At 71.4% G+C, this 57,671-nt stretch carries 44 protein-coding genes and 3 pseudogenes (1 of these 47 running past the window's edge); 16 read left to right on the top strand and 31 right to left on the bottom strand.

All coding sequences use genetic code 11. The features are described 5' to 3' along the window. The first annotated feature begins 30 nt into the window (after positions 1-30). Positions 31-2,124: an MDR family MFS transporter gene (locus ACWGIG_RS06080; protein ID WP_453320323.1), complete on the top strand. Its 2,094-nt coding sequence runs from the start codon at positions 31-33 to the stop codon at positions 2,122-2,124. Between the two features lie 25 nt (positions 2,125-2,149). On the opposite strand, the gene ACWGIG_RS06085 is transcribed toward ACWGIG_RS06080, so the two are convergent. Further along, positions 2,150-2,365, bottom strand: coding sequence for a DUF397 domain-containing protein (locus tag ACWGIG_RS06085; protein ID WP_453320324.1), 216 nt, complete (start codon positions 2,363-2,365; stop codon positions 2,150-2,152). Continuing rightward, positions 2,347-3,188: pseudogene (locus ACWGIG_RS06090) on the bottom strand (helix-turn-helix domain-containing protein). Before ACWGIG_RS06090 ends, ACWGIG_RS06085 begins: the two are co-directional and overlap by 19 nt. 13 nt (positions 3,189-3,201) lie before the next feature. Between ACWGIG_RS06090 and ACWGIG_RS06095 the strand changes: the two are divergent. Continuing rightward, positions 3,202-3,576 carry an ATP-binding protein gene (locus ACWGIG_RS06095; RefSeq protein WP_453320367.1) on the top strand — a complete coding sequence of 125 codons (375 nt, stop codon included), beginning with the start codon at positions 3,202-3,204 and terminating at the stop codon, positions 3,574-3,576. 150 nt (positions 3,577-3,726) lie between these two features. Here the strand turns inward: ACWGIG_RS06095 and ACWGIG_RS06100 are convergent, their stop codons facing one another. After that, a complete protein-coding gene (locus tag ACWGIG_RS06100; RefSeq protein ID WP_453320325.1) occupies positions 3,727-4,368 on the bottom strand; it encodes a histidine phosphatase family protein in 642 nt (213 codons plus the stop codon). 508 nt (positions 4,369-4,876) lie between these two features. Continuing rightward, a complete protein-coding gene (locus tag ACWGIG_RS06105; protein ID WP_453320326.1) occupies positions 4,877-6,169 on the bottom strand; it encodes a cytochrome P450 in 1,293 nt (430 codons plus the stop codon). A 109-nt stretch (positions 6,170-6,278) separates the two neighbouring features. Here ACWGIG_RS06105 and ACWGIG_RS06110 point away from each other — a divergent pair, with 109 nt between their 5' ends. Beyond that, positions 6,279-7,370 carry a TetR/AcrR family transcriptional regulator gene (locus ACWGIG_RS06110; RefSeq protein ID WP_453320327.1) on the top strand — a complete coding sequence of 364 codons (1,092 nt, stop codon included), beginning with the start codon at positions 6,279-6,281 and terminating at the stop codon, positions 7,368-7,370. Here the strand turns inward: ACWGIG_RS06110 and ACWGIG_RS06115 are convergent. From ACWGIG_RS06115 to ACWGIG_RS06130, 4 genes and pseudogenes are all read right to left on the bottom strand, one after another. After that, on the bottom strand, positions 7,367-8,494 hold the full coding sequence (locus tag ACWGIG_RS06115) for an HTTM domain-containing protein (protein WP_453320328.1): 1,128 nt from the start codon (positions 8,492-8,494) through the stop codon (positions 7,367-7,369). The genes ACWGIG_RS06110 and ACWGIG_RS06115 overlap by 4 nt on opposite strands. Further along, on the bottom strand, positions 8,491-9,147 hold the full coding sequence (locus ACWGIG_RS06120; protein WP_453320329.1) for a DUF5819 family protein: 657 nt from the start codon (positions 9,145-9,147) through the stop codon (positions 8,491-8,493). Before ACWGIG_RS06120 ends, ACWGIG_RS06115 begins: the two co-directional genes overlap by 4 nt. 133 nt (positions 9,148-9,280) lie before the next feature. Then, positions 9,281-10,351, bottom strand: coding sequence for a PucR family transcriptional regulator (locus tag ACWGIG_RS06125; protein ID WP_453320330.1), 1,071 nt, complete (start codon positions 10,349-10,351; stop codon positions 9,281-9,283). 154 nt (positions 10,352-10,505) lie between these two features. Next, positions 10,506-10,814 (bottom strand): annotated as a pseudogene (locus tag ACWGIG_RS06130) (glycosyl hydrolase family 95 catalytic domain-containing protein); the annotation flags it as partial. 39 nt (positions 10,815-10,853) lie between these two features. On the opposite strand from ACWGIG_RS06130, the gene ACWGIG_RS06135 reads away from it, so the two are divergent. The 4 genes from ACWGIG_RS06135 (at position 10,854) to ACWGIG_RS06150 (ending at position 15,006) form a co-directional block, all read left to right on the top strand. Continuing rightward, positions 10,854-11,348: a nucleotide triphosphate diphosphatase NUDT15 gene (locus tag ACWGIG_RS06135; protein ID WP_453320331.1), complete on the top strand. Its 495-nt coding sequence runs from the start codon at positions 10,854-10,856 to the stop codon at positions 11,346-11,348. 158 nt (positions 11,349-11,506) lie between these two features. Then, on the top strand, positions 11,507-13,351 hold the full coding sequence (locus ACWGIG_RS06140) for a hydroxysqualene dehydroxylase (RefSeq protein ID WP_453320332.1): 1,845 nt from the start codon (positions 11,507-11,509) through the stop codon (positions 13,349-13,351). 272 nt (positions 13,352-13,623) lie between these two features. Next, positions 13,624-14,130 carry a SigE family RNA polymerase sigma factor gene (locus tag ACWGIG_RS06145; RefSeq protein WP_453320333.1) on the top strand — a complete coding sequence of 169 codons (507 nt, stop codon included), beginning with the start codon at positions 13,624-13,626 and terminating at the stop codon, positions 14,128-14,130. Positions 14,131-14,193: 63 nt separating this feature from the next. Then, on the top strand, positions 14,194-15,006 hold the full coding sequence (locus ACWGIG_RS06150) for a hypothetical protein (protein WP_453320334.1): 813 nt from the start codon (positions 14,194-14,196) through the stop codon (positions 15,004-15,006). Between the two features lie 13 nt (positions 15,007-15,019). Here ACWGIG_RS06150 and ACWGIG_RS06155 read toward each other — a convergent pair whose 3' ends face one another. From ACWGIG_RS06155 to ACWGIG_RS06170, 4 genes are read right to left on the bottom strand one after another with little or no spacing between them, the layout of a single operon-like run. Further along, entirely contained in the window at positions 15,020-18,319 is a 3,300-nt protein-coding gene (locus ACWGIG_RS06155) for an NACHT domain-containing protein (protein WP_453320335.1), read from the bottom strand. A gap of 40 nt (positions 18,320-18,359) precedes the next feature. Beyond that, on the bottom strand, positions 18,360-19,127 hold the full coding sequence (locus ACWGIG_RS06160; protein WP_453320336.1) for an amino acid ABC transporter ATP-binding protein: 768 nt from the start codon (positions 19,125-19,127) through the stop codon (positions 18,360-18,362). Further along, positions 19,124-20,002 (bottom strand): amino acid ABC transporter permease, encoded by an 879-nt coding sequence (locus ACWGIG_RS06165; protein ID WP_453320337.1) that lies wholly within the window; start codon positions 20,000-20,002, stop codon positions 19,124-19,126. Before ACWGIG_RS06165 ends, ACWGIG_RS06160 begins: the two co-directional genes overlap by 4 nt. Beyond that, positions 19,999-20,880: an ABC transporter substrate-binding protein gene (locus ACWGIG_RS06170; protein WP_453320338.1), complete on the bottom strand. Its 882-nt coding sequence runs from the start codon at positions 20,878-20,880 to the stop codon at positions 19,999-20,001. Before ACWGIG_RS06170 ends, ACWGIG_RS06165 begins: the two co-directional genes overlap by 4 nt. Positions 20,881-21,054: 174 nt before the next feature. On the opposite strand from ACWGIG_RS06170, the gene ACWGIG_RS06175 reads away from it, so the two are divergent. Genes ACWGIG_RS06175 through ACWGIG_RS06185 form a run of 3 tightly spaced genes read left to right on the top strand, consistent with a single transcriptional unit; the run spans position 21,055 to position 25,148 of the window. Next, positions 21,055-22,989 carry a M64 family metallopeptidase gene (locus ACWGIG_RS06175; protein WP_453320339.1) on the top strand — a complete coding sequence of 645 codons (1,935 nt, stop codon included), beginning with the start codon at positions 21,055-21,057 and terminating at the stop codon, positions 22,987-22,989. A 51-nt stretch (positions 22,990-23,040) separates the two neighbouring features. Continuing rightward, complete coding sequence (locus ACWGIG_RS06180; RefSeq protein WP_453320340.1) at positions 23,041-24,333, top strand: VWA domain-containing protein; 1,293 nt, start codon at positions 23,041-23,043, stop codon at positions 24,331-24,333. Continuing rightward, on the top strand, positions 24,333-25,148 hold the full coding sequence (locus tag ACWGIG_RS06185; protein WP_453320341.1) for a hypothetical protein: 816 nt from the start codon (positions 24,333-24,335) through the stop codon (positions 25,146-25,148). Before ACWGIG_RS06180 ends, ACWGIG_RS06185 begins: the two co-directional genes overlap by 1 nt. Before the next feature lie 61 nt (positions 25,149-25,209). Here the strand turns inward: ACWGIG_RS06185 and bglX are convergent, their stop codons facing one another. After that, positions 25,210-27,543, bottom strand: a complete 2,334-nt coding sequence (gene bglX / locus ACWGIG_RS06190) for a beta-glucosidase BglX (RefSeq protein ID WP_453320342.1) — start codon at positions 27,541-27,543, stop codon at positions 25,210-25,212. Between the two features lie 240 nt (positions 27,544-27,783). On the opposite strand from bglX, the gene ACWGIG_RS06195 reads away from it, so the two are divergent. Continuing rightward, positions 27,784-28,869: a hypothetical protein gene (locus tag ACWGIG_RS06195; protein ID WP_453320343.1), complete on the top strand. Its 1,086-nt coding sequence runs from the start codon at positions 27,784-27,786 to the stop codon at positions 28,867-28,869. A gap of 39 nt (positions 28,870-28,908) precedes the next feature. Here ACWGIG_RS06195 and ACWGIG_RS06200 read toward each other — a convergent pair whose 3' ends face one another. The 3 genes from ACWGIG_RS06200 to ACWGIG_RS06210 all read right to left on the bottom strand — a co-directional run bounded on the left by ACWGIG_RS06200 (position 28,909) and on the right by ACWGIG_RS06210 (position 30,956). After that, positions 28,909-29,733, bottom strand: a complete 825-nt coding sequence (locus tag ACWGIG_RS06200) for an SAM-dependent methyltransferase (RefSeq protein ID WP_453320344.1) — start codon at positions 29,731-29,733, stop codon at positions 28,909-28,911. Between the two features lie 52 nt (positions 29,734-29,785). Continuing rightward, positions 29,786-30,001, bottom strand: coding sequence for a DUF397 domain-containing protein (locus tag ACWGIG_RS06205; RefSeq protein ID WP_398411868.1), 216 nt, complete (start codon positions 29,999-30,001; stop codon positions 29,786-29,788). Positions 30,002-30,095: 94 nt separating this feature from the next. After that, positions 30,096-30,956 carry a helix-turn-helix domain-containing protein gene (locus tag ACWGIG_RS06210; RefSeq protein ID WP_453320345.1) on the bottom strand — a complete coding sequence of 287 codons (861 nt, stop codon included), beginning with the start codon at positions 30,954-30,956 and terminating at the stop codon, positions 30,096-30,098. Between the two features lie 239 nt (positions 30,957-31,195). Here ACWGIG_RS06210 and ACWGIG_RS06215 point away from each other — a divergent pair. The 3 genes and pseudogenes from ACWGIG_RS06215 to ACWGIG_RS06225 form a co-directional block, all read left to right on the top strand. Beyond that, a pseudogene (locus tag ACWGIG_RS06215) lies at positions 31,196-31,639 on the top strand (ATP-binding protein); the annotation flags it as partial. A 173-nt stretch (positions 31,640-31,812) separates the two neighbouring features. Next, entirely contained in the window at positions 31,813-32,223 is a 411-nt protein-coding gene (locus ACWGIG_RS06220; RefSeq protein WP_453320346.1) for a hypothetical protein, read from the top strand. 39 nt (positions 32,224-32,262) lie between these two features. Further along, the gene (locus tag ACWGIG_RS06225; protein ID WP_453320347.1) at positions 32,263-32,688 is read left to right on the top strand and encodes a hypothetical protein; all 426 of its coding nucleotides are present in this window, start codon (positions 32,263-32,265) and stop codon (positions 32,686-32,688) included. A 19-nt stretch (positions 32,689-32,707) separates the two neighbouring features. On the opposite strand, the gene ACWGIG_RS06230 is transcribed toward ACWGIG_RS06225, so the two are convergent. The 4 genes from ACWGIG_RS06230 to ACWGIG_RS06245 all read right to left on the bottom strand — a co-directional run bounded on the left by ACWGIG_RS06230 (position 32,708) and on the right by ACWGIG_RS06245 (position 36,333). Beyond that, positions 32,708-33,295 carry a thioesterase family protein gene (locus ACWGIG_RS06230; protein WP_453320368.1) on the bottom strand — a complete coding sequence of 196 codons (588 nt, stop codon included), beginning with the start codon at positions 33,293-33,295 and terminating at the stop codon, positions 32,708-32,710. 50 nt (positions 33,296-33,345) lie between these two features. After that, positions 33,346-34,338, bottom strand: coding sequence for a 3-hydroxyacyl-CoA dehydrogenase NAD-binding domain-containing protein (locus ACWGIG_RS06235; RefSeq protein ID WP_453320348.1), 993 nt, complete (start codon positions 34,336-34,338; stop codon positions 33,346-33,348). Between the two features lie 158 nt (positions 34,339-34,496). After that, positions 34,497-35,396, bottom strand: coding sequence for a 3-keto-5-aminohexanoate cleavage protein (locus ACWGIG_RS06240; protein WP_453320349.1), 900 nt, complete (start codon positions 35,394-35,396; stop codon positions 34,497-34,499). Positions 35,397-35,457: 61 nt separating this feature from the next. Then, the gene (locus tag ACWGIG_RS06245) at positions 35,458-36,333 is read right to left on the bottom strand and encodes a TetR family transcriptional regulator C-terminal domain-containing protein (protein WP_453320350.1); all 876 of its coding nucleotides are present in this window, start codon (positions 36,331-36,333) and stop codon (positions 35,458-35,460) included. Between the two features lie 217 nt (positions 36,334-36,550). Here ACWGIG_RS06245 and ACWGIG_RS06250 point away from each other — a divergent pair, with 217 nt between their 5' ends. Then, positions 36,551-37,861, top strand: a complete 1,311-nt coding sequence (locus ACWGIG_RS06250; protein ID WP_453320351.1) for an MFS transporter — start codon at positions 36,551-36,553, stop codon at positions 37,859-37,861. Positions 37,862-37,895: 34 nt separating this feature from the next. Here the strand turns inward: ACWGIG_RS06250 and ACWGIG_RS06255 are convergent, their stop codons facing one another. The 10 genes from ACWGIG_RS06255 to ACWGIG_RS06300 form a co-directional block, all read right to left on the bottom strand. Then, positions 37,896-40,550: an ATP-binding protein gene (locus ACWGIG_RS06255; protein ID WP_453320352.1), complete on the bottom strand. Its 2,655-nt coding sequence runs from the start codon at positions 40,548-40,550 to the stop codon at positions 37,896-37,898. 177 nt (positions 40,551-40,727) lie between these two features. Continuing rightward, on the bottom strand, positions 40,728-41,582 hold the full coding sequence (locus ACWGIG_RS06260) for an SAM-dependent methyltransferase (RefSeq protein ID WP_453320353.1): 855 nt from the start codon (positions 41,580-41,582) through the stop codon (positions 40,728-40,730). Positions 41,583-41,637: 55 nt separating this feature from the next. Continuing rightward, positions 41,638-42,684, bottom strand: a complete 1,047-nt coding sequence (locus tag ACWGIG_RS06265) for a YeiH family protein (RefSeq protein ID WP_453320354.1) — start codon at positions 42,682-42,684, stop codon at positions 41,638-41,640. Beyond that, entirely contained in the window at positions 42,684-43,253 is a 570-nt protein-coding gene (locus tag ACWGIG_RS06270) for a cysteine dioxygenase (protein WP_453320355.1), read from the bottom strand. The genes ACWGIG_RS06265 and ACWGIG_RS06270 overlap by 1 nt, the downstream gene beginning before the upstream one ends. A gap of 122 nt (positions 43,254-43,375) precedes the next feature. Next, positions 43,376-44,281 (bottom strand): LysR substrate-binding domain-containing protein, encoded by a 906-nt coding sequence (locus ACWGIG_RS06275; RefSeq protein ID WP_453320356.1) that lies wholly within the window; start codon positions 44,279-44,281, stop codon positions 43,376-43,378. A gap of 50 nt (positions 44,282-44,331) precedes the next feature. After that, positions 44,332-44,703, bottom strand: coding sequence for a hypothetical protein (locus tag ACWGIG_RS06280; protein ID WP_453320357.1), 372 nt, complete (start codon positions 44,701-44,703; stop codon positions 44,332-44,334). Positions 44,704-44,879: 176 nt separating this feature from the next. Further along, complete coding sequence (locus ACWGIG_RS06285) at positions 44,880-48,125, bottom strand: M36 family metallopeptidase (protein WP_453320358.1); 3,246 nt, start codon at positions 48,123-48,125, stop codon at positions 44,880-44,882. Positions 48,126-48,257: 132 nt separating this feature from the next. Further along, positions 48,258-49,940 (bottom strand): cytochrome bc1 complex cytochrome b subunit, encoded by a 1,683-nt coding sequence (gene qcrB / locus ACWGIG_RS06290; RefSeq protein ID WP_453320359.1) that lies wholly within the window; start codon positions 49,938-49,940, stop codon positions 48,258-48,260. 199 nt (positions 49,941-50,139) lie between these two features. Further along, on the bottom strand, positions 50,140-52,461 hold the full coding sequence (locus ACWGIG_RS06295) for a protein kinase domain-containing protein (protein ID WP_453320360.1): 2,322 nt from the start codon (positions 52,459-52,461) through the stop codon (positions 50,140-50,142). Positions 52,462-52,543: 82 nt separating this feature from the next. Then, on the bottom strand, positions 52,544-54,811 hold the full coding sequence (locus tag ACWGIG_RS06300; protein WP_453320361.1) for a protein kinase domain-containing protein: 2,268 nt from the start codon (positions 54,809-54,811) through the stop codon (positions 52,544-52,546). 158 nt (positions 54,812-54,969) lie between these two features. Here ACWGIG_RS06300 and ACWGIG_RS06305 point away from each other — a divergent pair, with 158 nt between their 5' ends. Beyond that, positions 54,970-56,730 carry a hypothetical protein gene (locus ACWGIG_RS06305; RefSeq protein WP_453320362.1) on the top strand — a complete coding sequence of 587 codons (1,761 nt, stop codon included), beginning with the start codon at positions 54,970-54,972 and terminating at the stop codon, positions 56,728-56,730. Here the strand turns inward: ACWGIG_RS06305 and ACWGIG_RS06310 are convergent. Beyond that, positions 56,717-57,671 carry the final stretch of a tetratricopeptide repeat protein gene (locus ACWGIG_RS06310; protein WP_453320363.1) on the bottom strand. The gene runs 1,202 nt beyond the window's last position, so the window shows 955 of its 2,157 coding nt (coding positions 1,203-2,157); its start codon lies off the right edge, out of view; it ends in the stop codon at positions 56,717-56,719. The two genes, ACWGIG_RS06305 and ACWGIG_RS06310, sit on opposite strands and share 14 nt — an antisense overlap.

Consider the following 57,671-nt stretch of genomic DNA (forward strand, 5'->3'; position numbering starts at 1 on the left):
CAGGGGGCGGCACGGTGTGACGCTGCGAGGGTGACCACGACCACCGACGCAAGCCCGGCGGCCCCGGCCGCGCCCGCGCCGCTCGAAGGCCGCCGCCGCAACATCGTCTTCGGCACGATCATGCTGGGCGTACTGCTCGCGGCCCTCGACCAGACGATCGTCGGCACGGCCCTGCCGACGATCGTCTCGGATCTCGGCGGCGCCGCCCACATGTCGTGGGTGGTCACGGCCTATCTGCTCGCGGAGACGGTCGCGACGGTCCTGGTCGGCAAGTTCGGCGACCTCTTCGGCCGGAAGATCGTCTTCCAGATCTCCGCGATCATCTTCATCACGGGCTCGTTCCTGTGCGGCCTGGCGACCGACATGACGCTGCTGATCGCCTGGCGCGGCGTGCAGGGCATCGGCGCCGGCGGTCTGATGGTCACGGCCATGGCCCTGATCGCGGACGTGATCCCGCTGCGCGAGCGCGGCAAGTACCAGGGTGCGATCGGCGCCGTCTTCGGCGTCTCGACGGTGATCGGTCCACTCCTCGGCGGCCTGTTCACGGACCACATGTCGTGGCGCTGGGCGTTCTACGTCAACGTCCCGATCGCGATCCTGGTGGTGATCGCGGCAGCCCGTACGATCCCCTCCGTCAAATCGGCGAACAAGCCGCGCATCGACTACCTCGGCATCGCCCTGGTGGCGATCGGCTCCAGCGCCCTGGTCCTGGCGACGAGCTGGGGCGGCAACGAGTACGCGTGGGGCTCGATGACCATCATCGGCCTGTTCGTCGGCGGCATCGTCGCCCTCGGACTCTTCTGCGTCGTGGAGACGCGGGCGACGGAGCCCATGCTCCCCATGAAGCTGTTCGCCAATCCCGTCTTCACGGTCTGCTCGATCCTCAGCTTCATCGTGGGCTTCGCGATGCTCGGCGCGATGACGTTCCTGCCGACCTACCTCCAGTACGTGGACGGGGACTCGGCCACGATCTCGGGTGTCCGCACCCTGCCCATGGTCATCGGTCTGCTCATCGCGTCGATCTTCAGCGGCAACGTGGTCAGCAAGACGGGCACGTACCGCATCTTCCCGATCATCGGGTCGGCGGTGATGGGCCTCGGCCTCTACCTCCTCTCCCTGATGGGCCCGGCGAGCAACACCTGGCTCGAATCCCTCTACATGTTCGTGCTGGGCGTCGGCATCGGCCTGTGCATGCAGGTCCTGACGATCGCCGTGCAGAACACGGTTGACTACGCGGATCTGGGCACGGCCACCTCCGGCGTCACCTTCTTCCGTACGCTCGGCAGCGCGTTCGGCGCGGCCGTCTTCGGCACGATCTACGCGAACTCGCTCAAGCCGAACCTGGAGGCGGGGGTGACTGCGGCACTGCGCCTCGCACCTGCCGGGACGGATCCGGCCGCCCTCGCACAGGCCGCGCAGAACCCGCAGTCCCTCCACACGCTGCCACCGGCGCAGGTGGCACCCATCGTGGAGGCGTACGCGGAATCCCTGTCCACCGTGTTCCTGTGGACGGTGCCGGTGGCACTGCTGGGGTTCGTCGTGTCGCTGTTCCTCAAGCAGGTGGAGCTGCGGGACACGGCACGGGTGGGTTCCACGGACCTCGGCGACGGCTTCGCACAGCCCTCACCGAGCGGGGCGGGCGGCTCCTCGCAGGCACTGGAGCTGGCGGTCGCTCGGATCGTCCGGTCCAAGAACGCGCTGACGGCCCGCCAGATCGTGGCGGAGTCCGACACGAGGCTGGACATCGCGGGGGCGTGGGCGGTGATGCAGGTCAACTTCTTCACGCGCATGGTCGGCCACTCGACGCTGGGGCTGATCGCCGGACGGCAGAACGTACCGCCGGAGGTCCTGCTGCCGGTCTTCGACCGGATGGTCGACGAGGGCTATCTGACCCGCCACGGCAACTACCTCTCCCACACGGCGGCGGGCGAACGCGAGGCGGAGGTCATCACGGCAGCGTGGTCGGACTGGCTCGCCGCACAGCTGGAGAAGGACGCGGGCCGGCCCCGGAGCGCGGAGCTGAGGGTGGCGGCGGACCGGATCGCGAAGAGGCTGCTGGCGGAGGATCTGGCGGCGAATCTGCCGGTGCAGGTGAGGAGCGGGGCGGGGGCTTCGGTCGGTTGACGGCCCGCGAGCCAGTCAGGGACCGTCAGCCGGTGACGCGCAGCGAGTCGCCCTTCACACCGGCCACGAACGACGCCCACGGCGCACCCCCGAAGACGAGCGCGGGCCCCTCGGGGACCTTGCTGTCGCGCACGGGCACCAGGCCGGGAATGCACTCCGCGACCTCGACGCACTGGCCACCATCGGTGTTGCTGTACGAACTCTTGCGCCAGACAGCGGTGCTCAGGTCGATGGATCGCACGGTAGGTCCTCCAGCATGTCCGTGATGAACTTCCGCGACTCCGTCGGACTCAGGGCCAGGTCGCGCACCACATCATAGGCACGCTGCATGCGCTCAACCTGCCTGGATTCCGGCACCAGTTCACCGCGGAAGTTGTTCTCGGTGTACGCGAAGGGCTGACCGTCCGCCATCCGTAGAAACATCACGTCCGTGCTCATCAGATGATGCAGCCCGGCGTCGAACGGCAGCACGTGCAGCGCGACGTTGGGACGGTCGGCGGCCACCACCAGGTGCTCAAGCTGCTCCCGCCGCACACGCGGGTCACTCAACGGGATCCGCAGGACCGTCTCCGACAGGATGGTGCGGAACTGCGGTGCGCCGTCGCCTTCCAGCAGCTCGGCCCGCCCCACACGAGCGACGACCTGCTGGTTCAGCTCCTCCCCCCGCAGTCCGCCCGCCGCGAGGGCCTCACGCGCGTACCCCTCGGTCTGGAGCAGTCCGGGCGGTGCACTGACCGCGTAGTGCCAGAGGCTCACCGCCTCGGCCTCCCACGTCATGTACCGCCGGTACTGCTCCCGGAACTGCGTCGGATCCCCCACCGCGAGCTCCCACAGCGTCAGCAGCAGCCCCGGCGTCCCGTAATGCTGATCCAGCGCCTGTACGACCTCGGGCCCGCCCAGCGTCTCCCCACTCTCCATCTTCCCGGACAACGACCAGTCCACCCCAGCACTTCGCCCAACTTGCGCAGGCTGTCCCCGCGCTCGGTCCGCAACCGGTGCAACTCCTCGGCGAACCGCACCCGCGGCTCCTGGCTACGACCGGTGATCACCCGTCTCGTCGGCATCGCATCGACCTCCATGGAGGAACTGCGCAAGACACTGGCGGGATGGGGCCTGGCAGCACTGGAAGACCCGGCAGTCCTCATCCTCTCGGAACTGCTCACCAACGCACAGCGATACGGACGGGTGCCGGGCCGAGACATCGAGACGAGATTCGCCCGCTTGACCGGAAGCACTGAGGGCGGGTTCCGCGTGGAGGTGCACGACGCGTCGCCCCGCCTCCCTCACCCGCGCGAGGCAGCTCTGGACGAGTGCGAAGGCCGCGGCCTGTTCCTGGTAAACGTGCTCGCGGACCCGACCACGAGTGGGGGCGCTGGTACGTGGAGCCTGACCGCCTGCCGGACGCCCCCCTCCGAATTAATGTCTCACTTACACGTGCAAGTGAGACATTAATTCGGCACCCCCGTCGAACTCTCCCGCAAAGCGCCACGGGCCCTGCGCTTCGGACGGCGAAGCCGGTGATCTTCTGCGGCGTCACCTGACGTCGAAGACAGTGAGGCCGACCCGTGGGCCCCGAACGCCACTGACACAGCCTCACCCTTCTCAGCCGGCACCGGCGGAATCGAGATGGCGGGTGCAGCCGAGGCTGACGACTTGGCGATTGTGGAAGAAGTCGTCCTGGTGGAGCGTGGTGATGCTGCCCGAGGGCGCCCGAAAGCTGGCACAACCGGCCGATTCGATCGGCATCTTGATCCAGGCCGCCACGACGAAGGTCAGGGACCCGCCGTGCGTCACCACAATTTGGTGCTCACAAGGGCTTCCCAGGATGTCGTCCATGGCCGCGTAGATGCGCTGCGCCCACGCGGCCTTGGTCTCGGCGCCCTCCACGCCCTCGTCGTGGTCCATCCGTTCCCCGACGGCGGGCGGCGGAAGGAAACGCCGGTCCAGCCACTCCTGCGGCTTCCCGCCCGCCACTCCGTAGGACTTCTCCCGCAGCCTGCGGTCCACGACCGGCTGCACGCCGAACAGTTCGGCCACCTCCTCGGCAGTCCGCAAGGTGCGCCGCAGATCCGACGCGTACAGCTCCACCCCGGCCCCGTCGGGGATCTGGTCCCGCAACGCCCGGGCGATGGAGGCCGCTGCCCGGACACCGGCAGGCGTGAGCCGCGAGTCGTACCAGCCGCCGACGAGCCCCTCCACGTGGTGCGTCGCCTCGGGATGGGTCACGACGTAGAGCGTGCGCACGAACACGTCCTTCCTGTAGTGGACAAGGCCTGCCCGACCGAGAGCGCAGCCGCGGGTACGCCGACGACTTCAAGGAGCGCGGCGCCGTCGACATCCCGCACCACCAGGGCTCCGGAGCCGCAGGCCACGCAGACCGTTTCCCCTCAGTATCGAGGGCGGCGGCTGGGTGCCCCGGCTCCCGCGCGTGCGGGCTCTCCCCGTCGGGGCGGGCCGGTGACGTACGAGATCACCGGCACCGGCACCGCCGACCTCACCTACCTCGCCACCAACGAGCAGGGCACCGCCACCACCGAGAAGGCCTCCCCTGGAAGAAGACCGTCGAGGTGCCGCTCGGAAGTCCCCCGTGGTGAAGGTCCAGCTCCCGCAGCAGGGCGTTACCGCCACCTGTGCCCTTGCCATCCGCGACCAGCACCAGCAGCGGGCCACCGCCTCCGGCGCGTACGGCCGCACCACATGCACGGCGCCGCTCCCCGCCGAGAGTCGTTAGGGCCTGTCCGACGCCCTGTCCTCAGAGCCGTACCGGCAGCCCCTCCAGCCGCCACGTCCCCGGATCCATCGCCCGCCGCGACTCCCCCGCCGGCGCCAGGGCCGGGAAGCGGCGCAGCAGGCCGGCCAGTGCCACCTCCGTCTGGATGCGGGCCACCGATGCGCCCAGGCAGAAGTGCGCGCCGTGCGCGAAGCTCAGGTGGGGGGTGGGGGACGTGGCACGCCCCACGTCCAGCCGCCCCACGTCCAACCGCTCCGGTGACGGGAACGCCCGGGGGTCCCGGTTCGCCGCGGCGATCACCGTCGTCACCGCCTCCCCCTTCGCCACCGGCACCCCGTGCAGCACCACGTCCTGTGCCGCGTACCTCGGGATGGACAGCAGTGTCGGGCCCGCCCAGCGGGTCAGTTCCTCGACCGCGGCGGGCATCAGCGACGGGTTCGCGCGTAGTGCGGCGAGCTGTTCGGGGTGCTTCAGCAGGGCGTCGACCGCGTTGGCGACGAGGTGGGTCGGCGTCTGGCCCGCGAGGACGACGTGCCAGACCAGGGTCACCATCTCCACGTCGCTCAGTCGGTCGCCGTCCTCGTCCTGCGCACGGATCAGGTCGCCGAGCAGGTCGGCGGCCATGCCCGGGGCCATGCCCGGATCCACGCCCGAAGGCTCGCCCTGAGCCGCTTCCCGGCCCGTCTCCAACAGCTCGCGCCGCCTCCGTTCCACCGCCTCCTTCGCCCCCCGTACGATCCCCGGAATCGCCTCCGCGAACGCCGCGCCCGCTCCGGCCGCCACCGTCGCCCCGTACTTCCGCCACTGCGGCCGGTCCTCCTCCGGGATGCCGACCCATTCGCAGATCACTTCCATGGGGAGGTGCTGGGCGAAGTCCGCGAGGAGGTCGACCGTGCCGTCCGTCGGCGAGACGCGGTCGGCCAGTCCGTCCAGGAGGCGGTCGACGATCGCCTCGATGCGCGGGCGGAAGGCGGCGGCCCGGCGCGCACTGAACGCCGGGGCGACCAGCCTGCGCAGCCTCAGGTGTTCGGGGCCGTTCATCTCCGCCATGGTCCGCATGTACGGGACGCAGTCGTCCGGCACTCCGGGGCGCATGAAGCTGTCCGTGCGGATCTCGAAGCGCGGGTCACTCAGCAGGGCGCGGGACTCCGCGTGCCGGGTCACCGCCCACATGCCACCGAAACCGGGAGCCGCCAGCCGGGCCACCGGTCCCTGTTCGCGGGCGCGGCCGTAGACGGTGAAGGGGTCGCGCATCACTTCCGGGTCGGAGAGCTGGATCTCCGGCGGCAGCCCCTCTTCCTTCGTACTGGGCATGGGTGTGCCTTCCCTGTTGTCGAATACTCGAATGCTGTTGCCACATGATGCCATCATCTGGATGTCCTGGGTATCTTGAATTGCGGAATCACCCCACGACAGGAGCGACATGGGCCGGTTGACCAGGGCCGAAGTACAGGAACTCAATCGCAGGAAGGTTCTTGAGGCGGCCCGCGAGGAGTTCGGCGAGCGGGGGTTCCGCGATGCGAAGATCGACCGGATCGCCGAGCGGGCGGGTCTCACCCGTGGGGCCGTCTACTCCAACTTCCCCGGCAAGCGGGCCCTGTACTTCGCGGTGCTGGCCGACCTGGCCGGCCGTACGCCCGCCGCCCCGCCCCCGGCGTCCGTCGACACCGTCCGCGAGGCGCTCGGTGCGCTCGCCCGGGGTCGGGTGGCCCGGTTTCCGCTCTCCGGCGAGGACGACCAGCACGACAATCCGGCGCGGGACCTGCCGTCGGTGGTCCTCGCGGACGCACAGACCCGGCAGCCGTACGCCCAACTGCTGAAGCTGGACGCGATCGTGCTCGGGCTGGCGCTGGAGGGCATGTCGCGCAGGCGCGGCGGGGAGCGGCTGGTGCCGGTCGCGGAGGCCGTACTCACCCTGCTGCACGGGGCGGATCAACTGGCCGCCGCCGCACCGGGGTTCGCCGATCCGTTCCAGGTCGTCGCGGCCTGCGAACAGCTCGCCGCGCTCGCGCCCGGCGGCGACTGGGCGCCGCCGCACCTCCCTTACGTACCGAAGGCACGCCCCGTGGACGAGGCGTGGTCACCGCCGGCCGCAACGGACGCCCTGCGCGGCGGGCCCGTCGGGCTCGCGGACGACGGGGTGGTGGCGGTCCTCGGGCTGCACCGGCTGGAGGCCGTCGAGGAAGCGGTACGGGCGGCTGCGCCCGGCGGCGCCGTCACCGCCGTGCTCGTGACGGGCGAGCCGGGTGAGCTGGGGCCGCTGGCCCGGCTGACGGTGGCGGAGCTGGGGGCCGGGATGCGGCAGGCGTTTCCGGAGCGGGCGTGGCCCCACATTCGGCTCGTACACGACGAGTTGGGCACGCTCGCCGCTGCGGCCGGTGTGTCGGCGGTCAGTGACGCGACCGAGACCGCGGTACGTGTCGAGGGCGGCCGGGTCGTCGCGCGGGCCGAGGGGCGGGGCGCCTGCTACGCGGCGGCGACGGCCGCACCGGGCGCGGGCGGCATGGAGCGCTAAGCGCCCCGTACGTGCTGCGGTGTGTCATCTGCGGGTGCATCGTGGCTGGTCGCACAGTTCCCCGCGCCCCTTCCGTGAGGCGCGGGGTCCGGCACCGGCGTTGCCGGTTGTCGCCACACCCGTACGAACCCCGCCGCCGCCAGCCAGAACGACGTCGGCAGGAACACCAGGTCCCCCACGATCGTGACCGCCGAGAACATCGGCAGCGCCATGAGGACGCCGATCCCCACGTGCGTACTCAGCATCACCACGAGGATCACGTACTTCAGCCGCCGGTTGAACACCAGCGCCGCGAACAGCACCTGCGAGAACACCGTCACGTACGCCATGACCGCCGCGAACGTCCCGTGGCTCGCGATCCACGCCGACAGTTCCGGGAACGTCGAGAAGTCGTCGCTCATCATCGAGTAGTAGAGCGCGGTCCCGTCCCGCCACGACGCCCCGCGGATCTTGTACATCGCCGCGGACGTGTAGACGACCATGACCTGGAGGGCGATGACGCCCATGCCCGCGTTGTGCAGCACGGTCACCGCGCGGCGGCGCAGCTCCTCCGTCTCCTCGCCCCACGGCACGGGCCTCGTGGTGCCGCCCCGCCGCGCCCTGCGCCGTGCGTCCAGCGACCAGTGCCGGCCGGACGCGCAGAAGACCAGGTAGTTGGCGAACAGGAGGCTCAGCAGGGCCCAGCCGCTGTTGGCCATCGATCCGCGGAGGTAGAAGGCGACCACGACGAAGACGAAGAGCGGGGCCATCGCCCGGGTCCGCCAGCCGAGTGCGTACAGAGCGCTGACCAGCAGGGCGATCGCGTACCAGCCGTAGAAGACGACCGGGCTTCCGGTGGACAGCAGCCCGTACCACCAGCCGAACGCACCGTCCCAGCCGCGCGCCCGCATCGTCTCCGCGAACAGCTCGGGCGTGAGGGGGGATCCCGGGCCCCAGAGGCGGTCCGCGTGCGGGAGTTCACGCAGCAGGTGCAGCACGTACAGCCCGGCGAGGCCGATGCGCATGGCGGCGGCGCTGTACGGGGCGAGGGGGCGCAGCGTGAGGTCGCGGAGGGCGTCGGTGACGCGTGACCCCAGCGTGCCGGCGCGCTCGCGGCCGAGCCCGAGTGCCTGACGGGCCGTCATCGGGTCACCTTCCAGAAGCCGACCTCTTCGTAGCGGGCCGGGTGGGTGGCGTCCGGGGTCCGGGGGGACGGTATGCGGGTGGAGCGGGTGCGGAGTTCGATCGCGTCGCCCGCGGGCCTGCCCATGTCGTCGAGGCGGGCGGTGATCACGTTCATGAGGTAGCGGGCGTTGCGGCTGCGTGCTTCGTCGGCGTTCGGGGCCTTGGCGCTGCTCTGGTACGTGGATATCGCGCGGCGCAGTACGAGCTGGTCCTCGATGCTGGGCAGCAGGTCGCCGCGGTAGCGGGAGTTGTCGTACGCCGTGAGGTCGATCCACGGGCCGAGCTGTCCGTCGACCCTGGTGCGGACCTCCAGGTGGAGGTTGTAGCGGGAGGGGTCGGGGGCGAAGATGCTCCAGTCCTGCGGGAACAGCGGGCGCATCCACGCGTCGGTCTGCTTGGCGTACGTCTTGGCGAGCGGGAAGTCGTCCGCGACGTACAGCAGCAGCATCGCCGAGTGGGTGGCGGCGAGGAGCGCGACCAGGGCCACCGCGAGACGGGTCAGCCTGCGCCGGGCGCCGGTGAGCGGGATGCCGCGCGGGGCGAGGGGATCCGGTGGGGCGAGGGGATCCGGTGGGGCGAGAGGGGCCGGTGGGGCTATGGCGGGTTCGGCCACGGCGTTCTCCTCTTGCACCACGGTGCTCACATGATTCACGACGGCCCCAGGGTATCGGTGCGTACGCAGGGGCCGCCGGGCGGTGAAATCGGGTCAAAGGGTGCGCGTTGGTGGTGAGTTGCACCGGCCTCGGCTAGAGCGCCGTGGCCGGCCAGTCCAGCATCCGCGCTCCGATGACCGCCGTCTGGAGCGTGTACCGCCGCAGCGGGTCCGCCGGGTCGGCGCCGGTCAGCCGGTGGATGCGCTCCAGCCGGTACGTCAGCGCCCGCACGCTCAGGTTCAGCCGGCGGGCCGCCTCCGCCGACACGCATCCCGCGTCGAAGTACACCCGCAGCGTCTCCACCAGCGGACCGGCCCCGCCGCGTGCCTGGGCGAGCGGGCCGAGCACGCTGCGCACCAGGTCGACGAGGGCCTGCTGGTCCCGGCCGAGCACCGGGAAGACCAGCAGGTCGGCGGCGTACAGGACGGGCCCTTCGAGGCCCATCCGCTCGGCGAAACCGAGTGCGCCGAGAGCCTCCTCGTAGGAGTGGACGACGCCGCCCGCGCCGGGGTGCGGGCGGCCGACCGCGACCAGCACCTCGTCGGTGGCGGCGTGCGCCTGCTTGGCGAAGTGGTGGAGGACGTCGGAGTGCTCGCCGGGGGCGATGCACACCAGTCGCCCGTCCTTGCTCGCGACCAGGATGCGCCGGTCGGCGAAGCGGGCGGTGAGCGAGTTCTCCACCGCCCGGCTCACCGCGTCGCCGTCCTCGAAGGCGTCCGGGCCCTCCGCCACGGCGACCGCGTGCGCCCGCGAGAAGCGCAGTCCGAAGCGTTCGGCGCGGGCCGCGAGCCGGCCCAGGTCGCTGCGTCCGTGCAGCAGGTCGTCGATGAACTCCCGCCTGGCGCCCTCTTCCTGACGGACCGCCATGCGCTGTGCCCGCTCGTACCCCTCGGCGACCGCGTCGACGGCCTGCTCCACGGCGGCGAGCACTCCGTCGGGTGCGGCCGTGGCCGTGCGTGGCCAGCCCTCCCGGGTGGCCGTCAGGTACGTGCGTACGACGGCCCGCAGTCCGAGGCCCGACTCGGCCGCACGCTCGCCCAGGGCGCGCCGGGCGTCGAGTTCGTCGCGGGTGAGGCGGCGGCCGGTGTCGGCGACCTCGTGCAGGATCCGGGCATAGCCCTCGACGTACTCCTCGTACCCGTCGGGTATGTCCGGCCCTGCCACGTCGGTCACTCCTCGTCCGCCTGCTGCTGCTCCTGATTTGTCCGGTACAAGAATCGCAGACGGCAGCGGCTCCCGGCCTACGGGCGGATGCGGTACGTCTCCCCCGCCCGCGTCCGCACGGCCGGCACGCCGCCCCTGGCCGTGCAGGTGGCCGAGCCGCCGTCACCGCGGGCAGTACGTCGACGGTCCCGTGCCGGCTCTGGAGCAGCACCTCGGCGATGCCCGACGTCGCGCCGAAGTTGCCGTCGATCTGGAACGGCGGGCGGGTGTCCCAGAGGTTGGGCAGCGTGGAGGACTTGAGCTGTTCGCCGAGCATCTTGGCCGCGTGGTCGCCGTCGCCGAGCAGCGCCCAGAAGTTGATTTTCCAGGCCCTGCGGCCGCACCAGCCGGGGCGGTGGTGGGCAGGACCGTTCCCGTGGCGAGAACCGTGGACAGGGCGAGTGCTCGGCGCCTGGACCTTGCCAAAGGTCCGATCTTGATCGGACAGGTACGGTCGATGACCATGAGCACCGCACGACGCACCGGTCCTTCCGGCCTCGACACCCCCGCCCGCACCTCGCCCACCCCGAACTGCCTCGCAGGCGTCGGCATGATCGTCCTCGACGGGGCGGGCCGGGTTCTGCTCGGACTCGGTCACAACGGCAACTGGGAGCTGCCCGGCGGCAAGGTCGACGCGGGCGAGAGCTTCGAGGCGGCCGGAGTGCGTGAACTCGCCGAGGAGACGGGCCTGTTGGCGCCCGCGGAGTCGGTGCGGGTGGTCGGCGTGGTGCTGGACGGCGGGTACGGACTCAACCGGATCTCCGCGGCGGCGGTCACCCGAGCGGCGGCGGGCTCTGCGCGAGTGACCGAACCGGACAAGATCGTACGGTGGGACTGGTTCGCCCCCGAGGAGATCCCGACCGCGCTCTTCGTCCCGTCGGCCGCGGTTCTGCGGTCGTGGCGCCCTGACCTGGCCCTGCCGGAGACCGACTCGCACACCTACCGCACGGGCGCCTGACTCTCCCCCGCACCTCCCCGTCCCACCGATCGATCCTTCTCGGCCACCTCAACCGGCCCTGTCCGTATACGCGTTGACAGAGGTCTTCCGCGTCGGGCGGGGCCGTCCTATGCTCCTGCGACTCAGGTGGCTGTTACCACTGGTAAGGGGCTGGGCAGATGGATCGTACGGTCGGCACTTCCACACCTCACACTTCCACTTCTCACACTTCCGCTTCTCACACTTCTCGGCGCACGTTCGTGGCCGGGGCGGCGGCGGTCGGCGGGGTCGCCGCGCTCGGCGCACTTCCGGCCGGGGCCGCGCAGGCGGCACCGAAGGCGGCACCGGAGAACGCGTCGAAGGCCGCTCAGTCCGTCGCCGTGCTCGGCGGCGGAGTCGCGGGCCTGACGGCGGCGCACGAGCTGGCGGAACGCGGCTTCCGGGTCACCGTGTACGAGAGACGCGCACTCGGCGGCAAGGCCCGCAGCATGGACGTACCGGACAGCGCGCGCGGAGGCCGCCGCCCGCTCCCCGGCGAGCACGGTTTCCGCTTCATCCCGGGGATCTATCACAACCTCCCCGACACCATGCGCCGCATCCCTTTCCCCGGCAACGCGGACGGCGTGTGGGGCAACCTGGTGGCCCCGCCCGAGATGATGTTCGCGCGCTCGGCCGGCCGCGAGGACCTGCGGATGCCGATCCCGTGGCCGGGCCACCAGCCCGCGGGGCTCGACCTCGACGACATCCGGCGCATGCTCACGGGCCTGCTGGAAACGGCCCTCAACCTCCCGCTCCACGAGATCGCGTACTTCGTGAACCGGGCGCTCGTCTTCCTGACCAGCTGCGACGAACGCCGCGACAGCACCTGGGAGAAGACGCCGTGGTGGGAGTTCGTACGGGCGGCCCGCATGTCGAAGGAGTACCAGCGCATCCTCGCCATCGGCATCACCCGCAACATCGTCGCGACGAAGGCCGAGGAGGCCAGCACCCGCACGGTCGGCACGCTGGGCGAGGCGTTCGTCTTCAACGCGCTCGGCCAGGGCGCGGACGGCCCGCCGGACCGCATCCTCAACCTGCCGACGAACGAGGCGTGGATCGACCCGTGGGTCACCCATCTGAAGTCGCTGGGCGTCGACTTCAAGATCGGCTGGACCGTGCGCGAGCTGCGTACGGCGGACGGCCGGATCAGCGAGACGGTCATCGAGGACCCGAAGGGGGCGCGGCAGTCGGTGGTGGCGGACCACTACGTGTCGGCGATGCCCGTGGAGCACGCCCGGCGGACGTGGAACGCCGAAATGCGCGCCCTTGACCCGCAGTTGGCCCGCGCGGACAAGCTGGAGACGGACTGGATGACGGGCATTCAGTTCTATCTGACGGAGCGTCCGAGGATGGTCGAGGGGCATGTGAACCTGATCGACTCGCCGTGGTCGCTGACGGGCATCGCCCAGGCCAGGCACTGGCCGGACCGTGATTTTCCGGCGGTGTACGGGGACGGGGCCGCGGTGGACTGCCTGTCGGTCGACATCTCGGAGTGGGACAAGCCGGGGATCCTCTACGGCAGAACGGCGAAGCAGTGCACGCGCGAGGAGGTGGCGAAGGAGGTGTGGGCGCAGCTGAAGGCGGGGCTGAACGACACGGGGAAGGTCGTACTGAAGGACAGCGCACTGCACTCGTGGTTCCTGGACCCGGGCGTGGACGGACTCGGCACGCCGAACCCCACCAACGAGGACGAGCTGCTGATCCACCCGTGCGGGACGCTCCACAACCGGCCGTCGGCCAAGACCGCCATCCCCAACTTCTATCTGTCCGGGGACTTCGTCGCTGTCGACATCGACCTCGCCACGATGGAGGGCGCGAATGCTTCGGCGCGCGCGGCAGTGAACGCCCTTCTGGACAGGGCGGGGTCGGACGCGGCGCGGTGCACCGTGCGGGGGATGCACAAGATTCCGGCGGTGGAGAACCTCAAGCGGCACGACAGGACGCGCTGGCGGTTGGGGCTGCGCAACGCCCTGGATCTGGGGTAGGGGCGGCAGACCACCCTGCCCGGAGGCCCCCGCTGTCGCTTCGGCGGGGGCCTCTCGTGTGCGGCGACGCGATCGGGATGGGTGGGGGGCGTCAGAACAATGTCTCACTTACACGTGTACGTGAGACATTTCTTCGGCGGGGGTACCGAGCCGCAGAGCGATTCCCCGGCCGAGCGGAAAAAGGTGCACCGTCCGCGCGACATCCCGACGACTCACGTAGTCATCAGGGGTATGCACGGCGATCACGGAACAAGAGAACAGGCGGGGACCGAGTGAAGTCAGCACAGGAGGATGAGTACCTGGAGTTCGTGGCCGCGAGGACGAAGGCGCTGTACCGCTCGGCGTACGTACTCGCGGCCGGTGACACGCATCTTGCCGAGGACCTGGTCCAGGAAACCCTCGGCCGGGTGTACGTGCACTGGAAGAAGGTGGCCCGTGCGGACAGCCCGGCGGCCTACGCCCAGACGGTCCTGGTCCGCACCTTCCTCAGCCTGCGGCGTCGGCAGAGCACCGGAGAGCGCCCCGTCGGGAGCATGCCCGACGGCGCGGCGCCCGGTCCGGACACCGCACTGCGGCTCACCCTGCTGGACGCGCTGGGTCGGCTGCCGCCCCGCGACCGGGCGGTTCTGCTGCTGCGCTACTGGGAGGACCGCAGCATCGAGGAGACCGCCGGGATGCTCAGGCTGAGCAGCAGTGCGGTCCGCTCCCAGGGCACCCGGGCGCTCGGTAGGGTGCGCGCGCTGCTCGGCGAGAGCCTGTCCGACCTGGTGCCGCACTGAGTGCACGTGCGCGCAGGTCATCACCACCACACATCTCTCAGCGACTGAACAGGTGACTCCAGCATGCCCTTCGAAACAGATCTCGCCCAGGCCCTGGACCGCACGACCGACTCCCTGGAACCCGATCTCACCACGCTCATGGCCGGAGCCGTCCAGCGCGGGCGGAGCCGCAAGCGCCGGCGCACCATCGGCGTCGTCGTCGGGGCGGGGGCCGGTGCCTGCGCGGTGATCGCCGTGGCCGGCCTGGTGGTCCCCGGCGCGCTCTCCCGTGCGGGAGGCTCCGACATGGAGACGGTGTCCGCACTGGCGGCGCCCCGTTCCGCGGTCACCGGCGACCAGATGATCGACGCCCTGAAGAAGACGTACCCCGGGCTCCGGTACAGCAAGGAGGAGAAGCAGAGCAACGAACCCTCGAATCCGTCCAGCGGGAGTGTCGCCATGGGCGGACTGACCGTCGACGACGGGCAGGGCGCCGCCAACGTCGGCGTCTCGGCGATGCGGCTCAAGCTGCCGCTCCAGGACGGCGAGGGCCTGAGCTGCGACGAGGAACAGGTGCCCCCGCGCCCCGAGGGCGACACCTGTGAGCTGAAGGAGCTGCCGAGCAGCGCCAGGCTTCCGGGCGGAGCCCTGGTGATGCAGGAGCGGATCGCGGACAGGCACCCGGCGGACAGTGCCGATCCCGCGCACCGCTGGACGACGACGGTGACCATGAAGGCGACCGGCGCGCAGGTTCAGATGGTGCAGTGGAACACCGGCGGCGACTTCGACGTCACCATCCCGAAGCCGACCCGCCCCGCTCCCCCGCTCTCCGCGAAGCAGGCGGAGGCCGCACTCACGGGCACGGTCTGGGCACCGATCCTGGGTGCCGTCGGCTGACCCGCCTGCCGTCTCAGTGACCGTCGTAGCGGCGCCGGATCTCGCGCAGCCGCACGGCGGTCTCCTCGGGGACCCGATCCTCGTACTGGGCCAGCAGATTCCAGGCCGGCCGCGTGTGGGTCGCCACGTCCCAGACGCCGGGGAGCAGCTCCGGCCGGTTCTGCACCAGCACTCCGAGCAGTCGGTGCAGCAGCGAGGTCAGCTCTGCCCAGACCGGCTCGCGCTCCGCGCCGTCCGGCACGTCCGGGTCGAGCGTCTCCAGGCGGCGCAGGGCGATGCGCACCTCAAGTACGACGTCTGTCATGGAACGGCCCATGAACCCGACCGCGGCCAGCACCTCGTGCACCACTTCGCACGGCAGCCGGTGCGCGTCGGCCAACAGCTGACCGAGTACGAGTGAGGCCAACGGATCCTGCAGTTCGGGCGGCGAGTCCACCGCGCGCCGGAGCAGTTGCGCGCAGCGCTCGTACCGCACAGTCAGCTCTTCGAGTCGGTCCAGATGACTTGCCAGCCACAGTTCCAGCAGGTCGTGCGCCCAGGACGAGGTGTGCCTTTCGGATTCCCCGTGGAAGGTGGTGAGGGCGGGCCCGAAGCGTGCGAAGAGTGGGTCCAGGGCATGTCGGAGCACGGAGTCGTGGCCGCCCTCCCCGACGTCCATCTTGTGCCGGATTTCCTGCCAGGAACTCCGTGACCAGGTACTTTCGATCGCTCTGGGGCCCTGGCCCGGCGCATAGCGGTACACCCAGTACGGATCGACGTCCTCCGGTTCCTCCGTCGCCCCGGAGCCCGGAAGAACCGTCAGCTCCCGCCGGTCGCCCGCCCAGCCGCGCCGCACCTCGATCGCCAGGGCGAAGTCCGTCCATTCCTGCTCCGTGAGCGCCGAGCGCCACAACTGGATGCGGTGCGGCCAGATGCCCGCCGGGTCCGCGGCCTCGGGGAAGAGTTCGCTCGCGGTGATTCCGCCGGTGAGACAGATCGTCAGCATGATCAGGTTCGCCTCGTACTTGCCGTGCCGGGCCGCGGTGGCGCGCGGTATCGGCCGGTAGTCGGCGTACTTGTGCTCCACGCGGCCCCGCGCGTCCTCCATGACGGTGATCAGCAGCTCGGCCAGCCGCTCCCGCCCCTCGGGGCCGATCCTGTCGACCCGGGCCTGCACGAAGCGCAGCATCTGCCGCGAGGCCAGCAGGGCGTAGGAGAGGAGGGCGTACAGCAAGTCGTCGTCGACTCCGACCCTTCCCAGGGCCAACGCGGGCCGCTGGTCGAGGAGTTGCTCAAGGAGCTGGACGGAGAGCCTGGCGACCAGATATTCACCGAAGGTCGCATGCAGGAACTCGTACGTCGTCAGCTCCCGCTCGTCCTGGAGCGCCTGCGCCCGCTGTACGAAGAAGAACCGGCCGAGTGCGATCTCTCCCTGGCCCAGCGGGGTACGGAAACCGTCCCGTTCGGTTGCGGCGGGCCGTCCGAGGAGCGCGGTCAGATCCTGGTCGAGTTCCGCTGTGGTGATCCACTGGCGGCGGCGGTTGAGGATGCCGAAGGCGATGAGGGAGAGCCGCTGGAGTTCGCGTTCGCAGTGCTCGGCGCGCCGGCGCGGTGTCAGAGCGTCGCCGGACTTGCCGATCTCCCGGACGGCGAAGTTGGTGAGCAGCTCTTCGTAGAGATCGGCCGCGGCGAGGGGTTCGCCGCCGACGGCCTCCTGCTGGAGCGCGTTGGCGGTGGCGTCGTACAGGGCGAGCATCAGCAACAGGAGTGGCTGGGAGGCCAGTTCGGGGTGCCTTGCCGCAACCTCCGTGGGCAGCGGGCGCAGGCCCTGGGCGGTGAAGTGCGGCGCGTTGATGCCGTTCCAGACGGTGAGCCAGCGCCGGATGTGCGGCGTACGGAACGGCTCCAGGCGCAGGGCGATGGTTCCCTGCGGGCAGCGGGCCCGGTCGGCCACGGCGGTGCGGCTGGTGACCATCGCGTAGACGGGTCGCCCCTGGTCGGCCTCGCGCTGCTGGAACTTGGCGATGCGCACCAGGTAGTCGGTCTGGTTGACGCCGGTGGCCTGGAGGAGTTCGTCGAAGCCGTCGAAGAGGAGGACGGGGACGGCGCCGGGTGCCGACCGTACGAGGTCCGGCCAGCTGGTCCGCTCGCCGGTGGTGCTCCGTACCGCATGCTCGATCTGGTCCTGAATGTCGTCCTCGGCCCGGATCTCCCGGAGGATGACCCGGACCGGGAGGTACCCCGTGCCGGACAGGCGGGCGGCGAGGATCTTGGTCAGGACCGATTTGCCCGCCCCCGGCTGGCCGAGCACCAGCAGCGGGGCGGTGGCCGGGGCGAGCGAGGTGAGGGTGCCTGCCAGGAATTCGGCGAGGTCGGAGCGGACCGGCATCCGTTCCCACCAGTCCTCCCGTGCGGGACCGCTGCCGTCCTCCAGTACCGGCCCGACCCGGAAGTCCGGGTCCACGTACCCTGCGGCGAGGGTGGGCACGGTGATCCCGCTGGGGGCTTCACCCTCGGAGAGGATCGCCCGGCCGAGGGCGGCGCGGTAGGCGGTGGTGAGGCCGTCGGCCGCATGGCCGAGGCCGGCGGGAAGGGTGAGTCCGCTCAGCGCGTGTGCCACGCCGTCGAGTGACTGGCGGAGCTCGTTGCGGGTGGCCTGGTGCTCGACCTGACTGGTCCAGAAGCCGAATTCCGGTATGTCGAGGGCGAGTTGCGAGAAGAGCTCCTGGTACCGGGCGACGGCACGCTCGTCGACGGTGGACAGCACATCCGACGCCTGCCGGCGCTGGGCCTCGTTCAGCCGCTCCCAGACCGCCAGGCCGTACACGAAGGTCAGCAGTCGGAACATCAACTGCCCGTACCAGCGGCGCAGTGCTTCCAGTGTCACTTCGAACGGCTCGAAGGAGTTCGGCTGAGGCACCTCGGCCGTCAGCAGGACCTGCGCGAGGGCACCCGCGTCCGTGTCTCCCCCGGCGAGCGTGATCTGCTCCCGCCCGCTCAGCTCCAATGCATCGAATGCGAAGGGGAGTTCCAATTCCTCCATCGCTTCGAAGAAGGCGGTGATCACCAGCACGGCATGCGCCGCCGCGATCTTCTCCGTACGGTCCGCCCGCTCCGAGGAACCGAGCCGGTCCCGCAGCCCCGCCGTCAGGTCCCGCCCGATGCGCAGCACCCGCCCCTGCGCGCCGAACAGCCCGAGCACCGCATCGCTCGCCCCGCCCGTGGCAGCGGACAGTGCCCCGCCCAGCACCTGGTCCGCCGCCGACAGTGCCTCGCTGTCGCCGCCCAGGATCGCCACCGCGTCCCGGTAACTCAGAAGTCGTCGCCCGCGCATCCCCCAGATCTACCACGCGAAGATCTGCCCCGCGGACGAATCACAGCCGCCCCGCCTCGACAATTCGCTTCAGGAACTGCTGGGTTCGCGCCTGCGTCGGCGCCCCGAACACCTCCGCCGGTGTCCCCCGTTCCAGCACCACCCCCGCATCCAGGAAGCACACCTGGTCGGCGACCTCCCGCGCGAATCCCATCTCGTGGGTGGCGATGACCATCGTCATGCCTTCGCCCTTCAAGTCCCGTACCACGCTCAGCACTTCGCCCACCAGCTCCGGGTCCAGCGCCGCCGTGATCTCGTCGAGCAGCAGCAGGCGCGGCCGGACCGCCAACGCCCGTACGATCGCGGCCCGTTGCTGCTGTCCGCCGCTCAGCCGGTCCGGGTACTCGTCGGCCTTTCCGCCGAGGCCCAGCCGCTCCAGCAGCTCTCTGGCCCGCCCCTCCGCCTCCTCGCGTGCGATGCCGTGCACGCGCCGAGGGGCCAGCGTGATGTTGTCGAGGACCGACATGTGCGGGAAGAGGTTGTACGCCTGGAAGACGACGCCGATCCGCCTGCGTACCGCATCGGGATCCGCGCGCGGGTCCGTGATGTCCTCGCCGTCGAGGAAGATCGCGCCGTCGTCGATCTCTTCGAGGAGGTTCACGCACCGCAGCAGCGTCGACTTGCCGGAGCCGGACGCGCCGATCAACGCGGTCACCGTGTGCGGGGCGACGTCCAGGTCGACGTCCCTGAGCACGACGGTCTCCTTGCCCCGCGCGCCGTACGTCTTGCGGACCGACTCCAGCCGCAGCACCGGGGAAGCCTCGCTCATACCGTTCCTCCCTGGGCCCGCTGCCGGTCCATCCTGGCGGTCACCCAGTCCGTGAATCTCGTCATCGGGATGGTCAGGGCCACGAAGACCAGGCCCGCCACGATGTAGGGGGTGTAGTTGAAGTCGCGGCTGGCGATGATCTGTGCCGCGTACACGGCGTCGACCGCGCCCGCGATCGACACCAGGCCGGTGTCCTTCTGGAGGGACACCAGGTCGTTGAGGAGCGGCGGGACCACCCTGCGTACCGCCTGCGGCAGCACCACGTACCGCAGCGTCTTGCGGTTGGACAGCCCGAGCGACCTCGCCGCCGCCCGCTGCGAGGGGTGTACGGACTCGATGCCCGCGCGGAAGACCTCCGCGACGTAGGCGGAGTAGGTGAGGGTGAGGGCCGCGCCGCCCAGCAGCACCGGGTCGGTCGTCACGCCCGTCAGGCGCAGGGCGGGGACGCCGAAGACCACGATCAACAGATTGATGATCAGGGGCAGGCCGCGGAAGAAGTCCGTGTAGGCGGTGGCGAGCGCCCGCAGGGGGAAGAACGCCGGGCCGCGCAGGGTGCGTGCGACGGCCAGCAGCATGCCCAGCACCAGGACGCACACCCCGCACACCACCAGCAGGCGGAGGTTGAGCCAGAGCCCCTTCATGACCTCGGGGAACGCCTTGCGGGCGAAGGCCGGGTCGAAGAAGGTCTCGCGGGTGCGTTCCCAGCCGGGCGAGTTGACTATGACGACGTACAGGACGGCCGCCGTGACCAGGGTGCTGGCCGCGGCGATCGCCGTGGCCCGGCGGGTACGTCCGCGCTTGAAGCGTTCGCGTGCGAGCCTGCGGGCGGAGGGGACGTACCCGTCCGCCCTCAACTCGGTGTCCTGGACGGTCACTTCAGCACCGGCGCGTCCACCGCGTCCGCCAGCCACTGCTTCTCCAGCTTGGCCAGCGTGCCGTCCTTGCGGAGCGCGTCGACCGCACCCGTCACGCAGGACGTCAGCGCACTGCCCTTGTCGAGTACGAGACCGAACTGTTCCGCCTTGCCGAGGGTGTCGGCGAACTGGCCGATGACAGCGGCCTCGGGCACTTCCGCGCCCGTGATGTAGAAGGCGGTGGGAAGGTCGACGACGATGGCGTCCACCTGGCCGTTCTTCAGGGCCGCCTTCGCGAAGTCGTTCTTCTGGTAGACGGCAGGCTGCTGGGACGGCTTGATGAGGTCGTTGATGACGTCCAGGCTGGTCGTGCCGACCTGGGCGCCGAGCTTGACGTCCTTGAGGTCGGCGACCGACTTGGCCTTCGCCGCCTTGGAGTTCTTGAGGGCGACGACCGTCTGCCGGACGTCGTAGTAGCCGGAGGAGAAGTCGACGGCCTTCTTGCGCGACTCGCTGATGGAGATCTGGTTGAGGTCGAAGTCGAACTTCTTCTCGCCGGGCGCGAAGGCGTTGTTGAACGCGACCGTCTGCCAGACCAGGTCCTCCTTCCGGTAGCCGAGCTTCTCGGCGACCGCGTAGGCCACGGCGGACTCGTAGCCCTGGCCGTTCGACGGCTTGTCGTCCTTGAACCAGGGTGCGTACGCGGGCTTGTCCGTACCCACCGTCAGCTTCCCGGCCGTCTCGGTGGCCAGCTTGCCCGGGGCGCAGGAGGCACCGCCCGCGGCGGACGAGGGCGCGGTCTTCGGCTCCGGCTGCGGGGCACAGCCGACCGCGAACGCGACCGAGACGACGACGGCGAGGGTGGAGTGGAGACTGCGGGCGAGAGTGGCAGGGCGCATGGCGCGAGAGTGGCAGCGAGCAGGGACTTTTGTCCACGTCGAATTGGCGTTCGTCCGAATCCTGGAATGTGTTGCAGGACGGTGAATTTTTCGGCATGCGACTGCTTCTGGGGCACATCTTGCTCAACTCGTACCTCTTTACGGTCAGTTGGCCCCACCCGTACGCTCCCCGCCATGCGAATCGTCCGACACACGAAGAGACCCGCACTCCTGGTCGCGGCAGCCGCGCTCCTCGCCGCCGCCCTCTCCGTTCCGCAGCAGGCCACGGCCTCCGACCGTGGCCCCGTCAGCGCGAAGGCCAACACCAACGCGAACGCCACCGTCGTCCCCGTCCAGACCACAGGGCCCACCGACAAGCGCTTCAACCTCGTCGTACTCGGCGACGGCTACACCGCCGCCGAGATACCCAAGTTCCGCGCCGACGTCGAGAAGCACATGAACGTGCTGTGGAGCATCGAGCCGTTCGCCTCCTACCGCTCGTACATCAATGTCTGGGCGATCGAGATGCCGTCCCCCGAGTCCGGTGTCGACTGCGACCCCGGGCTGTCCGACGCCCGCCGCGACACCCCGCTCGACATGGCGTTCTGGGGCGGCTGCAACGCGAGCAGCGTGCAGCGGCTGCTGACCGTCGACACGACGAAGGCGAGCGCCGCCGCCGATCTCGTCCCGGGCACCAGGAGCGCCAACCGGCAGATCGTCGCCCTCGCCAACAGCCAGACCTACGGTGGCGCGGGCGGCGCCTGGGCCACCGCGTCCGGCGGCAACGCGCTGTCCTCCCTCATCACCCCGCACGAGATAGGCCACTCGCTCGGCAAGCTGGACGACGAGTACGACTACTACGGACGCGGCGTCCCCGGCGGTACGTACACGGGCGGCGAGCCGAACTCCACGCACCACACCCTCCTGAGCGAGGAGGAGATGCGCGCCAAGCAGCAGAAGTGGTGGCGCTGGCTCGGCGAGGACAGTCTGTCGGGCGGGCGCATCGGCCGCCACGAGGGCGGCATGTACTCGACCAAGGGCGTCTGGCGGCCCAGCAAGCACTCCATGATGAAGACCCTCGGGTACGACTTCGACCAGGTGGAGCGCGAGGTGATGACCCAGGCGATCTCGAACAAGGTCAACCTCGTCCAGGACCACACCCCGAACACCACCCCGCTCGGCACCGACCGCACCGCCTGGGTGGACACCCTGCACCCGGTGGGCGGGGCGCTCGACGTGACCTGGAAGCTCGACGGCAAGACCGTGCCGCGCACGTACGGATCGCGCAGTCTGGACCTGAAGCGCCTGCACGTGGGCACGGGCGCGCACACCCTCACGGCGACCGTCACCGACCCGACACCGTACGTACGCGACCCGTTGCTGCGGGCGTCGGCAGCCCTCACCCGTACCGTGACGTGGACGGTCGACCGGTCCGTGCGTACGGCCCAACAGGCCGACGCGAAAGCTGAGTTCACGGGACACACCGGCACGGACAGGCCGGTCGGTGCCAAGTCCGTCGTGTACGCGGACACCTCGCACCCGGCCACCGGCAGCTCCCCCCGGGTGCGGTGGACCCTGGACGGATGGCCCGTCGCCACCAGCCTCGGCAACGACCGCGACCTCGATCTGGGCAAGCTGCGCCTGCCGGCCGGCCGTACGCACACCCTCAAGGCCCGCATCGTCGCAGGCGGCTCCGGCAGTACCACGCTGACCTGGACCGTCGACACCGCGTCTGCCACCGGATCGTACGAACTCTCCGAACCGGTGCGCACCGTCGAGCGGCCGGGCCGGCCCGTCGAGTACGTCTACGACGGACCCTTCACGATGAAGCTCAGCGCGAAGGACGACCAGAAGGGGACGGTCGTCTCGCAGTTCCGGGTCAACGGGGACGGCTGGTACACCTACTACGGCTGGCCGACGGACGCCGATGCGCCGTGGCGGTTCACGCCGTCGGGGACCAACGTCGACGACCTGGTGTACGGGAAGCTGGGCACGCCTCGCGTGGTGCCGTGGGACGACGCGACGCCCGAGTACAGGACGCACACCATCGAGCACCGGACGATCGACGCGGCCGGGAACGTCGGGCCCGCGAAGAAGTTCCTGGTGACGCTGACACCGCCTCAGGCGTAGTCGCGGGTGCTCGTTTTGTGCCCGGCTGACGATCTTCCATAAGATCCGGCGATGATCACAAGGAAACGACTGGCGGCCGGAGCGTGCGGCGCACTGCTCGCCGCTCTGGCCGCCGGGCTGCTCCCGTCGCCGGCGATGGCCGACGACGGGCCCGGCAGCGCCGAGGGTGCCCCGAAGGAATCCCCCAAGGTCGAGCTGGTCCTCGACGTCAGCGGGTCGATGCGGGCCAGGGACATCGACGGGCAGTCCCGGATGGCCGCCGCGAAGCAGGCCTTCAACGAGGTGCTCGACGCGACGCCCGAGGAGGTCCGGCTCGGCATACGCACGCTCGGGGCGAACTACGCGGGCAACGACAAGAAGCGGGGCTGCGAGGACACCCGGCAGCTCTACCCGGTCGGCAAGCTCGACCGGGTGGAGGCCAAGACCGCCGTGGCCACCCTCGCCCCCACCGGGTTCACCCCGGTCGGGCCCGCGCTGCTCGGTGCGGCGAAGGACCTGGAGGGCGGCGACGCGACCCGGCGGATCGTGCTCATCACGGACGGCGAGGACACCTGCGGGCCCCTGGACCCGTGCGTCGTGGCACGCGAGATCGCTGCCAAGGGCACCCACCTGGTGATCGACACGCTGGGCCTGGTGCCGAACGCGAAGATCCGCCAGCAGCTCACCTGCATCGCCGAGGCCACCGGCGGCACCTACACCGCCGTGCAGCACAAGGAGCAACTCTCCAAGCGCGTCAAACAGTTGGTGGACCGGGCGGCCGACCCGGTCGTCAACCCCGTCGCCACGAAGGGCGGCGCGTCGTGCGCCGCCGCCCCGAAGCTGGGCGCCGGTCTCTACACCGACCGCGAGAAGTTCTCCGAGCACCGCTGGTACCAGGTGCAGGTCAAGCCCGGTCAGGAACTGCGGGCCGCGGTGAGCATCGGCTCCGACCGCGCCGTCAACAACGACTACGGACTGCTCGTACGGGCCTCCACGCTGAGCGGGCGCGAGATCGTACGCGGCTCGGAGGCCGGCGACGGGCGTACGGACGTGGTCTCGTCCGGGCTGCGCTATCCGAAGGCCGACGTCGACACGGAGAAGGGGCAGGAGCCCCCGGTGGAGACGGTCTGCCTCCGGGTCAGCAATTCGTTCTCCGCGGCGCCTTCGGTGAAGACGGAGCCGGGCATGCCGGTCGAGCTGGCCATCGATCTGGTGGACTCGCCGCAGCAGGCGCCGGACGTGGCGTCCTTCGGGCTCGGGCACGGCTGGTGGCTGCTCGGCGTGATGGTCCTCGTCGGTCTGCTCGCGGGTCTGCTGTTCGGCTGGCTCTCCCGCTGGCGCTTCGCGGTCTGGAGGACCAACTGATGCGTACGACACGTGTGTTGACGAGCGGACTGCTCGCCGCCGCCGCTTTCTTCGGTACCGCTGCGGGGGCGCACGCGGACGGGACTCCCTCGCCCTCGCCGAGCGCCGGTGCGGAGACTGCCGCACCGACCGAGGCCGGGACCTCGTTCCGTACCGCCACCGCCGTCAGGCCGGGGCAGCTCGCCACGGCGGGCGCGTCGACCGGTGACTACCTGTACTGGGTCTTCCCGGCCGACGCCGGTCAGGACGCGACCGTACGGGCGAAGGTCGTGCTGCCCGAGGCCGCGCAGCGGCACGGGGCGCAGACCTGGCAGCTCGACGTGTACGACGGGCTGCGCCGCAAGCAGGCCTGCACCTACGGTTCGTCGACGGCGACCGCGCGGAAGGACGCCGCTTCGGTGGCGCTGACCTGTCATCTGCGTACGGTCAGGGCCTGGGCGGAGCAGTCGTCGAACGACCCGCTGCCCGGCTCGTACTACGTGCGGCTGACGGTGACGGGACTCTCGGACGACGACCTGGGGCTGCCGGTCAAGGCCGAGCTGCGGCCCGCGGTGGTCGACGCGGGCGGCGCCAAGGCGGTCGACGGTTCGCTGACGGCGCCGCTGGTGCCGGGGGCGACGACCTCGGACAGCAGGTCCGAGCCGAAGCAGGCAACGGTTGCTGCCGCTCCCGAGGGCGGCTGGGCGTCGGGGAGCTGGACCGACAGGTGGCTCTGGACGGCCGCGGGCGCACTGCTGGCCGCGCTGGCGGGTGTCGCCGGGTATGCGACGACCCGGGGTGCGGGCCGTCCTGCGCGGGTGCCGCAGAACTACTGACGGCCGGTCACACTGCGGTGGGGGCAGGGGGTTTCACCACCCCTTGCCCCCACCTTGTGCGTCAGGTGACCTTCAGGCCGGCCTTGGCCGTGGCCTGCGAGCTCGTACCGGTGTAGATGTCGAAGTCACCTTCCTCGATGACGAACCTGCCGTCCTCCGCGTTCGTCCAGAAGCCGAGGTCGTCGGCGCCCAGTTGGAACCGTACGGTCGTCGACCTTCCCGCGGCGAGCGTCACCCGGCGGAAGCCGCGCAGCTTGCGGACCGGCTGGACGATGCCGGCGAACTTGTCGTGGACGTAGAGCTGCACGACCTCGTCGCCGTCCCGGTCGCCGGTGTTGGTGACGGTCACCGCGACCTCGACGGTGTCGCCGCCGCGCAGGGCGCGCGCGGAGATGCTGCCGCGGCCGAGCCGGGGGGCGCCGGTCTCGAAGGTGGTGTAGCTGAGGCCGTGGCCGAAGGCGAACTCCGGGCCGTACGGCAGGTCGAGGTATTTGGACGTGTACTTGTTGTCCGCGTCGTACGGGCGGCCCGTCGGCTCGTGGTTGTAGTAGATCGGGATCTGGCCGACCGAGCGCGGGAAGGTGACCGGGAGCTTGCCGCCCGGATTGACCTTGCCGAACAGGACGTCGGCGACGGCGTTGCCCGCCTCGGTGCCGCCGTGCCAGGCTTCCAGTACGGCCGGTGCGGAGGCCAGCCAGTCGCCGACGGTGAGCGGGCGGCCGTTGACGAGGACGACGACGAAGGGCTTTCCGGTCGCGGCGATCGCCGCGATGAGCTGCTCCTGGGCGCCGGGGAGGCTGATGTCGGCGCGGGCGGCGGCCTCGCCGCTGAGCGCGGACGCCTCGCCCACGACCACGACGGTGACCTCGGCCGCCTCGGCGGCTTCGACGGCGGCCGGAATCCTGCTGGTGTCCTTGCCGTCGGCGTCCACACCCGGCGCGTAGGTGACCTTGGCGTCCGGCAGTGCGGCCTTCACTCCCGCCAGGACGGTGACCGCAGGGGCCTTCTTCGCGGCGAACGGGAACGCCCACGCGCCGAGGAGGTCCTCGGAGTCGCCGAACGGACCGACGACCGCCACCGACTTCGCCGAAGTGGCGAGCGGCAGCGCCTTCTTGTCGTTCTTCAGCAGCACCATCGAGCGGGCGGCGGCGCTCCGGGCGGCCTTGCGGGCGGCGGGCGTCGGCTCCTGGATGACGGCTGCCTCGTCGACGTAGGGGTTCTCGAAGAGGCCGAGTTCGTACTTGAGGCGCAGGATGCGGCGGACCGCGTCGTCGAGGCGCTTCTCGGAGATCCTGCCGCTGCGCAGCAGCTTCTTGCCGTGGGTGACCAGGTGGGTGCTGGTCATCTCCATGTCGACGCCCGCGTTGAGGCCGAGGCGGGCGGCATCGGCGCCGTCGGCGGCGAAGCCGTGCGGGATGAGCTCCTGGACGCCGGTCCAGTCGGAGACGACGAAGCCGTCGAAGTCCCACTCGTCCTTGAGGATTTCGTTCAGTGTGTGTGAATTGCCGTGTGCGGGCGCGCCGTTGATGGTGTTGAAGGACGCCATGACGGTCGCGCAGCCCGCGTCGACGGCCGCCTTGAAGGGCGGCAGGTAGTGGTTGCGCAGCTGCGACTCGGAGACGACGACGGTGTTGTAGTCGCGGCCTCCCTCCGCACCGCCGTAGGCGACGAAGTGCTTGGCGCAGGCGGCGAGCCTGTCCTTGGCCTTGAGGTCGCGGCCCTTGGCGGTGCCCTGGTAGGCGACGACCTTGGCCTCGGTCAGCTTCGCGGTCAGGTAGGGGTCTTCGCCGCTGCCTTCGGCGATGCGGCCCCAGCGGGGCTCGTGGGTGACGTCCATCATGGGGGCGAACGTCCAGTGGATGCCGTGCGAGCGGGCCTCCTTCGCGGAGACCTCGGCGTCGTCGGCGGCCACCTTCGGGTCGAAGGAGGCGGCTTGGGCGAGCGGGACGGGGAACGTCGTCCACATGCCGTGAATGATGTCGAAGCCGTAGATCAGCGGGATGCCGAGCCGGGTCTCCTCGACGGCGATCTTCTGGAGGGCGTTGTTGGACCTGCCGCCGTAGATGGACAGGACGGAGCCGAGCTGTCCCTTGCGGGCCGCCTCGGTGGCCGCCTCGGTGCCGCCGCCGCCCGGTCCTGTGTCCCAGGACCAGGGCAGCTGCTGGAGCTGGCCGAGCTTCTCCTCGACGGTCATCCTGCGGAGCAGGGCGGACACTTCACGCTCGTATCGGCCCTTCTTGCCGGCGGGCTCGGGGGCGGCTGCCGCTGCGGCGGCCTCCCCGGCCGCGACGGCGGGCGTCGCGGCCCCGGCCGTCCCTGCGGTGGTGGCCACCGTGCCCGCCGCGACCGTTCCGCCGACCGCAGCAAGGACGCTGCGCCGTCTCACACCACTCATGCGTTCACCTCTTGAAGAAGTACTACGGGGAAAGTACCTGCGGCTCATCAAGTGTTGAGTGGAAGCTAGGTGGTTGTTACAGGTGGGTCAAGGGTTGCGACAGTGAACCCGTATGCGCATACGGGCGGCGCAGCGTGGCGGATGTCTCCACTCCACCGGGTACGGGACCACTTGAGGCGGGTCCTGGCCGCCTCTAGCCTTCCCCTGCGCGGGGATCGCGACGGCAGAGGGAGACACCGCATGACCGGGGCGCTTTCCGAGCACGACATACACGCGGCGGTCCGGCGGAAGCTCGGGCCGGGGACTCCCCTCGACGCACTGCGCATCGAGGAGATGCACCGGAGCCGGTGCACGGTGACCCGGTTGACCGAGACCCGCGAGCCCGAACAGTGCTGGAAGTACGGGCTGCCGCCTGATCGCCTGGACGGCCTTGAGGAGTACGACGACCTGAATGCCGTACCGCTGGACCCGCCCCGCGATGTGAACGACCGTCTGACCAAGGTCCTGCTGCTGCGCAACAGTGTGAAGAACGTCCCCTGTGCATGCGGCGACGGCAAGCGGCGGTGCCGGCACTGCACGGAGGGCAGGCTGCCCTGCGAAGAGACCGTCACCTGCACGGAGTGCCACGACACGACGGCCGCCTGCGACCACTGCGGCGGCAAACAGGCCGACCGGGACTGGACCCCGGTCCGGCGCGCACCCGACGACCGCCGGAAACGCAAACGGGTCAAGTGCCGGCGGTGCCACACGCCTCAAGCCGCCTGTGCCACCTGTGCGGGAGATGGCTGCACCGAGTGCACGAAGTGCACGGACGGCTTCCGGCCGTGCACGAAGTGCAACGCCACGGGCGAGGTCACCTGCGGGGACTGCGACGGCAGGCGCAGCAAGTCCTACTGGACGGAGGGCAGGATCCGTCGCGTCCCCACGGAGCAGCCGCCCACCGAGCGTCCGTGCGAGCATCCGCCAAGGCGCGCCCGCAAACAGATCGAGCACGGCACGTGGTCGTCCTCCCTGCTGCACGACCCCGATGAGCCCTTTGAACCCATGCTGAACGAGAGCCACCGCAGCGCACTGGACCGGTGCCGGGCCGCGAAGAAGCCCACCGGCAAGGACACCGAGCTCCTCCGGCAGGTGCGCTTCGAGCAGCTCGCGCTGTACCGCGTCACGTGCGTCCGGAGGCCGCACCGGGAGTACTACGTCTTCCGCGCCCAGGACGGCGTGCGCGCGGTGTCCGTCATGCCCGAGCACCGGCGGAAGCTGCTCCTCTGGGCCGTCCTGATCTCGGGGATGCTGACGCTCGCCGCACTGGTGCTGGTGCTGCGGTAGCCGCCCGCCGCGGCGGCCACCGCCACCTACAAGCTCTGATCAGGCCTTGCGGGCGACCCCCACCCAGCCCGGGATCGGCTCGTCGCCCTCGACCGGGACCCTCTCGCCCAGTTCCGGGCGCCACTCGGCGGCCAGCGAGACGCCGGGCTCGACCAGCTCGTAGGGGTCGAAGAAGCGGGTGACCTCGGCGCGCGAGCGGGGCTGGAGGGTGAGGCCGCGCGCCCGGTACAGGGCGGCGGCCTTGTCCGCGCCCTCCGGGTCGAAGTCGCGGGCGACGTGCGAGAGGACCAGGTAACTGCCGCTCGCCAGCCGGTCCATGAGGCTGCGCACGATCTCGTACGCGCCGTCCTCGTCGCTGACGAAGTGCAGCAGCGCGACGAGGGACAGGGCGATCGGCCGGTCGAAGTCGAGCACCTTGCCCGCGTGTTCGAGGATGGACTCGGGCTCGCGGGCGTCGGCCTGGATGTACTCGGTGGCGCCTTCGGGCGTGCTGCGCAGCAGGGCCTCGGCGTGGGCGAGGACGATGGGGTCGTTGTCGCAGTAGACGATGCGCGCGTCGGGAGCGGTGGCCTGCGCGATCTGGTGGAGGTTGGGCTCGGTGGGGATGCCGGTGCCGATGTCGAGGAACTGGCGTATGCCGTTCTCGGCGAGCCAGCGGGTGGCACGGTGCATGACCGCGCGGTTCACCCGGGCCATTTCGCCGCCCCGGGCGTCCAGCTTGAGGAGTTCCCTGGCCATGGCCTCATCGACCGGGTAGTTGTCCTTGCCGCCGAGGAACCAGTCGTACATCCGGGCCGGGTGCGGCTTGCTGGTGTCGATCTCGACGGATGCGGAGCTGCCGGTGGTGCGGTCCTGCCCGGTCATAGGGGTCTCCTGGTGGTCAAGTGGCGTGCTGGGCAGCATAGTTGAGAGGCAGTCAGGTGAGGAGGAAGTCCGCCTTGCCGGCCTTCGCCCCCTGGATGAAGGCGGCGATCTCACCGGGGGTGTAGATGAGGGCGGGCCCGTCGGGGTCGGCGGACTGGCGGACCGCGACCCGGCCGTCCGCGAGCTTCATCGTCTCGACGCAGTTGCCGCCGTTGCCGCCGCTCCACGGCTTGGACCAGCCCTCGGTGGGGAGGTCCGCCGCGGGCATGCCGTTGTAGATGCGGCGGGCCCCCCGGCGCTCGGCGCGCCGGTCGGAGCGCCGGTCCGTTCGAGAGGTGCGAGGCGTGTGGGACATGACAGGTTCAGAGCTCCTTGCGGAAATCCGCGAGGATCTCCTTGGTGCGTGGTGCGGTGGCGGCCTGGGCCGCCATGCGGTCCATGACTTCGAGGTGGGTGGCCACCTCGGGGCGCGAGTCGAGGTAGACGGCGCCGGTCAGGTACTCGCTGTAGACCATGTCGGGCAGTTCCGGCACGGCGAAGCGGAAGAGGACGGCGGGGCCGTACGTACCCGGGTGCGGGCCGTCGGCGAACTCCGCGACCTGGAGTGTGACATTGGGCAGTTCGGCGGCGTCCAGCAGCCTGTCCACCTGGGCGCGCATGACGTCCGGGCCGCCGGCGGGGCGGCGCAGCACCGTCTCGTCCATGATCGCCCACAGGGTCGGGGCGTCGGGTCCCACGAGCAGCGACTGACGCTGCATGCGCAACGCGACGTGCCGCTCCACGTCCTCGGGACGGGTCTGGCCGATGGCTCCGGTGCGCATGACGGCGCGCGCGTAGTCCTCGGTCTGGAGCAGCCCCGGCACGAAGTGCGGGTCGTAGGACCTGACCAGGGAGGCGGCGCCCTCCAGGCTCACGTACATGCTGAACCAGTCGGGCAGAATGGCGTGGAACCGCTGCCACCAGCCGGGCCGGTTGGCCTCCTGGGTGAGTTCCAGGAACGCGTCGCACTCGGCGTCGGTGCTGCCGTACGCCTTCAGCAGTAGCTGTACGTAAGGAATCTTGAGAGTGACCTCGGCGGTCTCCATCCGGCGGACGGTGGCCGGGGCGACGTGCAGCACCTTGGCTGCCTGGTCGCGGGTCAGGCCCGCGCGCTCGCGCAGGTCCTGCAGTCGTTTGCCGAGCACAACCTGACCGACGGTCGGTGCGGACCGCGGTTCACTCATGGGAGACCTCCCCGTAACGCACCGTAACTGATGGGCGGTTGTGCTCTACGTGCTGTTGCGATGCAGTGTGCCACGCGTTCTTGATCTACGAAACGACACTCTGGAAATTTCAGAGTGCCTCTTGCCAAGTGACGTGGACAGAGGGAGAGTTGATGCGTGAACTGGTTCACGCGGCTGCCGCGCAGCACCTTGGGGGAGGCGGTGCGCGGCAGCCGCTCCCCCATGGTGAGGATGCGGTCGTGGTACCTGGCTCCACGCTCTTTCCCCAGGTCATGGGCCCAATTCAGGGGGCCCGTGTCCGAAGGTTCGGTTTTGCCCTGCCCGCATGTCCGGAGTCGGTCGCGCACGCACGCCACCTGACGGCCGCCCGGCTGACGGTCTGGGGTCTTGGCGAGGACCTCGGGGACACAGCGGCACTGGTCATCTCGGAACTGGTCACCAACGCGGTGATCCACACCGGCAGCGACCGGGTGCGCTGCGAGCTGTCCGACGGGGCCGGCAGACTGAGAATTTCCGTACGGGACGAGGGGATCGGGCCGCAGGGCCCGCGGCTGCGCCGCTCGGCGGAGGCCGCGGGCGAGCACGGGCGGGGTCTGCTGCTCGTCGACGCGGTGTGCGACACCTGGGGCTCCCAGGACAACGGCCCCGGCTCAGGGCGCACGGTCTGGGCGGAACTCCCGCACGCGGAGCTTCCCCACCCGGATTTCCCTCGCACGGAGCTCCCACGCACGGAACTGCCCCACTCGGAGCTCCCTCACTGCGAACTCCCCCACTCGGAGCTCCCGCACTCCGAGCTCCCCCGCACGGGATCCGACCTCTCGTCCCGTCCCTGCGACGCCCCGGGCAGCGTGCGGGAATGAGCCACCGTCTCGCCGCCCGGCTGACCCGGGTGCGCCGTGCCGGCGGCGGCCCCGCCCGGCTGCCGCTGCCGCCCTCCCTCGACCACACTCCGCTCGGCTGCGACGCCGTCGGACTGCCCGCCCGGCACGGGGAGCGGCTGCTGGCCCACCTGCCCCGGGCCGGCTGCGTGTTCGCCGACGCGGACCGCTGGTGGTGGATCGTCCCTTCGGGTTCCGACCTCGGGCTGCCCTGGCCCGCGCCCGCGCAGTACGCCGCCGGCGCCTATGTGGCGGCTTCGCGCCCGCGCCTGATCCACACCCCGGACGGCCCGGCCCCGTACACCCCGCCCATCCCGCTCTACCTGATGGTCTGCCGGCTGGCGGGGACTGCACCGGTCTGGGCGGACGGACTGACCGCACCCGCCTGACCTGCCCGTTCCATCTGTCTGTGCGGAGGCATCAGCGCTATGAACTTCTCTCCTCCTCCCGGCCCCGAGACCGGTCCCGGGGCCGGGACCGACCCCGGGACAGGGGCCGACCCCGACTCCGACCCCGTCCCGCCGGGCTCCTGCCACCGATACGCGCCCGGCCACCACGTGCACTGGGACCAGGCCCGCAGATGCCACGAGGAACCGGGCGAGCTGCACGAGGTGCTGCTGTCGGTGGAGGACGTGCAGGACGACGGCTGGGTGACGCTGCACGAGGCCGGGGACCGCTTGGGCCACTCCTTCCGCGCCTGGCACCACCGCGCCGGCCAACTGCGCGCGAAACTCCGCGGACACCGGGGCCCCGCACTCTGGCAGCCGAGCTGGAACCTGTTGTGGTTCCCCGCCCCGGAGAGCCCCTCGCACACGCTGATGTACCTGGCCCCGGACGGGCCCAGCCAGTGCTGAGGCCCGGCCCCGGAGCCGCTCAGGCGCGGACGGCCGGGACCCGGGCGATGGAGCGGCCCGCCCAGTGCGGGGCGTCCTCGGTCAGGGAGACGAGCCGTGCGCGGATGTGCTCCGGGAAAGGCGCGGTGCGGCCCACCGACCGGTCGACGTGCAGGGCCAGGAGTTCGGTGGTGGCCACCGGCTCGGCCTCGGTCGGGAGGGTGGCGGGGGACGCGTCCTCGATGCCCTTGGCGCTCTCGGTGCCCTCGACGCCTTCGGTGGGGTGCGCGTGTGCCACGACGAACAGTTCGTGCGCGAAACGGACCTTCTTGGCGTCGGCGCCCAGGACCCGGGTGCGGACGGCGAGCCTGGCGCCCTCGGGGACGTCGCTCAGGTACCGGATGTGCGCCTCGACCGTGTAGAGGGAGCAGCCGGTGGCCTCGCGGTAGCCCGCGTGGAGTCCGGTCTCGATCATCATGGCGTCGGTGGCGTACCCGAAGACGAGGACGTAGAAGGCCTCGCTCATGTGGCCGTTGTAGTCGATCCACTCGGGCCGGACGGTGTGGTGGACGAGCGGCAGGCAGTCGACGACGCCGTCCAGCTCGGTCGTGTCCGTCGCATCCGTCACATCCGTCGTGTCCGATACATCCGTCAGGTCAGTCACGTCCGTCGTCCCGCTCACTTGGCCTCTCCCCTGGTGCGCTGCTGCGGGAGGCGGCCCGTCGCACGCAGTACGTCGATCACGCCCTGGTCGCGTTCGGCGACGAGGTCGGCGATGGTGCGGCCGTCCGCGGCGTCGTCGCAGCCCGCCACCACGGCGTCGTACAGCTGCTTGTCCAGCTCGGGCGCTTCGAGGCGGGTCCACGGGGACTTCAGCGACGGGCCGAAGTGGTCGAGCATGTGGGCCATGCCGCCCTCGCCGCCCGCGAGCGCGAAGGTGAGCATCGGGCCCATGAACGCCCAGCGCAGGCCCGGGCCCTCGGTGATCGAGTCGTCGATCTCGCGGACGGTGGCCTCGCCGTTGGCGACCATGTGCAGGGCCTCGCGCCAGAGGGCTTCCTGGAGGCGGTTGGCGATGAAGCCGGGAACCTCGCGGTCCATGGTGATGACGGACTTGCCCGCGACCTCGTAGAAGCGCGACGCCCAGGCGACGGCGTCCGCGGTGGTCAGCTCGCCGCCGACGACCTCGACGAGCGGGATCAGGTACGGCGGGTTGAACGGATGGCCGACGACGAGGCGGCCCGGGTCGGCGGCCCCCGTCTGCATGTCGGTCATCGGGTAGCCGGAGGTGGAGGAGGCGATGACGACTCCGGCGGGGGCGGCGGCGTCCAGCCTGGCCAGCAGATCGCGTTTGAGGTCGAGCTTCTCGGGCGCGCTCTCCTGGACGAACTGGGCCTCGGCGACGGCCTCTTCGAGGGTCGCGGCGACGGTCAGCCGGTCCCTTGCCGCACCCTCGGCGAGGCCGAGCCGGGTGAGGGCGGGCCAGGCGGCATCCACGAGCCGGCGCAGCTTCTGCCCGGCGTCGGGGGCCGGGTCCCAGGCGGTGACGTCGTAGCCGCGGGCCAGGAAGTGGGCGACCCAGCCGCCGCCGATGACACCGGCGCCGACGCAGGCGACGCGGCGCACGTCCTCAGGGGCGCAGGGCGGGAGAGCGGGTACGGGGGAGGTCATGGGAAACTCCTGATGTGGGGGGGAGCGCCCCTTCAGGGGCGCGGGGAACTGCGCGACCAGCCACCCATGACCCGCACGAAGCACAACTCGACCCGAACTTCGGGAAGTTGGACGCGGATCGGTCGGCGCGGGACGCGGGACACGGGTCCAGGCGCCGGTCAGGCCCTCGGCTTGAGGCCGAGCTTGGCACGGGCCTCGTCCGGGGTGGCGACGCGGGAGCCCAGCGACTCGGTGATCGTGACGGCGCGCTCGACGAGCTGGGCGTTGGTGACCTTGTTGCCCTTGCCGAGGTAGAGGTTGTCTTCGAGGCCGACGCGGACGTGTCCACCGAGCAGGATGGACTGGGCGGCCCACGGCATCTGCATCCGGCCGAGCGCGAAGCTGGCGAACTGGGCCTTCTCGGGCAGCATGTTGACCATGGCCTGGAGCACGCCCGGTTCTGCGGGGGCGCCCCACGGGATGCCCATGCACAGCTGGAAGACGGTCGGGTCGTCGAGCAGGCCCTCCGCGAGGAGCTGCTTGGCGAACCACAGCTGACCGGTGTCGAAGATCTCCAACTCCGGTCGTACGCCCAGCTCCTGGATGCGCCGGGCGCCCGCGCGCAGCATGTCGGGGGTGGAGACGTAGAGGTTGCTGCCGTCGCCGAAGTTGAGGGAGCCGCAGTCGAGGGTGCAGATGTCGGGGAGCAGTTCCTCGACGTGCGGGAGGCGGTCGAGGCCGCCGACGAGGTCGGTGCCGGGCATCGGGAAGTCCTTGAGCGGCCGGTCCGGGTCGATGACCAGGTCGCCGCCCATGCCCGCGGTGAGGTTGATGACGACGTCGGTGCCGGTCTCCTTGATCCGCTCGACGACCTCGCGGTAGAGGCGCGGGTCGCGGGACGGGTCGCCGGTCTCGGGGTCGCGGACGTGGATGTGCACGACGGCGGCGCCGGCCCCGGCCGCCTCGACGGCGGACCTGGCTATCTGCTCGGGGGTGACGGGGACGTGCGGGCTCTTGCGGACGGTGTCGCCCGCGCCGGTGAGGGCGCAGGTGATGATGACGTCCTGGTTGACGGGCATGCGTGACTCCTGGTGGGTGGGGGGACGTGGGGATTTCTTGGCGGAGGCCCCGGGGCGGGCCTCAGAGGCGGTGCGTGAGCGTGGCGTCCACGTACGCGAGCAGCGCGCTGCGCATGTCGTCGGCGCTGGTGCCGCCCGCGACGGTCTCGCCGGGCGTGGACGCCAGGACCTGACCGGCCAGTCCGTCGATGAGTGCGGTCAGGGTCAGCGCGGCCACCTCCGGGTCGGTGCCGGCCCTGAAGGCGCCCTGGGCGACTCCGCGTCGTACGACATCGGCGACGGTGTCCCGCCACTGCCGGTAGTACTCGACGTGCAGACGCCCCACGGCGGTCGACCGGGCCGCCTCCGCCCACAGGTCGAGCCACACCCGCCACTGGCGGCGCTGCTGCTCGCCGCAGGGGGTCTGGTCCTCGATGAGCCGGCGCAACTCCTCGGCGGCGTCGGTCACTTCGGCGGTACGGGCGGCCCGGCGTGCGGTGTCCTCGTCCATGCACCACCGGACGGCCGCTTCGAGGAGGTCGCCCCGGCCTGGGAAGTGGTAGTGGATGGCGGCGGTGCTGGTGGCGCAGGCCTCGGCGATGTCCGCGACGCGCACCGCGTGGAAGCCGTGCTCGGCGATCAGCCGGACCGTCTCCCGCACGATCTGGAGCGGTCGCCCGCCTTCGGAGGGTGCGGACGTGGCGCGGACACGTCGCAGGGGTGCGGCCGGTGGCGTACGCGACCCGAGCAGCCAGCCCGCGTCGACACCCCCGGTGTCCGCGATCCTGGCGAGTTCGGCGGCGGTGAACCGGCGGGTGCCGCCCAGCGAGCGGGACAGCTTCGACGGGTCCATCACGATCCGCCGGGCGAACTCCCGCTGGCTCACCCCGGCCGCCGCGATGACCTGGCGGACGCGGTCGGCGACATCGGGGGCGGGCTCGGCCGCTTGCTGCTGCATGGTCGGCCACCGTACCCATTCATTGAGCAGATCTCAACAAGATCTCCGCACCCATGCTTCTTCCGCCTGGGAATTGCGATTCTGACTGACTCATCAGTCACTTCCGCATCGCCGCTCGTGCGGCGCGCTACGACCCCGCACCGCGTGCCGCATTGTTTGACGCAGCCTTCACACGGGCCTCTTGTGCCCGCCCCGCAACTCGGCAATCGTCCGGATCATGACAGAGACGCCTACGCCGGCACCCGACACCACCTCTCCCCCGCCACCGTCCGACCGCCGCCCCGTGCGGCAGCTTCTCGCGGCCTCCGTGGGCAACGCGGTCGAGTGGTACGACTGGTACGCGTACACCTTCCTCGCCTCGTACATCGCCACCGAGATCTTCCCCAAGAGCTCAGGCAGCCCGCTCGTCCCGCTGCTGTCCACGTTCGCGGTCTTCGCGGTCGGCTTCTTCATGCGGCCGGTCGGCGGTCTGCTGCTCGGCGCGGTGGCGGACCGGCACGGGCGGCGGACCGCGCTGACCGTGACGATCCTGCTGATGGGCGGCAGCAGTCTGCTGGTCGGGCTGACCCCGACGTACGCGTCGGTGGGCGTCCTCGCCCCGATCGTGCTGGTGCTCGCCCGCCTGCTCCAAGGCCTGTCCGTGGGGGGCGAGTTCGCCGCTTCGACGACCTTCCTGGTCGAGTCGGCGGGGCCCGGCAGGCGCGGTCTCTTCTCCAGTTTCCAGTACGTGTCCACGACGGCCGGGCAGTTGGCCGCCTCGGGCATCGCCGCGCTGCTCGTGTCGAGCCTGAGCGCCGGGCAGATGGACGGGTGGGGGTGGCGGGTGCCGTTCGTGCTCGGCGCGCTGCTGAGCCTGGTCGGGTTCTGGATCCGGCGCGGTGCGCACGAGACGCACGCCCCGGTGGAGCGGACGGACCGCCCCGGCCTGTTCGACGCACTGCGCAAGTACCCCCGCCAGTCGCTGCTGATCTGCGGCATCACCGCGGGCGGCACCATCTCGTACTACACGTGGACGTCCTACCTGCCTACGTACGCGGAGCTGAACGGCGGCTTCGAGAAGTCCGACGCACTGCTCGCGGGCACCATCTCGCTCGCGTTCTTCGCGCTGCTCCAGCCGCTCGGCGGGCTGCTCTCGGACCGGATCGGGCGCAGGCCGCTGCTGCTGTTCTCCGGGCTCGGCTTCGCGCTGCTGATCGTGCCGCTGCTGAAGATCGTCGACGGAGGGATCACCTTCGGGACGCTGGTGCTGGTGCAGTGCGCGGGAATGGTGCTGCTGACCGGGTTCACGTCGATCTCGGCGGCGGTCAACGCGGAGATCTTCCCTGCCAGGGTGCGGGCGTCGGGCATCGGCTTCCCGTACTCGCTGACGGTGGCGCTCTTCGGCGGTACGGCGCCGTACATGGGCACGCTGTTCAAGGAGATGGGCAATCCCGGCCTGTTCGCCTGGTACGTGGCGGCGCTGTGCCTGGTCTCGTCGGCGGTGTTCTTCCGGCTGCCGGAGAACGCGCACAAGGAACTGGAGAAGTAGCGGGAGGACGGGACGGTACCTGAGGGGCGCGGCGCTACTCGTCGCCCCTCAGGTACCCCAGTTCCCGCAGGGCCCGGTCGGCCGACGCCACCAGGGCAGCCGCACCGCAGTTGCGGGCGTGGTCGCGGCCCTTCTCCAGTTCCGTACGGGAGCGGGCGGCGACGCCCAGCTCGACGCGGGCCGCGGCGTGTTCGTACGCGGACGGGGATTCCTTGAGGCAGTCCACCGCATGGCCCAGCAGCTCGACGGCGCGCGGGCCCTGTGCCAGGGCGGCCTGGCAGCGCAGGGCTTCGCCGATCGCCGTGTACGTGCCGAACCTTTCGGCCTTCTCGCGGGCGTACGCGGCGAGTTCGGCGGCCCGCTCCGGGTCGTCGGGGGCGACCGCGCGGGCCAGGTCGAGGGCCCACGGGGCGAGGACCGTGTTGTGCCGACCGCGGGCCTTCAACGCCTCGCCGGCCGCTTCGAGTTCGGCGACGGCCTCCTTCGTGCGGCCCTTGGCGAGCAGCAGCCTTCCCCGTACCGAGCGGGCGTCGGGGATGACGATCGTGGTGGGGTAGTCCGGGCCGAAGCCGAAGTCCTCGGCGGCCTGCCAGGCGTGTTCGACCAGGCCGCGGGCGAGGAGCGTGTCGATGAGCATGCACACGGCGTCCCAGTGCATGGGCAGTCCGTGTCCGATGCGCTCGGCGAGGCGCACGCTCTCGCGGAGGTCCTCCTCGGCGCGCACCAGATTGCCTCGTCTGCGCTGGAGGTATCCGGTGAGGGCGTACGCGAAGGACAGGTGGCCGCCGCTCCAGCCGGCTTCGGTGAACGCGCGGCGGGCCTCGGTGAAGAGGCTGTCGGCCCGGTCCAGGCGGTCCGCGAAGGCGTAGCTCAGTCCGAGGAGGGCGGCCGGTTCGAAGCCCCAGGTGGTGTCCGTCCAGGACAGTCCTGCGGGGAGGCTGCCGTTGACGAGGGCCCGGTCGCCGATGGCGACGACGGACTCGGCGTCCTCGCCGATGGCCGTCGCGTCGAAGGCGCGGAGCATCAGCAGGGCCTGCTCGGTGGTGTTGCTGCCGTCGACCTTGGCGGCGGCCTCGGCGAGGCGCCGGGAGCGTCCGGGCCCGTCCTCCTCGACGGCGAGTACGCCCTCCCACAGGAAGTGCACGGTCTGCAGGCGCATCCGGTCGGGGCCCGACGGTGCGGCGGCGGCAGCCGCGGCGACCATCCGGCCCGCTTCGGCGGTCTGGTTGTTGTGGGTGAGTGCCTGCGAGAGCAGGAACACGGCGTGTGCCTGCTCGGCGACGTCGAGGCCCGGCTGGTCGAGGGCCGCCTTGAGGTGTTCGACGGTGGTGGCGGGTTCGCCGAGGTAGACGGCCTGGCCCAGTTCGTACCGCACCTGGGCGAGGACGGTGGGCAGCGGCGGCTCCTCCAGGGCCCGCTCCAGGCAGCGCCTGGCGGCGTCGGGCGCACCGACCGCGACGTACTCGCGGGCGGCGGCCCGCATCTGCTCGACCAGTTTGGGGTTCTCCTCCCTCGGTACGTCGAGGAGGTGCCGGGAGGCGGCGGCAGCGCCGTGCCCCGCGCTGGCGAGGACTTCGGCGGCGACGCCGTGCATGGCCTTGCGGAGGTACTTCGGGATGGCGTCGTACACGGCGCCGGCGATCAGCGGGTGGGCGAACTCCAGGTGCTCGTCCGCGCCGGTGAGGATACGGGCGTCGCGCAGCCGGTCGGCGGATTCGGCCGCGTCCCCGGGGGAGATGGACGCCAGTCTCGCGGCGAGCCGCAGCGAGACGTCGGTCTCCAGGATGGCGGTGGCGAACGCGAAGTGGGCGGTGGTCGTTCCCATCGCCATCAGCCGTTCCACCAGTCCCGGGGCGCGGGCGGACATGATCAGGGCGCGCAGGGAGCCCGCCGTGTCCTTGGCGCGGGCGAGCAGCTCCACCGTCTCGTAGAGGTTGCCGCCGGTGACCGCCCACACCTCGCGGCAGAACGGGTCGTCGGCGTGCTGGCCGAGCTCGCTGCGGGCGAACCGGGCGGTGGCGGCCGGGGACAGCGCGTTCAGGGCGACGGCGCTGCCGGTCGCCCTGGCCGTGGTGTCGAGGTCGCGCAGCAGTTCCGCGGTGTCGCCTTCGGCCTCGTTGGTGCGGTACGCGGCGACGAGCAGCACCGGCAGCCGGTTTCCGCGCTGGGCGAACCGGACCAGCCAGGTCAGCGTCTCCAGGTCGCTCCACTGGGCGTCGTCGACGACCAGCACGAGCGGGCGGTGCGCCTCGGCGAGCCTGCCGACCAGCACGTCCAGACCGTCCCTGACGCCCTGCGGGTCGGCCTTCACCTCGCTGTTGGGCGGTGCGATGCCGAGGGCGGGACCGACGCTGCCGTACCGATCGCCGAGGAGGTCACGGGCGGCGGCGTCCCCGGTGAGGGTGAGGGCGGGCTGCAGCAGGTGGCGTACGACGTGGAAGGGGACGGAGGTGACGGTCTCACCGCCGCGCGCGGACCAGACGGTGCAGCCCCGCTCGCGGGCGATCCGCTGGACCTCGCCGAGCAGGGCGGTCTTGCCGATGCCGGCGACGCCGCGGTAGACGAGGACGCCGCCGCGGGAGGTCTCCGCACACAGGTCGCCGATCGCCCGTGCGGCGAAGCCCAGTTCGTCCTCGCGCTCCAGCAACAGCGGTGCGGGGACCGGGTCTTGCGGCCGGGAAACACCCATCCCATCCCCCTTGCAGTATCGGAGCTCCGAGCCTAGCCCGGCGGGCCGGACACTGGCCAGACTCCTCGGTAATTCACCGGTACGGGCAATATTCCAGCCCGTCCGGCGTTTGAGGACGCGCGGCGCAGCCGGGCACGGGGCACAGCCCCGGACATCACCCCCGCCGCCCCGCCAGGGTCACCGCTTGCGGGCCACCCCCGCGTACAGCGGGATCGGCGCGTCCGCGCGTGGTTCGTCCCCGGCCGCGGCGAGCTCCGGATGCCAGTCCTCCAGCAGTACGAGGCCCGGCCCCGCCGGCACCAGGCCCTCGAAGAAGCGGGCGATCTCGGTGCGCGAGCGCGGCGCGAGGGTCACGCCCCCGGCCGCGTACATCTCGACGCCCCGCTGGACGCCGACCGGGTCGAGTTCCGGGGTGAGCTGGGAGAGGACCAGGTAGCTGCCGGACGGCAGGGCGTCGACGAGGTGCTTGACCAGCTCGTACGCACCGTCCTCGTCGGGCACGAAGTGCAGCAGGGCGACCAGGGACACGGCGACGGGGCGCGAGAGGTCGAGGGTGGCGGCGGCCAGGTCGAGGATGCGGCGGGGCGAGCGGACGTCGGCCTGGAGGTAGGCGACGGAACCCTCGGGGGTGCTGTGCAGCAGGGCCGCGGAGTGGGCGAGGACGACGGGGTCGTTGTCGGCGTAGACGACACGGGCGTCCGGGGCGGACGCCTGGGCGACCTGGTGCAGGTTGGGGGCGGTGGGGATGCCGCTGCCGATGTCGAGGAACTGCCGTATGCCCGCTTCGGCCGCCAGCCAGCCGGTGGCGCGGCGCATGAAGGCGCGGTTGCCGCGGGCGACGTGCTGGGCGCTCTGGTCCAGGGACATGATCTGCCTGCCGAGTGCCTCGTCGACGGGGTAGTTGTCCTTGCCGCCGAGGAACCAGTCGTAGACGCGGGCGGGGTGCGGCCTGCTGGTGTCGATGCGCGCACCGGCGGGGGCGCCGGTGGGAGCGCCCGTGGACGGGAGGGCGGCGGGCTCGGTGCCGGTCATGTGCAGGGGTCTCCTTGATCGGTGATCGTGCGTACCCGCCAACTCTCCTGTTCCGTCAGCCGGTTGTCAGCAGAACTCCCCCGTAGGAAACTCCGGCCACGACCACCCAGGCGCACAGTCCGAGCCCCGCGACGCGCCCGCCGGTGCGGGCCAGCGACGGGAGGTGGACGGCGCTACCGAGGCCGAACAGGGCGGCGGCGAGGAGGAGTTCCTGCGCGTGCTGCGCCAGGTCGAGCGCGCCGGTGGGCAGCCACCCGGTGCTGCGCAGCGCGACCATGGCGAGGAAGCCCACGACGAACAGCGGCACGATCGGCGGGCGCTTTTGGCCGGTGTCCGCCGAGGTCTGCCTGCGCCGCTTGCGTACGGACAGGGCGACCGCCGCGACCAGCGGTGCGAGCAGGGCGACCCGCATCAGCTTGACGAGGACCGCCTCGCCGAGCGCGCCGGGGCCCGCGGTCTGCGCGGTGGCGACGACCTGCCCGACGTCGTGCACACTGGCCCCGACCCACCGCCCGAATTCCGGGTCGGTGAGCCCCAACGGGCCGTGCAGCAGCGGGAGTACGGCGATTGCGAGCGTGCCGCACAGGGTGACGAGGGCCACCGAGGTGGCGGTGTCGCGCTCGTCGCTGTCGGTGGCCTCGGCGACCGCGCCGATCGCGGAGGCGCCGCAGATCGAGTAGCCGGTGGCGATGAGGAGCGGCTGGTCTCCCGGCAGTCCCATCTTCCGGCCGAGCCACCAGGTGCCGAAGAACGTCGCGGCGACCACCACGAGGACCATGACGACCGTCGCCCAGCCGATGCCCAGCACGTCGTCGAGGCTGAGCTTGAGGCCGAGCAGGACGATGCCGACCCGCATCAGCCGCTTCCCGGCGAAGGTCAGCCCGGGGCGCGCCGCTCCCCTCACCAGCGGACGCGCGAACGGCAGGTGTGCGACGACGATGCCGAGGACCACGGCCGCGGTCAGCATCGGCACGGCGGGCAACAGCAGGTGCACGCACCAGGCGAGCGCGACGCCGCCCGCGGCCAGCGCCAGGCCCGGCGGATTGCGGGGCCCCGCGGGGGCGGCGGACGGCGGGCGCGTGGGGCGTTGCAGCAGCGCCATCAGCGGTCGGCCGGGAGCGTGTAGACGCGGCGGACGCTGGAGCCGATGCGGGAGATGTCGGCGCCGTATATGTGCAGGGATATCGCGAGGTCGCCGCCGGCGTTCCAGACCCGGTGGATGTCGCCGGGCGGGGCGAAACCGCAGACCGCGCCCTGCGGGTTGACGACGTCCTCGGTGGCGACGAGCCGGGCGGCGGTGTTCTCGCCCGCGGGGACCAGCCGGTAGCGGCGCTCGCGCTCCTCACCGACGTGGACCCCGGTCGTGCACCAGGAGACGTGGTCGTGGACGGAGGTCTCCTGGCCCGGCAGCCAGACGAGGGCGACGATCGAGAAGCTGCCGTCGCGCTCGGCGTGCAGGAGGTGCTGGCGGTAGCAGGCGGGGTCGGACTCCTGCTGTTCGGCGGTGAGCAGGTCGTCCGCGCCGAGGTGCGGGGCGAGGCGTTCGCCGACGAGGTAGGCGGTGAGGTCCGGCGGCAGTCCGCGGCCGACGGCCTCGCGCACCGAGGCGACGAGGGCGTCCAGGCGGGCGGTCGTGCGCACGGCCGAGTAGGCGGTCGAAGTCGTGGTCATACGGGCAGCGTGACGCCGCTTGATCCATCACGTCCAACACCGATTCGTACGCCGTACCCCAAATTCTGCTAATGGGTTTGGGGTGGCGGGCACACCGGCCGGGGTGGCGGGTGCGCCGGGGCTCAGCAGCCGATCTTGTTGGCGGCGACCGTTCTGAGCTCGTCGAGCACGAGAGCGGTGGCCGGTATCCGCAGGTGTTCCCGCAGGACGTACGCGGAGACCTGGCGCTTGGAGGCGGGGGCGAGGGCCCGCCCGGTGACCTTCTCGTGGCGCAGGAAGTTCAGGACGAGGCCCGGCATCATCGCGATTCCGAGCCCTTCTGCGACCAGGCTCTGCACCACCAGGTTGTCGTCGGTGGTGAAGGCGATGTCGGGTGCGAAGCCCTGCTCCGCGCACTCGTGGAGGAAGTTGACGCGGCAGCGCAGGCACCCGGCGATCCACCGCTCCCCCGCCAGGTCGGCGAGGTTGACGGTACGGCGCCGGGTGAGCGGGTGCCGGGTCGGCAGCAGGACCAGGAGCTGGTCCTCAAGGAGCGGAACCTCCGCCACCTCTTCGGGTACCTCCTCGTCGAGGCCGGGATAGGTGAAGGCCAGCGTGATGTCGCACTCCCCGCGCACCAGCCGCTGGAGCGACTCGGGGGGCTCGTCCTCGCTCAGTTCGACCCGTACCCCGGGGTGCCCGGCGGCGAGGCGGGCCATGGCCTCGGGGATGAGGGTGGCGTTGGCGCTGGGGAACGCGCAGACCCGCACCCGCCCGCTGTGCAGCCGGGTCAGCGCGGTCATCTGCTGCTGGGCCGCTGACATGGTGTCGAGGATCGCGGTCGCGTGCCGGGACAGGGTCTCCCCCGCCTCGGTGAGACGCAGGCCGCGGCCGGCCCGGGTGAAGAGCGGGGTGCCGACGTCGCGTTCCAGTGCCTTCATCTGCTGGGTGATCGCGGGCTGGGTGTATCCCAGACAGCGAGCGGCGGCGGAATAGGAACCGGTCCGCACCACTTCGTGGAAGGTCTTGATGTGCCTCGAATCGAACACCGGGTCAGCATAGCCGGGGGTGCGGCCGTGGATCATAAGCAGAATTTGGGCTACCGCTGCGCGGGCTCCTCGGCCGCCACGACCCGGAATCCGATCCGTACGCCGGGCCCGCCGCCCCGCTCCGCGACGCGTACGGCGGTCTCGCCCGCCCGCACCGCCCGCACTTCCCACTCGCGGAAGCCCGGGTCGGACTCGTAGTCGACCGGGACCAGAGTCACCCGGGGCCCTTCCGCGACGGCCTCCGCCCAGCGCGCGGAATCCGTGAGCCGGAGCCGGGCGACGCCGCCGACGGCGAGGGTGACGGTGCGGCCTGAGTCGTCCTGGGTGAGGGTGAGGCGGGTGGGAGGCGTGGGGGTGGGGGGCGTGGTGGCAGCGGAGGACGTAGTGGCGGGGGGTGTGGCAGCGGAGGTGCCTGGCGCCACGGGGGTACGTGCGGCCGGCGGCCCGGAGTTCCCCGCCCCGCTCCCCGCCCCGTTCCTCTCCCCGCTTCCCGTCCCGTTCCCCGCGCAGGCGGTCGCCGCCACCCCGAGGACCAGGGTGACGGCGACCGCCGCCCGGCACGCACTGCGTACGCACCGGGCACCGCGTGTGCGCGGGGTCAGACGAGCGGGATGTTGATGCACGTCAGGATCTTCGCCTGCTTCGTCAGGGCCTGCCGGTCCGACGCCGGGTCCAGCCGTACCTTCTCCGCGTGTCGAAGGGCCGTCAGGAACGGGGTGTCCGCCTTGAGGTCGCCGTCCGTGTCGACCTTCTCGCCCGGCTCGAAGGCGCCGTTCGCGAAGTTCAGCCAGGCGCCGAGGAGTTGGCGGTCCACGGCCTTCTTCGCGTCGAAGAGGGCGGGCGCCAGGGTGCGCGTGGCCCGTGCCTGCGTCGAGATGTCGACGGTCTCCGAGAAGACCGCACTCGCGTGCTGGACGATCTTCAGGTAGCAGTCGAGGCGCTCCTTGCCGAGGCCGGTGAGGTCTCCGGTCAGGTACTTGACGTACCAGAGGTCCGCGAGGAGCGAGAGCGGTGCGTTGCCCTGGACGATCACCTTGACCTTGTCGGAGCCGGTCCCGCCGTCGTCGTCACGGGCGCCGAGGGACACGTCGTACAGGCACGGCTTCTTGTACGCGTGCGCCTGCGCGTCGGTGAGGTCGCGCGGCTGGACGCTCGGGCTGTTCGCCGGGTCCGGGTTCGGCGGGTTCACCAGGGAGCTGGTGACGGTGTCGGGGGTGCCGTCGCCCCACTTCCAGGTGAGGGTCTCGTCGTCGCTGCCGGGGTCGGTGACCCGCCCTGCGAGCTCGGGCCTGTCGTCGCCCGCGTGGACGACGATCGTCCTGCCGCCCGCGAGGTCCACTGCCTTCGACCTGTCGATGGTGACGGCGGGGTCGGCGTTGGCGACGGTGACCGCGGTCTGCTCGCAGGTCTGCGTGTCGTCGTCCTTGCCGCAGACCTTCACGGTGAAGGTGCCGTTGTCGCCGAGGACGGTGTCGGTGGAGAAGGTGAGGGTGGCGTCCGGCCGCCCGTTCTCCAACTGCCCTTCCAGGGGTACGGCCTTGCCGTCGCCGAGGTCGACGGTCGCGGTGAGCGGGTCGAGCCAGCCGGGGTCGGTGACGGTGCCGCTGACGGTGAGCTTCCCGCCCTCGACCGCCTGCCCCTTGACGGTGAAGGCGACCGCGGGGGCCACGTTGGTGACGGTCACGGTCGCCGTGTCGGTGCTCGATCCCGCGGCGTTGTCGACCCGCAGGCCCACGGTGTACGTGCCGTCCTGGCCGACCCGGTCGAACAGCGGGGCGGGGCCCGTCGCGTCGTCGTACGCGCCGTCGCCGTCGAAGTCCCAGGCGTACGAAGCGCCGCCGCCGGGCGAGGTGCTGCCGGAGGCGTCCAGCCGGACGTCCGCGCCCTCCTTGGTGGTGTACGGGCCGCCGGCGTTCGCGGTCGGCTTGCAGGTGGCCGGGAGGTCGGTGGCCGGGGTGGCCTGGTCCTGGGCGGAGGAGGAGGCGCTCGCGCCCATGCCGCGCTTGGCGAAGGCACCCCAGAGCAGGCACTGGTTGGCGCCGTTGTTGTTGGCGCGGTCGGCGGCCAGGATGCCGTCGCGGGCGTCCAGGAAGTCCGGCTTGGTGGGGGTCAGCTTCATTCCGTCGACCATGAGCTGCTCGTGCTGCGCCTTGCCGCCCGCCGCGCCGTGCGCGCCGACGAGGGCGGTGCGGGCCTCCCACATGGTGGTCGCCCAGATCTCGCCGTCGCGGTGGACCTGGCAGCCGCCGCCCCCGCAGAGGTCGCCGTAGGTGAGGGGGCTCTTGTCGTAGGCGTAGCGGCGCACGCCGGTCGCGGTGCCGGTGGCGTACTCGCCGTAGACCGGGTCGCTCCACATGGAGGTGGCGATGGCGTCGCCCCAGCCCTCGCCGAGTGCGCCGGTCTGGACGCCGCCGCCCATGGTGCCGCCGCCGACGAGGCGGTGCGAGAGTCCGTGGCTGTACTCGTGGGCGACGGTGTCGCCGTTCATGCCGCGGTGGGTGTTGAGCGGGCTGCAGGAGGTGCGGCCGACGAACAGCCGCATGGTGGGGTTCTGGCCGTCGGCGGGGGTGCCGAAGTTGGCGTTGCAGGCGCTGCTGCCGGAGGCGTTGTAGTCGACGTAGACCTGGACGCGGTCGCTGCCCTTGCCGCCGTTGCCGAGGTTGTCCTCCTGGAAGTTGCCCGAGGCCTCGTCGAAGCCGAGCTTGTACAGGAAGTCGTGCATGTTGTTGGTGTAGTAGAAGGCCTGGGTGACGACGGCGTCGCGGTCGGTGGTGAGGTCGGTGCCGCCGCTGGTGCGGAAGGCGTCGGTGAAGGGGTAGTTGAAGTGCTGGTAGGCGGGATCACCCGCGGCCGGGGTCTGCGGCTGGTAGCCGAGCGAGTCCTGGCCGGTGAGGTTCTGCGACACCTCGGCGTTGTTGCCGGTGGGCACGCGGCCCTCGACCCAGGAGCGGCCGAGACCGCTGAAGGGGACGGTGATCTGGCTGCCGGCGTTGGCGTTCTGCCCGGTGAAGACGCGGCCCTCGGGGCCCTCGTTGTGGCTGAGGTCGCTGCGGCTGAGGATCTTCCCGGACCCGGCGTCGACCACGGTGTCGTACATGTGGCCGTTCTCGGCGGTGAGTTGGGTGCGCCAGGCCGGTCGGGCGGTGCCGTCGGCGAGGGGCTGGACGACGCGGGTGGCGGTGGCGTCCCGGGCCGGTTCGGCGGTGCCGACGGAGGCCGCTGCGAGGTCAAGTGCCTTCGTTCGGTCGAGAGTTGCCGCACCGGCCGCACGCAGCCCCGGGATCAGACTCCCGGTGGCGGTGACGATGCGGCCCTGTTTGTCGACGGCCACCGAGAGCTGGGCTCCGTGGACGGGGACGCCCCGGTCGCTCTGGCCGAGGAAGACGTGCCGCACGCCGTTGTGCCGCGTACCGTACGACTTGACGACTTCGATGCCCGCGAGGTCGGCGGTGGAGAGTCCGTACAACTCGGCGTTCTCGCGCAGGTGGTCGAGGGCGACGGTGCGTGCGTCGGCCTTGCTCGCGCCGGTGAGGGCGGGGCGGCCCTGGGGGACGACGAGGCGCGGGGTGCCGGTGCGGCCCCAGCGGACCGCGGCGGAGTCCAACTCATCGGCAGCGGCGAGTTGTTCGGCGGACGGGCGGCTCTGCGCACCGTCCCGCACGTCGATGTCCGGGTAGGGCTGGTCGGGCTTCTGCTCGGCGGACTCCCCTGCCGTCGACGCCTGTTGCCCCGTGGCGGCGGAGGCGGCCGGTGCGGCCATGGTGGTGGCGGGCAGGGCGAGGAGCGCGGCTCCGACGACGAGGGCTCTGGCTCTTCGGGTTCTTCGCAGGCGTGCGGACGGCATCGCTCTCCCCCTGATGCATGGACTCACGGACTCGACCGGGCCAACGTACGTGAGCATGACAAGGGGGAGAAGGGGGCGGAGGGACGTGCGGGGCAGGCTGGCCGAAAGTGGCGTCCGCCTGCCCCTGTGACGTCAGTGGTGCGACGAGCCCTCGCTCTGCTCGCTGTGCCCACCGGGCCCGCTGTGCAGCGCCCGGTACTCCTCCGCGGTCGGCTTGGGTACGTACGTCCCCGGCCCGTACATGGCCTTCGCCAGGCGGGCCCGCAGCCGGTCGGAGCGCTTGACGGACCGCCGGACGCCGTTCGCGTCGACCACGGGCCCCACCCGGTACGGGACGGGCTGCTCGTGCGCGGTGAGGGTGTGCAGCTCGGCCTGACTGAGCGGGGTGTGGACCTCGACGTACTCGCCGTGCGGCAGGCGTTTGATGGTGCCGCTCTCCCTGCCGTGCAACGCCTTCTCGCTGTCGCGGTGTTGGAGCCCCTGGCAGATCCGCCGGGTGATGACGAAGGCCAGTACGGGCACGACGAAGGAGCCGATGCGCACGAACCAGGTGATGAGATTGATGGAGAGATGGAAGTGGGTGGCCCACAGGTCGTTGCCGCCGCCGATCAGCAGCACCCCGTACAGCGACAGCCAGGCGACGCCGAGCCCGGTCCTGGTGGGGGCGTTGCGCGGGCGCTGCGCGAGGTGGTGTTCGCGCTTGTCCCCGGTCACCCACGCCTCGATGAACGGATAGACCCCGATCGCCAGCATGATCAGCGGGAAGAGCGTGAAGGGGATGAAGACGCCGAGCTGGAGCGTGTGCCCCCAGGCGGTGATCTCCCAGCTGGGCATCACCCGGATCAGCCCCTCGGAGAAGCCGAGGTACCAGTCGGGTTGGGCGCCGGTGGAGACCAGGTCGGGCCGGTAGGGGCCGATCGCCCACACCGGGTTGATCGAGAAGGCCGCGGAGACGATCGCGAGCACGCCGAAGACGAGGAAGAAGAAGCCGCCGGCCTTGGCGATGTACACGGGCAGGAAGGGGGCGCCGACGACGTTCTTCTCGGTCCTGCCGGGGCCCGCGAACTGGGTGTGCTTGTGGTGGAAGACCAGGATCAGATGGGCGACGACCAGCCCCAGCATGATGCCGGGCAGCAGCAGGATGTGGATCGGATAGAGCCGCGCGATGATGTCGTCCCCCGGGAACTCGCCCCCGAAGAGGAAGAAGGCGAGGTAGGTCCCCACCACCGGAATCGACAGGATCGCCCCGTGCGCGAAGCGCAGCCCGGTGCCGGACAGCAGGTCGTCGGGGAGCGAGTAGCCGGTCAGCCCGGTGATCAGTCCGAGGAACAACAGCGTCCAGCCGAACAGCCAGTTGATCTCGCGCGGCTTGCGGAACGCCCCGGTGAAGAAGACCCGCATCATGTGCACGAGCATCGCGGCGACGAAGACCAGCGCCGCCCAGTGGTGGATCTGCCGGATCAGCAGTCCGCCGCGCACCTCGAAGCTGATGTCGAGGGTGGACTCGAAGGCCCGGGTCATCCGGATGCCGCTGAGCGGGGTGTACGCGCCGTGGTAGACGACCTCGGCGCTGCTCGGCTCGAAGAACAGGGTGAGGTAGATGCCGGTGAGGATGATGATCAGGAAGCTGTAGAGGCAGATCTCGCCCAGCATGAAGGACCAGTGGTCCGGGAAGATCTTGCGCATGTTGCTCTTGGCCAGAGCGAAGAGCCCCAGGCGCCCGTCCGCCCAGTCGGCCACCTTCTCGCCCCTGCCCGGCGGCCCCGGCCGGCCACCGCCGCCTTCGGTGAGCCCCTTGTCGCTGACCTCGCTCATACGACCCCCTCATACGGACCTTCAGAGTAGGCGCGTCGCCATACGGATCCAACAGACTTGACGACGCGGGGAGTTGATATGTGACGCGGCCGGTGGAAGCGCCTGGTGGCAGCCGGTGGACGTGGACTGGTGGCGGCCGGTGGACGTGGCTTGGTGGCGCCGGTGGGAGCGCCCCGGCGGCGGCCGGTTCCGCCGCCGGTCAGCCGAACGCGACCGCCGCGACCCGCGACGCCCCCACGGACACGAACTGGACCACCCGGCGGCCGTCCGCCAGCGTCACCCTGACGCCCGAGAGCGGTTCCGCCGTGTACGGCACCGTGCCCTTCCCGTCGACCGCCCCGTCGGTGAGCCGGTTGCGGACCAGGGCGACGTCCTTGTTCGGGAAGCCGAGTCCGGCCACCCCTGCGACATGGGTGCGGTCGAGGGAGAGCAGGGTCAGCTGGACGTGCGGCTGGTCGTACTGCCAGCGGATCCGGCCGGTGACCGTGTCGAGTCCGAGCATCCGCCCGTCCCTGATCTGCGTCGCCCTGACCTGGACGACGGCCAGGTCGCCCTCGGTGAGCACCGATCCGTCCACCTCGCCCCGGCCCGTGGTCATCAGTCCGTACGAGCCCTCCTTGGGGAGCTCGTGGTGCCGGGAGCCGGTGAGGTCGAGGACGAGCAGGGAGTCCTTGCTGCCGTTGCCGCCCCGGCCCAGACCGACGGTGACCGGCTCGGTGCTGAGCAGCACCGGGGTGACGATGTCCGCGGCCCCCTTCAGGGTGTGCCGCCAGCGGGTGCGGCCGTTGCGTGCGTCGAGTTCCCGTACGGTGTCGGCGCCCCGGTCCGCGCGGCCGGTCCCGGCGCCGCCCGCCGCGCACGACTGGAGGAGCACCACGGTGCGCGGGCCGACGAGGACGCTGCCCGGGAAACAGCCGTCGGTGCCGTCCTTGTGCCGCCAGACTTCGCGTCCGGTACGGGGGTCCAGCCCGACCACCGCGCCGTCACCCCTGGCCACCAGGGCCGTGCCCGCCATGCCGAGAGCGGTGCGCATCCCGGGGGCGGCGCCGACCCTGCGGTGCCAGAGCAGCTTTCCGGTACGGGTGTCGACGGCGCCGACCCGGTCGCAGGTCTGCTCGTCCATCCCGTCGGGTCCGTACCGGACGGCGCCGATTCCACCGGCGAGGGCGCTCGGTCCCGCGGACACCGCGCAGGTCTTCAGGCCGGGGGGCGGGGCGAGGGCCCACAGGGTACGTCCGGTCCGCGCGTCGAACGCGTGGGCGCCGAGCTGGTCGTGGCGTACGGCGGCCTTCGCGTCGAGCCAGCCGCCGGTCAGACGACGCTCTTCGCCACCGGCGGGCAGCTTCGCCTTCCACAGTTCCCTGCGGGCTCCGGCGGGCTCGACGGCGGTGCGGGTGTCACTGGCGGGTCCGGTGAGTGCGGGAGCGGGGGCAGCTCGGGTTGCGGTGGGGGTGGGTGTCTTCGGGGAGCCGCCGCCGGGGTTGTTCCAGAGGCGGGGGAGGAGGAAGGCGGCGAGGGCGACGAGAGCGAGGGCTGCTGCGGCGCCGACGAGGGTCACGGACCTTCGCCTCGTACCGGCAACTGCACTGTGACCGGGGGCCGTTGGGGTGTAGCAGTCGGCTCCGGCGGTGTGGACCGACGGCGGGTGGGGTGGGTTCAGGCGGTACGAGGTCGGTTCCGCATCGGTCGTCGCGGAGGTGTCGGGGTCGACCGACTGCGCGGCACGCGCCTGCGCGATCACCTCGCGGGGAGCCGGACGCGCTGCCGGGTCCTTCGCGAGGCAGTGCGCGACCAGGGCGCGCAACGACCCTGGTACTCCGTCGAGTTCGGGTTCCTCGTGCACGGTGCGGTACGCGACCGAGGCGCCGGGCCCTTCCCCGAACGGCTGCCGCCCGGTGGCCGCGTACAGCAGGACCGCGCCCAGCGAGAAGACGTCGGCGGCCGGGGTCACGGGCCCGGAGCCGGTGAGGTGCTCGGGCGAGGCGTAGCCGAAGGTGCCGATCATCAGCCCGGTGCCGGTGAGGGCGGTGGCGTCGGCGGCTCGGGCGATCCCGAAGTCGATGACGCGCGGCCCGTCCTCGGCGAGCAGTACGTTCGACGGCTTGAGGTCGCGGTGCACGATCCCGGAGCCGTGCACGACCACCAGCGCCTCGCCGAGTGCGGCGGCCAGGGTGCAGAGCCGGGTGTACGGCAGCGGCCCCTCCCGGGCCACGGCGTCGCTGAGCGAGGGGCCCGGCACGTACTGGGTGGCCAGCCACGGCGGGTCACCCTCCGGGTCCGCGCCGACCAGCGGCACCGTGAAGAAGCTCAACACCCTTCCGGCGGCGGCGACTTCCTGCCGGAAGCGGGCCCGGAACTCGGGGTCGCCGACGAGTTCCGCGTGCACCAGCTTCACGGCCGCCTGCCGTCCCTCGCGGTCCCGGCCCAGATACACCTCGCCCATGCCACCGGCCCCGAGCCGCCGCGTCAGCTCGTACCCGCCGATCCACTGGCCGGTCCGGCCCGCGCCGTCGTCACTCATCGGCCCACTTCACCCCTCGCCGGCCCGCGCCGTCGTCACTCATCGGCCCACTTCACCCCTCGCCGGCCCGCGCCACCGCCGCTCATCGCCCCGCGCCCGAGTGCGAGAACACCCGGGCCCCCTCGTCCGGGTCGAGTACGTCGAAGTCGACGGCGCGCCCGCCGCGCACGATCAGCCCGGAGAGGAGCACATGCTCCTCCCCCGTGTTCACCGGCGCCCCCGGGCCGGTCGGTTCGCCGTCCGCCAGTGCGAGCCGCAGCAGCACCGTGCCGTGATCCTCCTTGTCGCGGGCCGCCACGAGGACGCCCCGGTCGTCGACGCCCACGATCCCGGTGTCCTGCTCGGGCTGCCGGTTCCAGAGCACCCGGCCCGAGGGTGCGTCGAGGGCCACCACGCCCTTCCCGTAGTCGGCCGTCCCGTACTCGGCGACGATCGTGTTGCGCCAGCCCCGTGGGCCGAAGGTCCTGCCGCCGCTCCACAGTGCGATCTTCCCGAACGGCTGCTTCTCCTTGACGACCTGGCCCGGCCGACCGCGTTCGTCGAAGATCCGCAGGGTCCAGTCGTCGCCGCCGTTGCCGGTGATGCGGACGGAGACCGGGTCGGTGGTGACGACCGTGGCGTACATCTGCTCCTTGGGCAGTTCGCTCGTCCAGCGCACCGAGCCGTCCTTGGCGTCGATCTCCCGCACCCGGGCCCGCTGCTCCGCGCCGTCCCCGCAGAGTGCGGCCTCGACGACGGTGGCCCGGCCCGCCACCAGGTCGTTGCGCAGACAGCCGCCCGCGAACCAGGGGCGGCGCCAGACCCGCGTCCCGTCGTCGAGGCGGTGGGCGGCGGCGTCCGCCGGGGAGCTCACCACGACGCGGTCGCCGACGACGGCGACCGTGGTCTCCAGGTCGTGCTCGGTGGGGCGCCGTACGGACAGCGACTTCCACCAGACGGTCCTACCCGTGGCCACGTCGAGCACCACGAGCTGGTCGCAGGCCTTGAGCGGGTCGGGCCTGGTCCCGTACACCACGGCGATCCGCCGCTCCCCCGCACCTGCGGACCGCGCGGTCGCGCACGGGACCAGGCCCCTGCGCGGCGGCCTGGCGACCCACAGGAGTCGGCCGTCGGCGACGCGGAAGGCGCGTACGTCCTTGTCGTTGGCGCGGACGGTGGCCGTCGGAGTGAGCCAGGTGCCGAAGAGTTTGTGGGTGAACTTGCGGTTGGTGTGCCCGGTGCGCTTCTGCGCCCAGTCCTGCTGCCAGCTTCCCGACGCGGGTACCTCGCCGAGCTCGCTGACCGGTTCGCCCAGGGGGCGCATGGTGCGCGGGCCGAGGGGGTCGGTGACCTGGCCCCTCCTCGCCGGCGGCGGACCGTCGCCCTCGGGGAGGCGTTCCGAACTCTCCTTCTTCGAAGGGGGTTCGGTGGGTTTGTCCCCGGGAGCGAGCAGTAGTCCGCCCACCGTTCCGGCCACGGCGAGCCCGGCTCCGGCCAGCAGGAGCAGCCTGCGGCGGCGCGGGCCGAAAGTGCCGTGCGTACGGGAGCCGAGGCGCAGGCCCGACAGCGGGCGGCGGGGCAGCCGGTGGCCCGTCAGCCTGGCCACCGCCTTCGGGTCGGGTCGCACCTGCGGGTCCTTCGCCAGGCAGGCGGTGAGCAGTGGAAGCAGGTCTTCCGGTGCTCCGGCCAGGTCGGGGTCCGCATGGACCGTGCGGTAGCCGACCGCGTCGGTGGCGCCCGTACCGAAGGGCGGGCGGCCGGTCGCCGCGTGGGCGAGGACCGCGCCGAGTGCGAAGACATCGGCGGCCGGGGTGGCGGCACCGTGGGTGAGGAGTTCCGGGGCCGCGTATCCGGCGGTGCCCGGTGCGGTGCCGGTCGCGGTGAGGCGGGTGCCGTCCAGGGCGCGGGCGATACCGAAGTCGATGACCCGGGGCGGCCCCATGCGCGCCATCAGCACGTTGGAGGGCTTGAGGTCACGGTGTACGAGACCGGCCCGGTGGACGGCGTCGAGCGCCCCGGCGAGCGCACCGCCCAGCCTCCGTAACTCCGCCTGCCCCAACGGGCCGTCCCTGTCGAGGAGTTCGGCCAGATTCGGCCCCGGTACGTACTCGGTGGCGAGCCACGGCGGGGTGTCGCCTGGGCCCGCGTCGAGGAGCGCCGCCGTGTACGGTCCGCGCACCGCAGCGAGTGCGGTGGCCTCGCGGGCGAACCTGGCCCGGAACTCCGGATCGCGGGCCAGGAACCCGTGCACGACCTTGAGCGCGGCGATCCGCCCGGCCCCGTCATGGGCGACGTACACCTGCCCCATCGCACCCTGCCCGAGCAGCGGCCCGGTCGTCCAACTCCCGTATGTGCGTGCTGAGTCGGCCACGCTCAACCCCCGATGGTGTGGCCCGAATGTCATGACTTGGGACGTGCGTCCGTCTCGGACGGTTCCCTGCGCGTGAGCGTGGCGCGTGGTCGTGGCGCGTGATCGTGGCGACCGTAGGGTGGCCGGTACGGGAACGGAGTGCGGGACGAGGAGGATGCGTGTCGGGGAGCACGGAGGGCGGGGACTGGATACGGGTGCCGGTCGGGGAGGGTGCGACGCGGTGGGCCGCCCGGGGCCGGTGTTGTCGGGTGCTGCTGGTGGTGCACAACGTGACGGCGGCGACCCGGCTGCTGGATGTGCTGCCGCTGTTCGACGACGATCTCGGGGTGCAGCTGCTGGTGACCTGCCCGGGGTCGTCCGCGTTCCGGGCCGGGGTCGCGGAACTGTTCGCGGAGGTCGGGGTTCCCGAACTGCCGTGGGAGCAGGCGCTCGCGACTCCGGTGGACCTTGCGATATCAGCGAGCTTCGGCGGCGAACTCCACCTGCTTTCAGGGAAGTTGGCCATCCTGTCGCACGGGGTTGGCTACACTAAGAAGCTGGCGACACCGGACACCGGACACCGGACACCGGACACCGGACGGCTTGCGGCCGGGGCCGCGACAAACCCAGGTGCCGCTTCGGCGCCGCCCACCTTCGGCCTCTCCCCCGGGTGGCTCCTCCACGACGGCGTCCCGATCGCCGACGCGCTCGTCCTCTCGCATCCCGAGCAGCAGGACCGGCTCAAGGACGTGTGTCCCGAGGCGGCCCACACCGGCATCCTCGCCGGTGACCCCTGTTTCGACCGGATGCTGGAGGCCCGCCCCTACCGCGAACGCTTCCGCCGGGCGCTCGGTGTGCGCCCCGGCCAGCGACTGATCGTCCTCAACTCCACCTGGAACCCCGAGTCCCTCTTCGGCGACGGCGGCGCCGAGGACCTGCTGCCCGCCCTGCTCCCCCGGCTGACCTCGGAGCTTCCCGCCGACGAGTACCGGGTCGCCGCCGTCCTGCACCCCAACATCTGGTACGGGCACGGGCCCGGTCAGGTCCGTGCCTGGCTGGACCGGGCGCGCCGGGCGGGGCTGAGCCTGGTGGATCCGCTGCACCACTGGCGGCAGGCGCTCCTCGCTGCGGACGCGGTGCTCGGCGACCACGGGGCCGTTTCGTACTACTCCGCAGCCCTCGGCACACCTGTCCTGCTCGGCGCCGCCCCGCTCGCCGGCCTCGACCCGGACTCCCCGGTGGCCGAATTCGTCGCCGGTGCGCCGCGCCTGGACCCGGAGGGCCCGCTCGCACCCCAACTGGATCGACTCATCGCCGCACACCGGCCGTCGAACGAGGCCGCGGAGTTCACGACATCGGCCCCCGGAGAGTCGGCGGCCCTGCTGCGCAGGCTCTTCTACGGGCTGATGGACCGCCCCGAACCGCCGGACGCACCCACCGCCTCCTTCGTACCGCTGCCGCGGCCTCCGTACGAACCGGCGCGGCGCACCGCGCCCGCTCTGGTCGTCACCCGGCCGACCGGCCGGCCCGGTGAGGTGGCCGTCACCCGATACACGGACCCGCGCGGCCGGCCGCTGGAGTCGGGCGGCGACGTACACATGGCGGTGCACGAGGACGTACGGGACCCGGAACGGCTCGCGCTCGCGGACGTGATCCACCGCGAGGGCGCACCGGACGACCCGGTGCTCGGGGGTCCGGCGCGGTGGACGGCCGAGGTGCTGGAGCGGTTCCCGCAGTGCGGGCTGGCCGCATACGTCACGGGGGTCGACACCTGCACCGTGCGCACCCGGGAGGGCGCGCTGTGGCGCCTCACCGGGACGACCGGCGCGGACCCGGCTCTGTACGCCTGCGCGTGGTACGCCCTGTTGGGGGCCGGGGCATCCGGCTTCACGGTGCGGACCGGGTCCACCTCTCACCCGGTGAGGGTCACTCCGGGCTGACGCACAGGTCGCGCAGGCGGTGCAGATAGGCCAGGTGGTACTCGGCCTGTTCATGAGCCAGGACGGTGATCGCCTCGTCGATCAGCGGCAGCGCCGCCGCCCGGTCCGCCTCGCTCGCGGCCCTCGTCCCGTCGACGTAGGTACGGGCGAGGTCGGTGAGCGTGCGGGCGGCGTTGTACGCGTCGGCGCTCGTGCGGAAGTATCGAAGCGCGGCGCCCAGCCATTCACGCCCCTCTTCACGCCGGTCGAGGCCGGTGAGCGCCCGACCCCGATGGCGTTCGAGCAGGGCGAGGGCACGGGGCAGATCAGCGGCCCCCTCGTCGTCCGGTCCGATGGTCCGGTAGAGGGCGTACGCCTCCTCGAAGAGGTCGTACGCCTCTCGCAAGCAGGACGGCTGCCACTGCGCCAGCCGCACCAGTCCCAGGCCCTCGACCGCCGAGGCGTGCCCTCGCACATGCCCGGCCGCGCTCTCGTCGCGGGCGGCGGCCCGCAGTTCGCGTTCGGCCTCCTCGTACCGCTCAAGTGCCGTGAGAGCAAAGCCCAGTTGGGCGTGCATCAGTCCGGCGGTACGGGTGCCGGGGAAGTGCGTGTCGGCGGTGCGGGCGCCGGTGTGGAGCGCGGGCAGCAGGACCTCCAGGTGACCCGCCTTGAGCTGGAGGGGCCACAGTGCCCGCACCAGTCGGCACACGGTGTCCGGGTGGCCGTAGCCGTCTGCGGCGGCCACGGCTGCGGCGAGGTTGGCCGCTTCGGCAGCGAGTGCGGCGACGGCGTCACCGGGCTTCTCGTACGTCAACGCATCGCTGGTGAACGGGGGTTGGGGAGGTCGCCAGCTCTTCTCCAGGGCAGCGTGGGCGGTCGGCTCGGCAAAACGCAGGAACTCTTCCAGGACGCGCACAACAGACGCCGAGCACACCGCCGGCCCGTCCTCACGGCCGGCCGCC

Source organism: Streptomyces sp. NPDC054863 (assembly GCF_053610825.1).

What these genes read in the sequence shown, in the direction of transcription:
- ACWGIG_RS06095 (WP_453320367.1), top strand. Translation starts at nt 3,202, where the DNA reads ATGGAGGAACTGCGCAAGACACTGGCGGGATGGGGCCTGGCAGCACTG.
- ACWGIG_RS06105 (WP_453320326.1), bottom strand. Translation starts at nt 6,169, where the DNA reads ATGCCCAGTACGAAGGAAGAGGGGCTGCCGCCGGAGATCCAGCTCTCC.
- ACWGIG_RS06110 (WP_453320327.1), top strand. Translation starts at nt 6,279, where the DNA reads ATGGGCCGGTTGACCAGGGCCGAAGTACAGGAACTCAATCGCAGGAAG.
- ACWGIG_RS06115 (WP_453320328.1), bottom strand. Translation starts at nt 8,494, where the DNA reads ATGACGGCCCGTCAGGCACTCGGGCTCGGCCGCGAGCGCGCCGGCACG.
- ACWGIG_RS06135 (WP_453320331.1), top strand. Translation starts at nt 10,854, where the DNA reads ATGAGCACCGCACGACGCACCGGTCCTTCCGGCCTCGACACCCCCGCC.
- ACWGIG_RS06140 (WP_453320332.1), top strand. Translation starts at nt 11,507, where the DNA reads ATGGATCGTACGGTCGGCACTTCCACACCTCACACTTCCACTTCTCAC.
- ACWGIG_RS06150 (WP_453320334.1), top strand. Translation starts at nt 14,194, where the DNA reads ATGCCCTTCGAAACAGATCTCGCCCAGGCCCTGGACCGCACGACCGAC.
- ACWGIG_RS06155 (WP_453320335.1), bottom strand. Translation starts at nt 18,319, where the DNA reads ATGCGCGGGCGACGACTTCTGAGTTACCGGGACGCGGTGGCGATCCTG.
- ACWGIG_RS06160 (WP_453320336.1), bottom strand. Translation starts at nt 19,127, where the DNA reads ATGAGCGAGGCTTCCCCGGTGCTGCGGCTGGAGTCGGTCCGCAAGACG.
- ACWGIG_RS06170 (WP_453320338.1), bottom strand. Translation starts at nt 20,880, where the DNA reads ATGCGCCCTGCCACTCTCGCCCGCAGTCTCCACTCCACCCTCGCCGTC.
- ACWGIG_RS06175 (WP_453320339.1), top strand. Translation starts at nt 21,055, where the DNA reads ATGCGAATCGTCCGACACACGAAGAGACCCGCACTCCTGGTCGCGGCA.
- ACWGIG_RS06180 (WP_453320340.1), top strand. Translation starts at nt 23,041, where the DNA reads ATGATCACAAGGAAACGACTGGCGGCCGGAGCGTGCGGCGCACTGCTC.
- ACWGIG_RS06185 (WP_453320341.1), top strand. Translation starts at nt 24,333, where the DNA reads ATGCGTACGACACGTGTGTTGACGAGCGGACTGCTCGCCGCCGCCGCT.
- bglX (WP_453320342.1), bottom strand. Translation starts at nt 27,543, where the DNA reads ATGAGTGGTGTGAGACGGCGCAGCGTCCTTGCTGCGGTCGGCGGAACG.
- ACWGIG_RS06195 (WP_453320343.1), top strand. Translation starts at nt 27,784, where the DNA reads ATGACCGGGGCGCTTTCCGAGCACGACATACACGCGGCGGTCCGGCGG.
- ACWGIG_RS06200 (WP_453320344.1), bottom strand. Translation starts at nt 29,733, where the DNA reads ATGACCGGGCAGGACCGCACCACCGGCAGCTCCGCATCCGTCGAGATC.
- ACWGIG_RS06205 (WP_398411868.1), bottom strand. Translation starts at nt 30,001, where the DNA reads ATGCCCGCGGCGGACCTCCCCACCGAGGGCTGGTCCAAGCCGTGGAGC.
- ACWGIG_RS06210 (WP_453320345.1), bottom strand. Translation starts at nt 30,956, where the DNA reads ATGAGTGAACCGCGGTCCGCACCGACCGTCGGTCAGGTTGTGCTCGGC.
- ACWGIG_RS06220 (WP_453320346.1), top strand. Translation starts at nt 31,813, where the DNA reads ATGAGCCACCGTCTCGCCGCCCGGCTGACCCGGGTGCGCCGTGCCGGC.
- ACWGIG_RS06225 (WP_453320347.1), top strand. Translation starts at nt 32,263, where the DNA reads ATGAACTTCTCTCCTCCTCCCGGCCCCGAGACCGGTCCCGGGGCCGGG.
- ACWGIG_RS06235 (WP_453320348.1), bottom strand. Translation starts at nt 34,338, where the DNA reads ATGACCTCCCCCGTACCCGCTCTCCCGCCCTGCGCCCCTGAGGACGTG.
- ACWGIG_RS06240 (WP_453320349.1), bottom strand. Translation starts at nt 35,396, where the DNA reads ATGCCCGTCAACCAGGACGTCATCATCACCTGCGCCCTCACCGGCGCG.
- ACWGIG_RS06245 (WP_453320350.1), bottom strand. Translation starts at nt 36,333, where the DNA reads ATGCAGCAGCAAGCGGCCGAGCCCGCCCCCGATGTCGCCGACCGCGTC.
- ACWGIG_RS06250 (WP_453320351.1), top strand. Translation starts at nt 36,551, where the DNA reads ATGACAGAGACGCCTACGCCGGCACCCGACACCACCTCTCCCCCGCCA.
- ACWGIG_RS06255 (WP_453320352.1), bottom strand. Translation starts at nt 40,550, where the DNA reads ATGGGTGTTTCCCGGCCGCAAGACCCGGTCCCCGCACCGCTGTTGCTG.
- ACWGIG_RS06260 (WP_453320353.1), bottom strand. Translation starts at nt 41,582, where the DNA reads ATGACCGGCACCGAGCCCGCCGCCCTCCCGTCCACGGGCGCTCCCACC.
- ACWGIG_RS06265 (WP_453320354.1), bottom strand. Translation starts at nt 42,684, where the DNA reads ATGGCGCTGCTGCAACGCCCCACGCGCCCGCCGTCCGCCGCCCCCGCG.
- ACWGIG_RS06270 (WP_453320355.1), bottom strand. Translation starts at nt 43,253, where the DNA reads ATGACCACGACTTCGACCGCCTACTCGGCCGTGCGCACGACCGCCCGC.
- ACWGIG_RS06285 (WP_453320358.1), bottom strand. Translation starts at nt 48,125, where the DNA reads ATGCCGTCCGCACGCCTGCGAAGAACCCGAAGAGCCAGAGCCCTCGTC.
- qcrB (WP_453320359.1), bottom strand. Translation starts at nt 49,940, where the DNA reads ATGAGCGAGGTCAGCGACAAGGGGCTCACCGAAGGCGGCGGTGGCCGG.
- ACWGIG_RS06295 (WP_453320360.1), bottom strand. Translation starts at nt 52,461, where the DNA reads ATGAGTGACGACGGCGCGGGCCGGACCGGCCAGTGGATCGGCGGGTAC.